The sequence below is a fragment of the Caulobacter sp. DWP3-1-3b2 genome (assembly GCF_049896325.1).
Classification (GTDB): Bacteria; Pseudomonadota; Alphaproteobacteria; order Caulobacterales; family Caulobacteraceae; genus Caulobacter.
The window spans coordinates 99,869-155,393 of sequence record NZ_JAFCUB010000006.1; the positions used below are offsets into that span (position 1 = coordinate 99,869).

Annotated in this window: 57 protein-coding genes, 3 tRNA genes and 1 pseudogene (2 of these 61 cut by a window edge); 6 read left to right on the forward strand and 55 right to left on the reverse strand. The window is 65.6% G+C overall.

Going from position 1 to position 55,525, the window contains the following annotated elements:
- The 16 genes from lpxB to ACP7AG_RS06635 form a co-directional block, all read right to left on the reverse strand.
- Positions 1-660 carry the 5' portion of a lipid-A-disaccharide synthase gene (gene lpxB, locus ACP7AG_RS06560; RefSeq protein WP_426030249.1) on the reverse strand. 528 nt of this gene lie to the left of the window's left edge, so the window shows 660 of its 1,188 coding nt (coding positions 1-660); its start codon is at positions 658-660; its stop codon lies off the left edge, out of view.
- Positions 657-1,499 carry a UDP-2,3-diacylglucosamine diphosphatase gene (gene lpxI, locus ACP7AG_RS06565; protein WP_426030250.1) on the reverse strand — a complete coding sequence of 281 codons (843 nt, stop codon included), beginning with the start codon at positions 1,497-1,499 and terminating at the stop codon, positions 657-659. The genes lpxB and lpxI overlap by 4 nt, the downstream gene beginning before the upstream one ends.
- A 7-nt stretch (positions 1,500-1,506) precedes the next feature.
- Positions 1,507-2,301 carry an acyl-ACP--UDP-N-acetylglucosamine O-acyltransferase gene (gene lpxA / locus ACP7AG_RS06570; protein WP_426011869.1) on the reverse strand — a complete coding sequence of 265 codons (795 nt, stop codon included), beginning with the start codon at positions 2,299-2,301 and terminating at the stop codon, positions 1,507-1,509.
- The gene (gene fabZ, locus ACP7AG_RS06575; RefSeq protein WP_426011870.1) at positions 2,298-2,789 is read right to left on the reverse strand and encodes a 3-hydroxyacyl-ACP dehydratase FabZ; all 492 of its coding nucleotides are present in this window, start codon (positions 2,787-2,789) and stop codon (positions 2,298-2,300) included. The genes lpxA and fabZ overlap by 4 nt, the downstream gene beginning before the upstream one ends.
- Position 2,790: 1 nt before the next feature.
- Entirely contained in the window at positions 2,791-3,810 is a 1,020-nt protein-coding gene (lpxD, locus tag ACP7AG_RS06580; protein WP_426030251.1) for a UDP-3-O-(3-hydroxymyristoyl)glucosamine N-acyltransferase, read from the reverse strand.
- A 45-nt stretch (positions 3,811-3,855) separates the two neighbouring features.
- Positions 3,856-4,491, reverse strand: a complete 636-nt coding sequence (locus tag ACP7AG_RS06585) for an OmpH family outer membrane protein (RefSeq protein WP_426011872.1) — start codon at positions 4,489-4,491, stop codon at positions 3,856-3,858.
- Positions 4,492-4,496: 5 nt separating this feature from the next.
- Entirely contained in the window at positions 4,497-6,866 is a 2,370-nt protein-coding gene (gene bamA, locus ACP7AG_RS06590; RefSeq protein ID WP_426011873.1) for an outer membrane protein assembly factor BamA, read from the reverse strand.
- A gap of 17 nt (positions 6,867-6,883) precedes the next feature.
- On the reverse strand, positions 6,884-8,419 hold the full coding sequence (gene rseP, locus ACP7AG_RS06595; RefSeq protein WP_426030252.1) for an RIP metalloprotease RseP: 1,536 nt from the start codon (positions 8,417-8,419) through the stop codon (positions 6,884-6,886).
- The gene (locus ACP7AG_RS06600; protein WP_426011875.1) at positions 8,391-9,605 is read right to left on the reverse strand and encodes a 1-deoxy-D-xylulose-5-phosphate reductoisomerase; all 1,215 of its coding nucleotides are present in this window, start codon (positions 9,603-9,605) and stop codon (positions 8,391-8,393) included. Before ACP7AG_RS06600 ends, rseP begins: the two co-directional genes overlap by 29 nt.
- Positions 9,593-10,453, reverse strand: a complete 861-nt coding sequence (locus tag ACP7AG_RS06605) for a phosphatidate cytidylyltransferase (protein WP_426011876.1) — start codon at positions 10,451-10,453, stop codon at positions 9,593-9,595. Before ACP7AG_RS06605 ends, ACP7AG_RS06600 begins: the two co-directional genes overlap by 13 nt.
- Entirely contained in the window at positions 10,431-11,210 is a 780-nt protein-coding gene (gene uppS / locus ACP7AG_RS06610) for a polyprenyl diphosphate synthase (protein WP_426011877.1), read from the reverse strand. The genes ACP7AG_RS06605 and uppS overlap by 23 nt, the downstream gene beginning before the upstream one ends.
- Before the next feature lie 45 nt (positions 11,211-11,255).
- Complete coding sequence (gene frr, locus ACP7AG_RS06615) at positions 11,256-11,822, reverse strand: ribosome recycling factor (RefSeq protein ID WP_426011878.1); 567 nt, start codon at positions 11,820-11,822, stop codon at positions 11,256-11,258.
- Positions 11,823-11,847: 25 nt separating this feature from the next.
- Positions 11,848-12,585, reverse strand: a complete 738-nt coding sequence (pyrH, locus tag ACP7AG_RS06620; protein ID WP_426011879.1) for a UMP kinase — start codon at positions 12,583-12,585, stop codon at positions 11,848-11,850.
- Between the two features lie 203 nt (positions 12,586-12,788).
- Positions 12,789-13,730 carry a translation elongation factor Ts gene (gene tsf, locus ACP7AG_RS06625; RefSeq protein ID WP_426030253.1) on the reverse strand — a complete coding sequence of 314 codons (942 nt, stop codon included), beginning with the start codon at positions 13,728-13,730 and terminating at the stop codon, positions 12,789-12,791.
- Positions 13,731-13,886: 156 nt separating this feature from the next.
- Complete coding sequence (gene rpsB / locus ACP7AG_RS06630) at positions 13,887-14,831, reverse strand: 30S ribosomal protein S2 (protein ID WP_426011881.1); 945 nt, start codon at positions 14,829-14,831, stop codon at positions 13,887-13,889.
- 204 nt (positions 14,832-15,035) lie between these two features.
- Positions 15,036-15,557 carry a GNAT family N-acetyltransferase gene (locus ACP7AG_RS06635; protein WP_426030254.1) on the reverse strand — a complete coding sequence of 174 codons (522 nt, stop codon included), beginning with the start codon at positions 15,555-15,557 and terminating at the stop codon, positions 15,036-15,038.
- 182 nt (positions 15,558-15,739) lie between these two features.
- Here ACP7AG_RS06635 and ACP7AG_RS06640 point away from each other — a divergent pair, with 182 nt between their 5' ends.
- The gene (locus ACP7AG_RS06640; protein ID WP_426030255.1) at positions 15,740-16,384 is read left to right on the forward strand and encodes a haloacid dehalogenase-like hydrolase; all 645 of its coding nucleotides are present in this window, start codon (positions 15,740-15,742) and stop codon (positions 16,382-16,384) included.
- A gap of 18 nt (positions 16,385-16,402) precedes the next feature.
- On the opposite strand, the gene ACP7AG_RS06645 is transcribed toward ACP7AG_RS06640, so the two are convergent.
- The 4 genes from ACP7AG_RS06645 to sidA form a co-directional block, all read right to left on the reverse strand.
- Positions 16,403-16,753 (reverse strand): GFA family protein, encoded by a 351-nt coding sequence (locus tag ACP7AG_RS06645; RefSeq protein WP_426030256.1) that lies wholly within the window; start codon positions 16,751-16,753, stop codon positions 16,403-16,405.
- A 244-nt stretch (positions 16,754-16,997) separates the two neighbouring features.
- Positions 16,998-17,228 (reverse strand): DUF5076 domain-containing protein, encoded by a 231-nt coding sequence (locus ACP7AG_RS06650; protein ID WP_426030257.1) that lies wholly within the window; start codon positions 17,226-17,228, stop codon positions 16,998-17,000.
- 184 nt (positions 17,229-17,412) lie between these two features.
- Entirely contained in the window at positions 17,413-20,847 is a 3,435-nt protein-coding gene (dnaE, locus tag ACP7AG_RS06655) for a DNA polymerase III subunit alpha (RefSeq protein WP_426011885.1), read from the reverse strand.
- A gap of 26 nt (positions 20,848-20,873) precedes the next feature.
- Entirely contained in the window at positions 20,874-20,963 is a 90-nt protein-coding gene (gene sidA, locus ACP7AG_RS06660) for a cell division inhibitor SidA (protein ID WP_426011886.1), read from the reverse strand.
- Positions 20,964-21,127: 164 nt separating this feature from the next.
- On the opposite strand from sidA, the gene ACP7AG_RS06665 reads away from it, so the two are divergent.
- Positions 21,128-22,087 (forward strand): nucleoside hydrolase, encoded by a 960-nt coding sequence (locus ACP7AG_RS06665; protein WP_426011887.1) that lies wholly within the window; start codon positions 21,128-21,130, stop codon positions 22,085-22,087.
- Between the two features lie 10 nt (positions 22,088-22,097).
- On the opposite strand, the gene ACP7AG_RS06670 is transcribed toward ACP7AG_RS06665, so the two are convergent.
- The 28 genes and pseudogenes from ACP7AG_RS06670 to ACP7AG_RS06805 form a co-directional block, all read right to left on the reverse strand.
- Complete coding sequence (locus ACP7AG_RS06670; protein WP_426011888.1) at positions 22,098-22,796, reverse strand: ABC transporter ATP-binding protein; 699 nt, start codon at positions 22,794-22,796, stop codon at positions 22,098-22,100.
- Complete coding sequence (locus tag ACP7AG_RS06675; protein ID WP_426011889.1) at positions 22,789-24,063, reverse strand: lipoprotein-releasing ABC transporter permease subunit; 1,275 nt, start codon at positions 24,061-24,063, stop codon at positions 22,789-22,791. Before ACP7AG_RS06675 ends, ACP7AG_RS06670 begins: the two co-directional genes overlap by 8 nt.
- The gene (gene proS / locus ACP7AG_RS06680; RefSeq protein ID WP_426011890.1) at positions 24,063-25,388 is read right to left on the reverse strand and encodes a proline--tRNA ligase; all 1,326 of its coding nucleotides are present in this window, start codon (positions 25,386-25,388) and stop codon (positions 24,063-24,065) included. Before proS ends, ACP7AG_RS06675 begins: the two co-directional genes overlap by 1 nt.
- Positions 25,389-25,430: 42 nt before the next feature.
- Positions 25,431-25,565 (reverse strand): annotated as a pseudogene (locus ACP7AG_RS06685) (hypothetical protein); the annotation flags it as partial.
- 164 nt (positions 25,566-25,729) lie between these two features.
- Complete coding sequence (locus ACP7AG_RS06690) at positions 25,730-25,990, reverse strand: DUF1467 family protein (RefSeq protein WP_426011891.1); 261 nt, start codon at positions 25,988-25,990, stop codon at positions 25,730-25,732.
- Entirely contained in the window at positions 25,990-26,406 is a 417-nt protein-coding gene (gene mce / locus ACP7AG_RS06695) for a methylmalonyl-CoA epimerase (RefSeq protein ID WP_426011892.1), read from the reverse strand. Before mce ends, ACP7AG_RS06690 begins: the two co-directional genes overlap by 1 nt.
- Positions 26,407-26,478: 72 nt before the next feature.
- Positions 26,479-27,207 carry a rhomboid family intramembrane serine protease gene (locus ACP7AG_RS06700; protein WP_426011893.1) on the reverse strand — a complete coding sequence of 243 codons (729 nt, stop codon included), beginning with the start codon at positions 27,205-27,207 and terminating at the stop codon, positions 26,479-26,481.
- A gap of 10 nt (positions 27,208-27,217) precedes the next feature.
- Positions 27,218-28,912, reverse strand: coding sequence for a ribonuclease J (locus tag ACP7AG_RS06705; protein WP_426011894.1), 1,695 nt, complete (start codon positions 28,910-28,912; stop codon positions 27,218-27,220).
- Positions 28,909-29,697, reverse strand: a complete 789-nt coding sequence (locus ACP7AG_RS06710; RefSeq protein ID WP_426012545.1) for a type III pantothenate kinase — start codon at positions 29,695-29,697, stop codon at positions 28,909-28,911. Before ACP7AG_RS06710 ends, ACP7AG_RS06705 begins: the two co-directional genes overlap by 4 nt.
- Positions 29,694-30,446 (reverse strand): biotin--[acetyl-CoA-carboxylase] ligase, encoded by a 753-nt coding sequence (locus tag ACP7AG_RS06715; protein WP_426011895.1) that lies wholly within the window; start codon positions 30,444-30,446, stop codon positions 29,694-29,696. Before ACP7AG_RS06715 ends, ACP7AG_RS06710 begins: the two co-directional genes overlap by 4 nt.
- Before the next feature lies 1 nt (position 30,447).
- Positions 30,448-31,887, reverse strand: a complete 1,440-nt coding sequence (nuoN, locus tag ACP7AG_RS06720; RefSeq protein ID WP_426030258.1) for an NADH-quinone oxidoreductase subunit NuoN — start codon at positions 31,885-31,887, stop codon at positions 30,448-30,450.
- An 8-nt stretch (positions 31,888-31,895) separates the two neighbouring features.
- Complete coding sequence (locus ACP7AG_RS06725) at positions 31,896-33,380, reverse strand: NADH-quinone oxidoreductase subunit M (RefSeq protein WP_426030259.1); 1,485 nt, start codon at positions 33,378-33,380, stop codon at positions 31,896-31,898.
- A gap of 13 nt (positions 33,381-33,393) precedes the next feature.
- On the reverse strand, positions 33,394-35,490 hold the full coding sequence (gene nuoL / locus ACP7AG_RS06730) for an NADH-quinone oxidoreductase subunit L (protein WP_426030260.1): 2,097 nt from the start codon (positions 35,488-35,490) through the stop codon (positions 33,394-33,396).
- Positions 35,491-35,495: 5 nt separating this feature from the next.
- Positions 35,496-35,801 (reverse strand): NADH-quinone oxidoreductase subunit NuoK, encoded by a 306-nt coding sequence (nuoK, locus tag ACP7AG_RS06735; protein ID WP_028037628.1) that lies wholly within the window; start codon positions 35,799-35,801, stop codon positions 35,496-35,498.
- Positions 35,798-36,433 (reverse strand): NADH-quinone oxidoreductase subunit J, encoded by a 636-nt coding sequence (locus tag ACP7AG_RS06740; protein ID WP_426030261.1) that lies wholly within the window; start codon positions 36,431-36,433, stop codon positions 35,798-35,800. The genes nuoK and ACP7AG_RS06740 overlap by 4 nt, the downstream gene beginning before the upstream one ends.
- A gap of 55 nt (positions 36,434-36,488) precedes the next feature.
- Positions 36,489-36,980: an NADH-quinone oxidoreductase subunit NuoI gene (gene nuoI / locus ACP7AG_RS06745; protein ID WP_426012547.1), complete on the reverse strand. Its 492-nt coding sequence runs from the start codon at positions 36,978-36,980 to the stop codon at positions 36,489-36,491.
- Positions 36,980-37,234 carry a hypothetical protein gene (locus tag ACP7AG_RS06750; RefSeq protein ID WP_426011900.1) on the reverse strand — a complete coding sequence of 85 codons (255 nt, stop codon included), beginning with the start codon at positions 37,232-37,234 and terminating at the stop codon, positions 36,980-36,982. The genes nuoI and ACP7AG_RS06750 overlap by 1 nt, the downstream gene beginning before the upstream one ends.
- Complete coding sequence (gene nuoH / locus ACP7AG_RS06755; protein WP_426011901.1) at positions 37,231-38,304, reverse strand: NADH-quinone oxidoreductase subunit NuoH; 1,074 nt, start codon at positions 38,302-38,304, stop codon at positions 37,231-37,233. Before nuoH ends, ACP7AG_RS06750 begins: the two co-directional genes overlap by 4 nt.
- A gap of 4 nt (positions 38,305-38,308) precedes the next feature.
- The gene (gene nuoG / locus ACP7AG_RS06760) at positions 38,309-40,369 is read right to left on the reverse strand and encodes an NADH-quinone oxidoreductase subunit NuoG (RefSeq protein WP_426011902.1); all 2,061 of its coding nucleotides are present in this window, start codon (positions 40,367-40,369) and stop codon (positions 38,309-38,311) included.
- 6 nt (positions 40,370-40,375) lie between these two features.
- Positions 40,376-41,695, reverse strand: coding sequence for an NADH-quinone oxidoreductase subunit NuoF (gene nuoF / locus ACP7AG_RS06765; RefSeq protein WP_426030262.1), 1,320 nt, complete (start codon positions 41,693-41,695; stop codon positions 40,376-40,378).
- A 3-nt stretch (positions 41,696-41,698) separates the two neighbouring features.
- On the reverse strand, positions 41,699-41,968 hold the full coding sequence (locus ACP7AG_RS06770) for a hypothetical protein (protein WP_426030263.1): 270 nt from the start codon (positions 41,966-41,968) through the stop codon (positions 41,699-41,701).
- The gene (gene nuoE / locus ACP7AG_RS06775) at positions 41,968-42,651 is read right to left on the reverse strand and encodes an NADH-quinone oxidoreductase subunit NuoE (RefSeq protein WP_426030264.1); all 684 of its coding nucleotides are present in this window, start codon (positions 42,649-42,651) and stop codon (positions 41,968-41,970) included. Before nuoE ends, ACP7AG_RS06770 begins: the two co-directional genes overlap by 1 nt.
- Before the next feature lie 10 nt (positions 42,652-42,661).
- Positions 42,662-42,994, reverse strand: a complete 333-nt coding sequence (locus ACP7AG_RS06780; RefSeq protein ID WP_426030265.1) for a nuclear transport factor 2 family protein — start codon at positions 42,992-42,994, stop codon at positions 42,662-42,664.
- Positions 42,991-44,244, reverse strand: coding sequence for an NADH-quinone oxidoreductase subunit D (locus ACP7AG_RS06785; protein WP_426030266.1), 1,254 nt, complete (start codon positions 44,242-44,244; stop codon positions 42,991-42,993). The genes ACP7AG_RS06780 and ACP7AG_RS06785 overlap by 4 nt, the downstream gene beginning before the upstream one ends.
- A complete protein-coding gene (locus ACP7AG_RS06790) occupies positions 44,241-44,642 on the reverse strand; it encodes a hypothetical protein (RefSeq protein ID WP_426012549.1) in 402 nt (133 codons plus the stop codon). The genes ACP7AG_RS06785 and ACP7AG_RS06790 overlap by 4 nt, the downstream gene beginning before the upstream one ends.
- Positions 44,643-44,644: 2 nt before the next feature.
- Entirely contained in the window at positions 44,645-45,301 is a 657-nt protein-coding gene (locus ACP7AG_RS06795) for an NADH-quinone oxidoreductase subunit C (RefSeq protein ID WP_426011908.1), read from the reverse strand.
- A complete protein-coding gene (locus ACP7AG_RS06800; protein WP_426030268.1) occupies positions 45,298-45,903 on the reverse strand; it encodes a NuoB/complex I 20 kDa subunit family protein in 606 nt (201 codons plus the stop codon). Before ACP7AG_RS06800 ends, ACP7AG_RS06795 begins: the two co-directional genes overlap by 4 nt.
- On the reverse strand, positions 45,873-46,250 hold the full coding sequence (locus tag ACP7AG_RS06805) for an NADH-quinone oxidoreductase subunit A (RefSeq protein ID WP_426011910.1): 378 nt from the start codon (positions 46,248-46,250) through the stop codon (positions 45,873-45,875). Before ACP7AG_RS06805 ends, ACP7AG_RS06800 begins: the two co-directional genes overlap by 31 nt.
- A 198-nt stretch (positions 46,251-46,448) precedes the next feature.
- On the opposite strand from ACP7AG_RS06805, the gene ACP7AG_RS06810 reads away from it, so the two are divergent.
- Both ACP7AG_RS06810 and ACP7AG_RS06815 read left to right on the forward strand, forming a co-directional pair.
- Positions 46,449-46,525, forward strand: a tRNA-Asp gene (locus ACP7AG_RS06810).
- Between the two features lie 80 nt (positions 46,526-46,605).
- Positions 46,606-46,682: transfer RNA gene (locus tag ACP7AG_RS06815), tRNA-Asp, on the forward strand.
- Between the two features lie 63 nt (positions 46,683-46,745).
- Here the strand turns inward: ACP7AG_RS06815 and ACP7AG_RS06820 are convergent.
- Positions 46,746-47,051: a UBP-type zinc finger domain-containing protein gene (locus tag ACP7AG_RS06820; RefSeq protein ID WP_426011911.1), complete on the reverse strand. Its 306-nt coding sequence runs from the start codon at positions 47,049-47,051 to the stop codon at positions 46,746-46,748.
- Between the two features lie 116 nt (positions 47,052-47,167).
- Between ACP7AG_RS06820 and ACP7AG_RS06825 the strand changes: the two genes are divergently transcribed.
- Positions 47,168-48,184 carry an LLM class flavin-dependent oxidoreductase gene (locus tag ACP7AG_RS06825; protein WP_426030269.1) on the forward strand — a complete coding sequence of 339 codons (1,017 nt, stop codon included), beginning with the start codon at positions 47,168-47,170 and terminating at the stop codon, positions 48,182-48,184.
- A gap of 5 nt (positions 48,185-48,189) precedes the next feature.
- Here the strand turns inward: ACP7AG_RS06825 and ACP7AG_RS06830 are convergent, their stop codons facing one another.
- Positions 48,190-49,413 carry a glycosyltransferase family 4 protein gene (locus ACP7AG_RS06830; protein ID WP_426011913.1) on the reverse strand — a complete coding sequence of 408 codons (1,224 nt, stop codon included), beginning with the start codon at positions 49,411-49,413 and terminating at the stop codon, positions 48,190-48,192.
- Positions 49,414-49,640: 227 nt separating this feature from the next.
- Between ACP7AG_RS06830 and ACP7AG_RS06835 the strand changes: the two genes are divergently transcribed.
- Complete coding sequence (locus ACP7AG_RS06835) at positions 49,641-50,918, forward strand: glycosyltransferase (RefSeq protein WP_426030270.1); 1,278 nt, start codon at positions 49,641-49,643, stop codon at positions 50,916-50,918.
- Here the strand turns inward: ACP7AG_RS06835 and ACP7AG_RS06840 are convergent.
- The 5 genes from ACP7AG_RS06840 to clpX all read right to left on the reverse strand — a co-directional run.
- Positions 50,890-52,056, reverse strand: coding sequence for an esterase-like activity of phytase family protein (locus ACP7AG_RS06840; RefSeq protein WP_426030271.1), 1,167 nt, complete (start codon positions 52,054-52,056; stop codon positions 50,890-50,892). The genes ACP7AG_RS06835 and ACP7AG_RS06840 overlap by 29 nt on opposite strands.
- 72 nt (positions 52,057-52,128) lie before the next feature.
- Positions 52,129-52,203: transfer RNA gene (locus ACP7AG_RS06845), tRNA-Val, on the reverse strand.
- Between the two features lie 90 nt (positions 52,204-52,293).
- Positions 52,294-52,572, reverse strand: coding sequence for an HU family DNA-binding protein (locus ACP7AG_RS06850; protein ID WP_007676465.1), 279 nt, complete (start codon positions 52,570-52,572; stop codon positions 52,294-52,296).
- Between the two features lie 148 nt (positions 52,573-52,720).
- Positions 52,721-55,120, reverse strand: a complete 2,400-nt coding sequence (gene lon / locus ACP7AG_RS06855) for an endopeptidase La (RefSeq protein WP_426011916.1) — start codon at positions 55,118-55,120, stop codon at positions 52,721-52,723.
- Positions 55,121-55,518: 398 nt separating this feature from the next.
- Positions 55,519-55,525: the end of an ATP-dependent protease ATP-binding subunit ClpX gene (gene clpX / locus ACP7AG_RS06860; protein WP_426011917.1), read on the reverse strand. The gene runs 1,256 nt beyond the window's last position; the window shows 7 of its 1,263 coding nt (coding positions 1,257-1,263); its start codon lies off the right edge, out of view; it ends in the stop codon at positions 55,519-55,521.

Sequence of the window (55,525 nt, forward strand, 5' to 3'; positions counted from 1 at the left end):
GGCGTCTTCGAAGGGCGGCATGACCCGTTCGATCTCGGACGGCCGGCTGCCGGGCAGCACCAGCAGGACCTGGTCACCCTCAGCCGCGCCGATGGCTGCGCGCAGCCGGGCGGGGTCGGCGTGGCTGAAATCGTGGACCAGGGCCGAATTGCCGACGAAGATGTTCTCCAGGCCGACGGCGTCGAAGAACGGCTTGTCCATCGGCTGGATGGACAGCAGCAGGTCCACGGCCTTGGCCAGGCCCTTGGCGCGACCGGCGCGATAGGCCCAGACCTGGGGGGCGACGTACTTTACCAACGGCAGCGCGGGGTCCCGCTTGCGCAGCGCCTGGGCTAGCCGAATGTTGAAGCCCCAGCTGTCGATCAGCACCGCCACATCGGGTGTTTCCCGGGCCGCCAGGGCCAGGGTCTCCTTCAGGCGGGCCATGGCGCGGGGATAGGCCTTCAGGCTCTCCACGATTCCCAGGATCGACAGCTGGGCGATGTCGAAAGGGCTCTCGACCCCCTCCTGCGCCATCTTGGCCCCGCCGACCCCGACGAAGCGGACCTTGTCGGCGCCTAGCCGCGACCGCACCGCTCTCACCAGACCGGCGCCCAGGGCGTCGCCGGAGGCCTCGGCCGCCACCAGCATCACCGTGAAGGGTCGGCTTTCGGCGTTCATGCGTCGACCTTGGGCTCGACTCCGTACACGAAGAGGCCCAGGTCGTTGGCGCAGGCGATGACCTGATCGCGGTCGATGATCAGCAGCCGCCCCGCCTCACCCACCACCCCGGCCAGGCCCGCGCGGGCGGCCCGCTGCAGGGTGGCGACGCCGATGGCGGGCAAATCGACCTTGGTTTCCTGGATCGGCTTGGGCGTCTTGGCCAGCACGCCGCGCGGACGCTCGGCCCTGCCTCGGATGGCCTCCGGTAGATCCGCCACCCGTCGCAGCATGGCGTCCGTGCCCTCCTGGGCCTCGACGGCCAAGACCAGACCATCGCAGACCACGGCCCCCTGCCCGACATCGAGCGCGCCGATCGCGCGGGCGACGGTCAGGGCGCGATCCATGTCGGCCCGATGCAGGTCGGTGGGCGCATGGCGGCCCAGCGCCCCGAGCGGCAGGGTCATCTCGCCGCGCACCTCATGGGCGCCCTCGACGGCAAAGCCTTCCTTCTCGAACTCGGCCAGCAGCCGGCGCAGCAGGGCGTCGTCGCCCTTGCGCGCGGCGTTGATCAAACCCGGAATCACGGCCAGGCCTCGCAGGTCAGGCTTGATGGCCGCGAAGTCAGGGCGATCGACGACGCCGGCGAAACAGACGGCCTCGCAGCCCTCGGCCCGCAGCGCCTTGAACACCTTGCCAAACTCGCCCAGCCCGACCTCGATGCCCGGATAGCGGGCCAGGCGAGCGTCGGCGAACGACCGCAGGCGCATCACCGCGAACGGACGGTTGGCGGCCTGGCAATGGGCGGCCAGTTCCAGCGGTAGCGACCCTCCGCCGGCAATTAAACCCAGTTTGCGCATGGCGGACCTAGACCTCGCGCTCTGGAAGGCACAGCGGACGGTTGGCGTCGGCCCGGATGAACGAGACGATCTCCATCACCTCGGGCGTGCCGGCATGGGTCTCGGCCACGTCGTCCAGGCGCTCCTGGAAGGTGCCTTCGTCGGCGAACAGCAGGCGATAGGCCGCGCGCAAGGCGTTGATCGCCTCGCGCGTGAAGCCGCGCCGCTTCAGGCCCACCAGGTTCAGGCCCTCGAGATGGGCGTGGTTGCCCCACACCGAGCCGTAGGGAATGACGTCCTTGGTCACCACCCCGCCGCCGCCGACGAACGAATATCGGCCGATGCGGGTGAATTGATGCACGGCGCACAGGCCGCCCATGAACACGAAATCGCCGATCACTACGTGACCGCCCAAGGTGGCGCCGTTGGCCAAGGTCACTCGGTCGCCGACCATGCAGTCATGGGCGACGTGGGCGCCGACCATGTAAAGGCTGTCGGAGCCGACCGTCGTCACCCCGCCCCCGCCGACCGTGCCGGCGTGCATGGTGGCGTGCTCGCGGATGATGTTGCGCTCGCCGATCACCAGGCGGGTGTCCTCGCCCTTGTGCGCCAGATGCTGAGGTGCGCCGCCCAGAACGGCGAAGGGGTAGATCTCTGTGCCGGCGCCGACCTTTGTCGCGCCATCGATCACCACATGCGAAACCAGGCGCACGCCGTCGCCCAGTTGGACCTTGGGCCCGACGGTGCAGAAGGGGCCGATCTCGACGCCCTGCCCCAACTGGGCGCCGGGATCGACGATTGCGGTCGGATGGATCTGGGTCATGCCTTGGGCGTCTCCACCACCATGGCCGCGAACTCGGCCTCGGCGGCCACCTTGTCGCCGACCTTGGCGACGCCCTTGAACTTGAAGATCGTCGAGCGGGAGCGCACGACCTCGACCTCCATGCGGATCACGTCGCCAGGGCGGACGGGATGGCGGAAGCGCGCATTGTCGACCGACATAAAGAAGATAGTCTTGCCGTCGGTGTCGACCTCGAGCGACTTGCTCATCAGCACCGCCCCGGTCTGGGCCAGGGCTTCGATGATCAACACGCCCGGCATCACCGGATTACCGGGGAAGTGCCCTTGGAAGAACGGCTCGTTGATCGTCACGCACTTGATGCCGACGATCGACTTGTGCGCGCGGTAGGTCTCGGCCCGGTCGACCAGCAAAAACGGATAGCGGTGCGGAATCCTGTTCAGGATCTCGGCGATGTCGATATTGGCCAGAACCTCTTCGGCAGGCGGCGCTTCGACGTTGGATTGGCTCATTCTAGCCCCTTGGTTCCCGGCTGCCCGCCTTGCGCGACAGCCATGCGGTTTCTCGGAGCCACCGCTTGAGCGGCCGCGCCGGGAACCCAGTCCATGTTTCCCCGGCCGGGACGTCCTTGAACACCGACGCCGAGGCGCCGATCTGGGCGCCCGAACCGATCGTCAGATGGTCGGCCACGCCGGCCTTGCCGCCAAAGGCGACGCCGTCGCCCACCACCGTGCTGCCGGAAATACCCGTATAGGCGGCGGCGACGCAGTTACGACCGAGCCGGACGTTGTGGGCGACATGGACGAGATTGTCGATCTTGCTGTTCTCGCCGATCGTCGTATCGCCAAAGGCGCCTCGATCCACGCAGCTGTTAGCGCCGATGGTCACGCCGTCCTGCAGGATCACCCTCCCAAGCTGCGGCAGATCGACGACGCCGATCGGGCCACTCGCCGCGCCGAACCCCGCCTCGCCGATCACGGCGCCGGCGTGGACGGCCACCCGGTCGCCGATCATGGCGAAGCCGATGACCGCATTGGCGCCGATCCGGCAGTTCCGGCCAATGCTGACGCCAGGGCCGATCACCACCCCGGGACCTAGGTAGGTCCCTCGACCGATCCGGGCTCCCTGCCCGATCATCACGCCCGGAGCCAACACGACGCCGTCCTCCAGCGCGCTGTCGGGATGGATGGCCGTGGCGTTTTCGAGATGGCGCCGCGGCGCGTGCAGACGGCCAGCCGCAACGGCCCAAGCTGCCTGCGGATGCGAGGTAATCAGCAAGGCCCAACCAGCGGGCGCCAGCGCGGCGTGCTCCAGCTTGAGAAAACAGGCGCACGACGAAGGCCCGCCTAGGTCGGGCAGTCGTTTGGGATCGGAAAGGAAGGTCACGGCCCCCGCGTCGGCGCTCTCGAGAGGCGCCACGTGGGTGATCCGTTGATCGCCGAGGGCGGGGTCGGCCAGCTGAGCACCGCTAAGCCTGGCCAGTTCCGTGAGGGTCGCCGGGCCCAGGTCTTCGAAAAAGCGCGGGTCCGGCATGGGTCCTCTCGGGAGCGGTCCGGGCCGGGGCCCGGACCGACTCGCTTACTTCTTGGTGGGCTGCAGAGCTTGAGCCCCAGGAGCCGCTTGGTCCAGCCGTTCGCGATCGAAGGTCAGGGTCTTGATGCGGGCGTCGGTCGCGGTGACCACTGCGCCCGTGATGTCCATGGCCGGATTCACCACAAGCACCGACTCCCGCTCGATCAAGATCGAGCAGGTCTTGGCCTGATAGGCTTGGCGAATGGCCGGCTCCAGTTCCTGATAGACGCGGGCGATCTGCTTCTGCTCGGTCGCTTCGACCTCGCGTTGGCGCTGCTGGCCCTTACGTTGCCAGGCGTTGGCGCGCACCTGCAGGGCGGCGGCCTGTTGCTCAAGCGCGCTTTGCTCAAGCGTGCCCTTCTTGCCGTCCAGGGCCTTGGCGTCGGTGTCCAGGCTGGTGCGCTCGGCGGTCAGCTCGGCGTTGACCTGCGAGATAATGACCTTCAGGCGGGCGTCGACCGACTTGCCGACCAGCGAAGCGCCGACGGCGCCCTGGCTGGAGAACACGCAGACGCCGGCGATCGGCGCGCCGTGGGTGACGGTTGGAGCTGCCGTCGGAGGGGCGGTTTGGGCGAAAGCGCCCGACGCCATGGTGAGCGCGGCGAGGCCCGAAGCGGTCGCGGCGAAAAACTTGGAGGTCATGGTCTTTAGAACCTTGTGGAGGTGGAGAACCGGAAGGTTTCGATTCTGTCGTAGTCTTCTTTAGCGAGAATATGGCTGAAATCGAACCGGATGGGTCCCATGGGCGATTTCCAGTCGATGCTCAGACCCGCCGAGGCCCGAAGGCCCAGGCCGTCCTTGATGAGCGGGTTGAACTTACCGGGCGAGATCTGGCGATCCACGTCGTCAAGCTGGCCCGCCGTACCGAAGTCGGTGAACACCGCGGCCTTGATGCCGTATTGCTCGGGCAACAGGGTTGGGACGGTCAACTCAAACGTGCCAATCGCGTAGAGCTTGGCGCCCAACGAGTTGCTGTTCTGAGACCCGTTCGTGGTGTCGCGCGGGCCGATACCGGCGATCTCGAAGCCGCGGAAGGTGGAACCGCCCTTGTAGTAGCGGTCGTTGATGCGGACGTTGTCGCCGCCCAAGCCTTCGATATAGCCAGCCGAACCGGTTGCGCTGAAGATGAAATCCTTGTTGAAGCCCCAATACCAGCCGGCGTCGGCGTCGGTCTTCAGATACTTCACGTCACCGCCGAACCCAGCCAGATCCTGGTTCAGGTCGGCGAACCATCCGCGAGTGGGCTGGATCGGGTCGTTGCGCTTGTCGATCCGCAGACCGTAGCCGATCAACGAGGTGACGTAAGCGCCGCGCTGCAGACAAAGGATCTGCGAAACGGAACCGCCGGAGCACAAGCCGTCGGCGACGCTGACCTTGTCCTGACGAAGTTGGTAACGCAGGCTCATCGAGGCGTTCTGGGTCAATGGAAAGCCGAACCGCAGCGTGCCGCCCGTCGATTGGGTGTCGTACGACGCATAGTTGCTGAGGTCGTAGCGGTACGAATAGAGGTCCAGGCCGGCGCGCAGGTCGCGGCCCAGGAAGCGCGGCTCGGTGAAGCCAAAATCGATTTGCTGGCGCAGTGAGCCCACCGAGATCCGGGCCCGCAGGTTCTGGCCCCGGCCGCGGAAGTTGCGCTGGGTCACGCCGACGTCGAGCACCAGCTTGTCGACCGAGCTGTAGCCGGCGCTGAACGACAGTTCGCCCGTCGGCTGCTCCTCGACCTTGACCCGCAGGGCGGTGCGGTCAGGCGCCGAGCCGGGCAGCTCCTCGATATTGACGTCCTTGAAGAAGCCCAGGCCGCGCATGTTGTTCTTGGAGCGGTCGACCAACACGCGGTTGTAGGCGTCGCCTTCGGCCACTTCCATCTCGCGGCGGACCACATAGTCCAGCGTCTGGGTGTTGCCGACGATGTCGATGCGATCGACATAGACGCGCGGGCCTTCGCGGACCGAGAACACCACGTCGACGGTGTTGGTCTCGCGGTTTGGCACATAGCGGGGACGCACGTCCACGAAGGCGAACCCGGCCGCGCCGGCGGCGAAGGTCAGGGCGTCGGTGGCCTGCTCGATGCGCTCGTCTTCATACAGCTGGCCGGTGCGGATCGGCAGGATCTGGGCCAACAGGTTGCCGTCAAGCTTCTTCAGCTCGGTTTCGACGGTGACCTTGCCGAACTTGTACTTGGGCCCTTCGTCGATCGTGTAGGTGACCGCGAAACCGTTCTTGTCGGTGGCCAACTCGGCGACCGAAGCCACGACGCGGAAGTCGAAAAAGCCGCGGTTGCGGTAGTGCTTGCGCAGCTGCTCGCGATCGTACTCGATGCGGTCGGGGTCATAGTTGTCGTTGCTGGTCAGGAACTTGTACCAGTGCGACTCCTTGGTCACGATCACGTCGCGCAGATCGTTGTCCGAGAATTCGCTATTGCCCAGGAAGTTGACGCCCAGGACGCCGCTCTTGGGGCCTTCGTTGATCTCGAACACCAGGTCGACGCGTTTTTGCGGCAGTTCCACCACCTTGGGCGTCACGGTCGCCGAGATGCGGCCCGAACGACGATAGAGCTCGATGATCCGCTGGACGTCGGCCTGAACCTTGGAGCGAGTGAAGATGCCGCGCGGACGGATCTGGACCTCGTCCTTCAGCTTGTCTTCCTTGAGCGCCGAATTGCCCTCAAAGACCACTTGGTTGATGATCGGGTTCTCGACGACCTTGACGATCAGGTCGCCGCCCTGCAGCTCGATCTTCACGTCGGCGAACAGGTCGGTGCGGGCCAGGGTCTTCAGCGCCAGGTCGAGGCGTTGCGGATCCACGGTCTCGCCCGGCTGGATCGGCAGGTAGGACAGCACGGTCCCCTGCTCGATTCGCTCGTTGCCTTGCACGACGATGCGCTGCACCACGCCCGTCGTCTGGGCTTGGGCGAAGGCGGCCTGCGGCGCGGTCAGCGCCGTTGAACCGAGAAGAAGCGCAACGCCGGTGGCGAACGCGGCGCTATGGGCGCGAATTTTGCTCATGGGACCAATCATGGACGGAAGGCGGCTGCTCAAGAGAACAAACCACCGAAGAATTTAAACACGCTCAAACGCTGCAGATCATTCCAGGTCGCGAACAACATGAAACCCAGCAACAGTGCAAGACCAACCCGATATCCGGCCGCTTGCAGCCTCGCCCCTAGCGGCCGGCTGGCGACCGCTTCGTAGGCGTAGAACAGCAGATGGCCGCCGTCCAGAACGGGGATCGGCAGAAGATTCATGAAGCCGACGCTGACTGAGATCAGGGCCGAGAGGCTGAGCAGGGCGACCGAGGCGCCCAGCAGCATCGTCGGCAGGTCGGTGCCGTTGGCCGCGCCCGCCTGGGCGACCTGGCCGGAGGTCTTGGCGATTCCCAGCGGGCCGCCGATCTGATCGGCGGACACCTGACCGCTGATCATCCGCCCCAGATAAAAGACCGTGGTGTCGAGCACATCCCAGGTGCGGGTCACGCCTACGCCGAGAGCCTGGACCGGCGTGTAGCGGATCCGTTCGATATATTGCCTCGGCAGCAGCCGGCTCAGTCCCAGCATGAGGCGGCGTTCCGGCTTGCCGCTGGCTGTGGGCGCTTCATCCATCGCCGGCGTGGCGATCAACTGGATCGTTTGACCCCCTCGATAGACGTCGAACCTGATTGGCTGAGCGCCACGCTTCTTCACATAGGCCGTCAGGTCCTCGAAGCTGTTGATCGGCACGCCGTCGGCGCGCTGCACCACGTCACCGCGCTTGAAACCGGCGAGGTGGCCCGCGCCATGAGGTTTCACTTCATCGACGACAGCAGGAACGCCAAAGCCGAGAACGCCGCCCTTTTGGCTACCGCCGAGGCCGTCGGAAATGTCCAGCAGAGCCGGCGTGGCCGTCAGGTCAATTTCTTGCGTTCCACGTCGCACTTCGAACTGAATCGGCACATCGCTACGCAGCATGGCGTAGCGGTCCAGGTCCTCGAAACTCTTCATCTTGCGGCCGTTGGCCGAGAGGATGACGTCGCCCTGGACAAAACCCGCCTGGGCCGCCGGGCTACCGGCGTTCACACCCGTGACGATCGGTCTACGCACCACTTCGCCAAACACGCCCGCCAGAAAGGCGAACAGCACGATAGCGAGGATGAAATTGGCGACCGGTCCTGCCGCGACCACGATCGCGCGCTGCCAGAGCGGCTTGAAATGGAAATAGCGCGCGACGGCTTCCTTGCCCTCGCGCTGCTCGATCTCGGCGCGCATGGCCTTCAAGTCGTTCTGGTCGGGCACACTGGCTACGTTCTCGTCGCCAGAAAAGCGGACATAGCCACCAAGCGGCAACCAGCCCAGTTGCCATTGCACGCCAGCCTTGTCGCGCCAGGCGGCGACGGGCTTACCGAAGCCGATCGCGAATCGGTCGATCGCCACGCCGCAGGCCTTGGCCGCCCAGAAGTGGCCAAGCTCGTGCACGGTCACGACCAACAGGATCACCAGTGGAAAGGCAATCAAGTAGGACGCAGCGGACTGGATGAAGCCGAGCATGATCGGGATTTTCTTCTCGTCTTCAGTTTGAGCGGCGAACTTGGCCGACAACCTCGGCCGCAATGCGGCGGGCCGACGCGTCAGTCATCATTGCGCTGTCGAGGGCGTCGTCGTCGCTCACGGCCAGGTCGCCCCGGCCGTTCATGCGTTCCAGTGTCCCCGCCACCGCGCTGGCAATATCCAGAAAGCCGATCTGGCGGTCAAGGAAGGCCGCGACAGCGACCTCATTGGCCGCGTTCATCGCCGCCGGCGCGCCGCCGCCCAGGCGCAGGGCCTCGCGGGCGATGGCGATCGACGGGAAGCGCTCCAGGTCAGGTTCTTCGAAGGTCAGTTGGCCGTAGGCGGCCAGGTCCAGAGGCTTTGCGGGCCAGGACAGGCGCTGGGGCCAGGAAAAGGCGCAGGAGATCGGGCTGCGCATGTCCGGCGGCCCCATCTGGGCCAGGGTCGATCCGTCGGTATATTCGACCAGACTGTGGATCACCGACTGCGGGTGGATCACCACGTCGATGCGCTCCTGCGGCGTGTCGAACAGGTAGGACGCCTCGATCATCTCTAGGCCCTTGTTCATCATCGTCGCGGAATCGACCGAAATCTTCGCGCCCATCGACCAGTTGGGGTGGGCGATCGCCTGTTCGGGCGTGGCCTTGGCCATGGCCGCCTTATCCCAAGTGCGGAACGGGCCGCCGGAGGCGGTCAGGATCAGACGCGCCACCCGGTCCAGGCAATCGCGCTGCAGCACCTGGAAGATCGCCGAATGCTCCGAATCGACCGGGATCACCGACCCGCCGGCCGCGTGGGCGATGCGCAACAGGGACGGACCGGCGCAGACCAGGCTTTCCTTGTTGGCCAAAGCGATGACCGCCCCAGTGCGGGCTGCGGCCAGGGTCGGCGCCAGGCCCGCCGCGCCGACAATGGCCGACATCACCCAATCCGCGCCCATGGCGGCGGCTTCCGAAACGGCGGCGGCGCCGGCTGCGGCCTCGACGCCCGAGCCGGCCAGGCGCTCACGCAGTTCCAGCAGCAGGCGCTCGTCGTCGATGACCGCAATCCTGGGCTTCCAGCGCAGCGCCTGCTCGGCCAGCTTGGCGACATTGCGTCCTGCCGTCAGGGCCAGGATCTCGACCTCGACACCCGCCTGATCGAACAGGTCCAGGGTCGAAACGCCGATGGAGCCCGTCGAACCCAGCACCACGACCTTGCGGGCCGCGATCGCGTTCACAAGGGTCAAGGCAACCATCCCCACTGGTCGAGCAGTCGCGCGCCGGCGACCACGATCGCCGCGAACATCAAGCCATCCACCCGGTCGAGCATGCCGCCATGGCCGGGGATCAGGTCGCCGGAGTCCTTCACGCCGAACCGGCGCTTGAGCATCGATTCCCATAGGTCGCCGGCCATGGTGGCCAAGCCACCCAAGAACCCCACCGCCGCCGCAACGGGCCACGACAGGTCGAGGTCCGGCAGGGCCGGCAGCGCGTGCGTCAGAGCCACGATGCCGATCGCGCCGAGCGCCGCCGCGACAAGTCCACCGAAGAACCCCGACCAGGTCTTGTTCGGCGAATAGCGCGGCCACAGCTTGGGGCCCTTGAAGATGCTGCCGGTCACGAAGGCGAAGATGTCGGCGAACCAGGTTGCCGTGAACAGCAGTAGGGTCCAGCTAAGCCCGACGGCTTGGTCGACAGGGTTTTGTCGCAACCAGATCAGGGCGATGACCGAAGGGGCGATATAGATAACGCCATAGGCCGCATCGGCCCGACGCTCGAGCGCGCCCCGGGCCATCAGGGCCGCGGCGATGGCCCCAATGATCACGACGGGCCAGGTGATGTAGTAGTGGCCTTGGAAGGCGACGATTACCGAGATCGCCGACGCCGCGCCAATCGCCACCGCGACACCGAGCGCGGCGCGCTTGGCGCTCATCTCGGCCCACTCACGCGCCAGCAGGGCGACGCCGACCAGGACCAGGGCCAGGAACCAGACGTCCCCAAACCAGACGGCGGCCACGACCGTCGGCACCAGCACCGTGGCCGAAGCGACACGGATTCGCAGGTTACCCCAGTTGAAACGCTTAGCCGGCGACGGCGACGTCATCGACGGCAATACCTCCATAGCGCCGATCGCGACCGCGATATTCCGTCAACGCGGCGGCGAGGTGTTCGGGCCCATAGTCCGGCCAAAGAACATCCTGATACACCAGTTCGGCGTAAGCGCATTCCCACAGCAGGAAATTCGAGATTCGTTGTTCGCCGCTGGTCCGCACGATCAGGTCCGGCGCGGGGGCGTTAGCGGTGGAAAGCCGTTGCTCGAACATGGCCTCGTCCAGGTCGGCGGCCCGGGCCTCGCCGCGCTCGACGGCCAGGGCGAAGGCGCGCGCGGCGTCGGTGATGTCGGCGCGGCCGCCGTAGTTGAAGGCGACCTGCAGCAGAAAACTGTTGTTCTGGGCCGTGCGGCGCTCGGCGCGGTCGATCACGTCCAGCACGTCGGCCGCCAGTCCCGTGCGACGGCCAATGATGCGCACCCGCACGCCTTCGCGCGCCAGCCGGTCAAGGTCGGATTCCAGATAGGCCTTCAACAGGCCCATCAGCTCGGACACCTCCTGCGGCGGCCGGCTCCAATTTTCGGTGGAGAAGCCGAACACCGTCAGCACGCCCACGCCCAAGGCGCCGGCGCCCTCGACGGTGCGCTTTAGAGCGTTGACGCCAGCCCTGTGGCCCAGGACGCGTGGCAGATTACGCCGCTTCGCCCACCGGCCATTGCCGTCCATGATAATGGCCACATGCAGCGACGGCGTCGACTTGGCGCCCCCGGCGCGTATCGACACGTTCTGCAGGCCGGTCGTCGGCGCCATGCGCTTCAGCCTTCCCTCATCGCCCCTCACAACTTAGGTCGATGCCTAAACCTGCATGATCTCTTGTTCTTTGTTTTTCAAGGCCTCGTCGATCCGCTTGATGGCCTCGTCGGTCATCTTTTGGACCTCGGTTTCCATCTTTTTCAGCTCGTCCTCGCTGATGACGCTGGCCTTCTCGGCCTTCTTCAGGTCGTCGTTGGCGTCGCGGCGAATATTGCGCACGGCCACCTTCTGGGCCTCGGCGTATTTGCCGGCGATCTTAGACAGATCCTTGCGGCGCTCTTCGGTCAGCGGCGGGATCGGGATGCGGAGGTTGTTGCCCTCCATGACCGGGTTCAGGCCCAGATCGGAGTTGCGGATGGCCTTTTCGACGGCGCCGACGACACCCTTGTCCCAGACGTTGACATTGATCTGGCGCGGCTCGGGCACGCTGATCGAAGCCACGGTGTTGAGCTGAACCATCGAGCCGTAGGCGCTGACCATGATCTGGTCGAGCAGGCTTGACGAGGCGCGGCCGGTGCGCAGACCGGCGAAGTCTTCCTTCAACGACACGACCGACTTGTCCATGCGGTCCTTGTAGCGGGGCAGATCGGGTTTTTCGGCGGTGGCCATGGCTTGGGCTCTTTTCGCTGGGAAATTAGGCGGCTTGGCCGGCGGAAACGACGGTGCGCGTCCCCTGGCCCTTGAGGACATCCAGCAGGTTGCCGCGTCCCTTGATCGAGAAGACGATGATTGGAATGTTGTTGTCGCGCATCAGCGCCACGGCCGAGGCGTCCATCACCCGCAGGTCCTGGGCCAGCACGTCCATGTAGCTGAGCGTGTCGTAACGCTTGGCGGCCGGGTCCTTCTTGGGATCGGCGCTGTAGATGCCATCGACGCTGGTGCCCTTGAACAAGGCGTCGCACTGCATCTCGGCGGCACGCAGGGCGGCGGCGGTGTCGGTGGTGAAGAACGGGTTGCCGGTGCCGGCGGCGAAGATCACCACCCTGCCCTTCTCCAGGTGCCGCTGGGCGCGGCGACGGATGTAGGGCTCGCAGACCGTGGCCATCGGGATGGCCGACTGCACGCGCGTGGAGACGCCGATCCGCTCAAGCGCGTCCTGCATCGCCAAGGCGTTCATCACCGTGGCCAACATCCCCATGTAGTCGGCGCTGGACCGTTCCATGCCCTTGGCCGCCCCCGCCATGCCGCGGAAGATGTTGCCGCCGCCGATCACCAGGCACAGCTCGACGCCGGACTGGACGATCTGGCGGATGTCCTCGGCCACCGCCTCGACGGTCTTGGTGTCGATGCCGTAGGGCGTATCGCCCATCAGCACTTCGCCCGAAACCTTCAGGAGCACGCGGCGGTACGGTTTGTGCGGGGCTTCGGACATGCGGCTGGCTCTTCTTGAGTCGTCGAGACGCAACATAGTGCGCGTTCCGAAAAAGTGGGATCGGTTTTCCGGCTGAAAACCGCCGAGATCGCGTGCAGGACGCAAGCCGCGCGCAAAAAGGGCGCGGCGCGCGTTGAAACGCGCCGCGCCCTTCGGCGATCTGCTCCGCCGTCCAGCCCTGAGGCCAAGCCGGCGGAGAAGGCTTAGGCTTGACCGCCAGCCATGGCTGCGACTTCGGCGGCGAAATCGCCCTCCGGAGCCTTCTCGACGCCTTCGCCCAGGGCCAGGCGAACAAAGCCCTTCACGGTGAGCGGCGAGCCCAGTTCCTTGCCGGTCTCGGCGACGAGTTGCTCGACGGTCTGGTCCGGGTTCATGACGAAGGCCTGCTTCAGCAGCACGACTTCCTCCAGGAACTTGCGGATTCGGCCTTCGACCATCTTCTCGACCACGGCCGGGGGCTTGCCCGACTCCAGGGCCTGCTCGGTAAAGATCTGGCGTTCCTTCTCGATCGCGGCCTGGTCCAGATCATCCGGCGACAGCGACAGCGGGGCGGTCGCGGCCACGTGCATGGCGATCTTGCGGCCCAGCTCAAGGATCTTGGCCTGGTCGCCGTCGCCTTCGATGGCCACCAGCACGCCGATCCGGCCCAGGTCCGGCGCGGTGGCGTTATGGATGTAGGACGACACCGCGCCCTTGGCGACGGTGAAGCGCGCCGAGCGACGCAGCAGCATGTTCTCGCCGATCGTGGCGATCAGGTTGGTCAGCAGGTCCGACACGACGTCGCCTTCGGCGGTCTTGGCCGCAGTGATGGCGTCCACGCCTTCGACATCCAGGCCGACGGCCGCGATCTTGCGTACGGCGTTCTGGAACAGGTCGTTGCGGCCCAGAAAGTCGGTCTCGGCGTTCACCTCGACTGCGGCGGCGGTCATGCCAACGCCGTCATTGCGCACGGCGATGCCCACCAGACCTTCGGCCGCGACGCGGTCGGCCTTCTTGGCGGCCTTGGACAGGCCCTTGGCGCGCAGCCAGTCGATGGACGCATCGACGTCACCGGCGTTTTCGACGAGGGCCTTCTTGCAGTCCATCATGCCGACGCCGGACTTTTCGCGCAGTTCTTTCACCAGCGCAGCGGTCACTTCAGCCATGAATTCCTCCATTGAATATCGGGGCGCTTCCAACCAGCACCGAAACCGGCGCGCGGGGACGCGTGAAACAAACTACGACCGGGCTTGATAGCCCGGTCGCATGTCAGGGGCGCAACAGCCACGCTCCGGTCGAAACCCGAGCGTGGCGGCTGGAAATCAGCTCGCGGCCGGCTCTTCGGCAACGGCTTCGATGGCCTCGGCGGTCGCTTGTTGAGCGGCTTCCGGGGCGGGTTCGACGGCAGCGACTTCAGGCGCGGCGGCGGCTTCAAACGCCGCTTCCTGCTCGGCGACTTCGGCGGCCGGGACTTCCGGAGCGGCGGCGGCTTCAGCCACCGGTTCCGGGGTCAGCTGACGGGCCAGGGTCGGCTCCATCGGGGCTTCCGAGGCGCCCAGATCGACGCCCGACGAGGCTTGGCCGGCGGCCAGGCCGTCGAGGACGGCGTCGGCGATCAGGTCGCAATAAAGCTGCAGAGCGCGGGCGGCGTCGTCATTACCCGGGATCGGATAGGTGATGCCGTCCGGATCGCAGTTGGTGTCGAGAATGGCGACGACCGGGATGTTCAGCTTGCGCGCTTCAAGGATCGCGATCGCTTCCTTGTTGGTGTCGATCACGAACATGATGTCGGGGATGCCGCCCATGTCCTTGATGCCGCCCAGCGACAGCTCTAGCTTGTCGCGTTCGCGGGTCAGCTGCAGCAGTTCTTTCTTGGTGCGACCCGAGCCTTCGCCAACCATGATGCCTTCGAGTTCGCGCAGACGCGCGATCGAGCCCGAGACGGTGCGCCAGTTGGTCAGGGTGCCGCCGAGCCAGCGGTGATTGACATAGTACTGGGCGCAGCGCTTGGCGGCTGTGGCGACCGGGTCGCTGGCTTGACGCTTGGTGCCGACGAACAGCACGCGGCCACCGGCGGCGGCCACTTCACGCACCTTCACCAGGGCCTGGTGCAGGAGCGGGATCGACTGCGACAGGTCGATGATGTGGATGTTCGACCGCGAACCAAAGATGAAACGGTCCATCTTCGGGTTCCAGCGATGCGTCTGATGGCCGAAGTGGGCGCCAGCTTCCAAGAGCTGACGCATGGAGAATTCGGGAAGCGCCATGATAGGTCTCCTTCTTCCGGTTGAACCTCCGTGGACACCCCCGCTCCGACAATTCGGACCGGGACCGGAACGGTAACGTCGGGATGTCTCCCCTTCGTCGCCGCACGTCCACGTGTGGAATGGCGCGGCAGATAGGCGTGAACGGACCAAAAAGCAAGCCCTTAGGCGGCGGGACGTGCCGCTTGGAGCCGCTGAGCGGCACGCTCATGCCGTCGCCGCGCCCGACTGCGACGCCCTGCGCCGGTAGAGGGCGCAGGGCTCGCCCGCGTGGACGACATCGCGCTCGAACGCGAACCCCGCCTTCTCCAGGACCCGGCGCGAGGCGAGGTGCTTGATCATGACGACGCCAATCAACGACGGCAGGCCTAGCCGCTCCAAACCGTGTTGGACCAGGGCGCGCGTCATCTCGCTTGCATAGCCTTGTCCCCAGGCCTCGCCCGTCAGAGCATAGGCGACTTCGATCTCCGCAACGCCCTCGACCGCCAGAGGACGGATGCCGGCCCGGCCCACGAAGGCGCCGTCGGGCGTGCACCAGGCCCATAGCCCAAAGCCGTGGCGGTCCCAATGGGCGAGATTGGCCGCGAGATAGGCCGTGGTCGCCTCGGCCGAACGCGTCCCGCCCAGATAGCGGGAGACCTCCGGATCGAGATGCAGCGCGACGAGGTCGACAAGATGGCGTGGATGCAGCCGCTCGGCGACCAGTCGAGGCGTCGTGAAACCATCCATCGGGCGCGTCCCTCGCATCGAAGAGGCCTGGGCGTCACTGACCCACAAGAGAACCTGATCTGTCCACAAGCAAACCTGGTCGTCATGCGTTTCTGACACAGAGCGGGTGTCCGATAGCCTGGATCTCGTGGCCGAAGATTTTTCGAACCTTTCCGGACGGCCGTAATGGGCAGAGGTGACTCGTGCTCGCGGTTTTTGATCTCGACGGCGCCGTGCTGGACGGGGGTTCTACCGCCGTGTGGCTGTGGCGGCGGGTCCGCCATTCCCCTCTGCGCTGGCTGGCCGCGATGCTGTTCGCTCCGGTCGCCATTCCAATGGTGGTCGCGCCCCGCACCCGTCGCGCCGGGGCCGCGATCCTGCTGTGGACCGCCACGGTCGGCCTGAGCGAGCGCGATCTGCGCCAATCCTGCGCCGATTTCGCAGCCTGCTTCCACGCCGGGACCCTGCCATTCCATTGGCGCGGCCCAGGCCTAGAAACGCTCGACGCCCACCTGGCGCGCGGCGAGGACGTGGTGATCGTCACCGCCGCCCCCATCGTCCTGGCGCGCGCCCTCGTCAATCCGCAGGGCAGGCAGATCATCGTGCTGGGCACCTCGCTCAAGCCCCTGGCCGGCGGCTGGGTCGCCGACGTCCATTGCCGCAATCAGCGCAAGTGCCAAGCGCTGGCTGACGCCGGCCATGGCAAGCGCTGGGCCTATACCGACACCCTCGACGACCTGCCCCTACTGCGCGGCGGCGATACTCCGATGATCGTCGGCCACGGCAAGGCCGCCCAGCGCCGCCTCAGCCGCGCGCGCCTGCCCAACGGCCGCGCCTCGGCTTGGTAGGCGCGGTTTCCCGGACTCTCAGCGCGACTTGCCGTCGAATTGGTGCAGCTTCAAGGCGAAGACGTCCAAGTCGTCCAGGCAGCGGACGTTGATCGCGGCGATCTCCGCGCCGTCCGGCCCGACGCCCCGACCAAAGGACTCGATGCCGCAGGTCTCGCAAAACAGATGCGAGACCTTGTGGGTGTTGAACCGGAACTCGCTCATGGCGTCTTCGCCCTGCGGGAGCTCGTACGCGCTGGCCGGCGCGACGGCCAGGATCGAACCCAGCTTGTCGCGCCGCGAGCAATTGCAGGTGATCAGGTTGTCCAGTTCGAGGTCCACTGCGTAGCGCACCCGCCCGCACTGGCATCCACCCTGGTGTTGGGACATGAACCCTTCTCCCTCCCGGCTACCCAAAGCGCGGCAGCGCCCAACCAACACCCAGGCATGGACCGCCCTGGATCGCGCGGCTAGGCTTCAATCGGCGGGAGTCCTCGGGCAAGATCGAGGCCTGCATCCTGCGCCCTACACACGCGATCCCGACGCAGCCGTCAGTTCGCCTCTGCGCCCCTCCCACCGGTTCGTGCGGACGAGGGCGCGGCCGTCTCGTCGTTGAAGCTTTCGACCAGCGCGTTCAGCAAGTCCGCCCGCGATCCCATGCCCTCGGCGCTCGCGCGTCCGCGACGTGTCCCGCAAGGTCGGCCAGGATAATGCCCCAAGCCGCGGTCTCCCTTGGCACGCCGTCGCCCGCATAGAGCCCCACCCGCAGGGAGCAATGCAGACCCTGCTCGGCGACCCAGACGCGGGCAAGCTCCAGCGCCTCGATGTCGCGAAGCCCCGCTGGCGGAATTCCAAGGCCTTCCATCACGCCCTCAAGCCCCAAAAGCCAAGATCGAGTCGAGGGCGTTTCCCGAATACGGACCACACCGCGATCCCAGAACGGTCCAAAATCGACAACACGCCGGACCCTTCTCGCTCGACGATGCCGGACGCGCTCGACCGCCCGTCCGAGACGACGCCACGACCGTCTTGGTCAGCGCAGGGTCGCATCAAACGTCCTCGAGCAGCGCCACGCCAGGCGCGGTCTTCAGCGCGCCGCGCAGGGCGGCGTCGAGGGTGTAGCGGCCCGGCAGCCTCATCTCGATCTCGCGACCGCCGCCCAGGGCGGCGACCAGGCTGACCTCGCCGCCGCCGCGCTGAGTGAGGGCCGGCTCCAGTCGGCGGCGCAGGGCGTCGATCTCGGTGGCCGAGGGCGACAGGTGCATGCGCAACCCCGCCACCACGTTCTCGATGGCCTTTTCGATCGGTTCGGCGTCGTCGCCGAAGAACCGCACCTCGCCGTCGCGCGCCTTGGCGCGGACCTTGATCGACACCGACCTGCCGGGTTCAAGCACCTCGCGACATTTGCGCAGCGCCTCGGGCGGGAACAGCACCTCATACTCGCCGGTCGGGTCCGACAGCGAGACGAAAGCGAAGCGCTCGCCGTTTTGCGAGGCGCGTTCCTGGCGACGACGCACCACGCCGCACATCCGGAAGGCCTCCATGCCGGCCTCGGCCTGGGGGATCACCTCGGTCAGCATGGCGGTGCGCTTGCGACGCAGCATGCCGACCAAGTCTTCCAGCGGGTGTCCCGTCAGATAAAAGCCGACGGCGGCCAATTCTTCGTCGAGCAGGTCGACCTGGCTCCAGGGCTCGACCTTCTTCAGGCGCGGCCGGCCAGCGGCGGGATCACCGCCGAACAGGGCGTGCTGTCCGCCCTGACGGTCGGCGGCGATGCTCTGGCCGTGGGCGATCAACACGTCGGACGAGGCCAGGATCTGGGCGCGGTTCTTGTGGAACGAGTCGAAGGCCCCCGCCCGCGCCAGGTTCTCGATGGCCCGCTTGTTGACGAGCTTGGGATCGACCCGCTCGACGAAGTCGAAAATGTCGCGGAACGCCCCGCCCTCCTCGCGGATGGCCACCAGATGCTTCATCGCTTCGAGACCGACATTGCGCACGGCGCCCAGAGCGTAGAGCACCTCGCCGGTCTCGACTTCGAAGTCCGCGCCTGACCGATTGACGTCCGGCGCCCGCACCGTGATGCCAAACCGCCGGGCGTCCTGGTGGAAGACCGCCAGCTTGTCGGTGTTCGATAAGTCGAGGCTCATCGAGGCGGCCAGGAACTCGACGGGCGTGTTGGCCTTCAGCCAGGCGGTCTGGTAGGCGATCAGGGCGTAGGCGGCGGCGTGCGACTTGTTGAAGCCGTAGCCGGCGAACTTGGCCACCAGTTCGAAGATCGAGCCCGACTGTTCTTCCGGGACGTTCTTGTCCTTGGCCCCGGCGACGAAACGGATTTTCTGGAGATCCATCTCCTCCTTCTTCTTCTTGCCCATGGCCCGGCGCAGAAGGTCGGCTTCGCCCAGGCTGTAGCCCGCCAGGATCTGGGCGATCTGCATCACCTGTTCCTGGTAGACGATGACGCCGTAGGTCTCCTTCAGCACCACCTCCAGCGAGGGATGCAGGTTGTCGACCGGCTTGCGGCCAAACTTGCAGTCCACGAAGGTGTCGATGTTGTCCATCGGACCGGGGCGGTACAGCGAGATCAGCGCCGTGATCTCCTCGATCGAACCGCAGCGCATCTTGCGCAGGGTGTCGCGCATGCCCTGGCTTTCCAGCTGGAACACGCCGACCGTCTGGCCGGAGGCAAGCAGCTCGTAGGTCTTGGCGTCGTCGAACGGCAGGCTGGTGAGATCGACGATCTCGCCGCGCTTCTTCAGATGCTTCACCGCGCGATCCAGCACGGTAAGGGTCTTGAGGCCCAGGAAGTCGAACTTCACCAGACCCGCGCTCTCGACCCACTTCATGTTGAACTGGGTAGCCGGCAGGTCCGAGCGGGGATCCTTGTAGAGCGGGGTCAGCTGGGTCAGGGGGCGGTCGCCGATCACCACGCCGGCGGCGTGGGTCGAGGCGTTGCGGAATAGGCCTTCCAGCTGCAGGGCGACGTCCAGGCAGGCCTTGACGGCGCCGTCCTCGTCGCGGGCCTGCTTGAGGCGCGGCTCGATCTCGATGGCCTGGGCCAAGGTCACTGGAGCCGCCGGGTTGTTGGGCACCATCTTGCAAAGCCGGTCGACCAGGCCCAGCGGCAGCTGCATCACCCGGCCGACGTCGCGCAGTACGGCGCGGGCCTGCAGGGAGCCAAAGGTGATGATCTGGGCCACGCGGTCGCGGCCGTATTTTTCCTGGACATAGACGATCACCTCTTCCCGCCGCTCCTGGCAGAAGTCGATGTCGAAGTCGGGCATGGAGACCCGTTCAGGATTGAGGAACCTCTCGAACAGCAGACCAAACCGCAGCGGATCCAGGTCAGTGATGGTCAGCACCCAGGCGACCAGCGAGCCGGCGCCCGAACCCCGCCCAGGCCCCACGGGAATACCCTGGTCCTTGGCCCACTTGATGAAGTCCGACACGATCAGGAAGTAGCCGGGAAAGCCCATCTTGATGATGACGTCGAGTTCGAAATCCAGCCGGTCCCAATAGACCTGTTCCTCGAACGCCAGGGTCAGACCCTCAAGGCGCTTCTTGAGGCCCTCGCGCGCCTGGTGTTTCAGTTCTTCCGGCTCGCTGCGGCCGTCGCCGGTGGGAAAGCTGGGCAGGATCGGATCACGCTTCTGCACCATGAAGGCGCAGCGGCGGGCGATATCCAGGGTGTTGTCGCAGGCTTCCGGCAGGTCGGCGAACAACTTGCGCATATCCTGGGCCGGCTTGAACCAGTGCTCAGGGGTTACCCGCCGACGCTCGTCCTGACCAACGAAGGCGCCGTCGGAAATGCAGAGCAATGCGTCGTGCGCGTCATACATCGCCGGCTTAGCGTAATAGACATCATTGGTGGCGACCAGCGGCGCATCGTGTTCATAGGCCCAATGAACCAGGCCCGGCTCGGCGGCGGCCTGGCGCGGCAGGCCATGGCGTTGCAGCTCGACATAGAACCTGTCGCCGAACACCCGCTGCATCTGCGCCAGCGCGGCCTCGCCCTCGCCGGTCTTGCCCGAGGCGAACAGGGCGTCAACAGGACCGTCCGTGCCGCCCGACAGCAGGATCAACCCCTCAGCGTGCTCAACCACCTTGGTCCAGGGCACGACGGGTTCCGACATCTCGCCGCTTTCCAAATAGGCGATCGACGACAATTCGGAGAGATTGAGATAGCCCCGCTCGTTCTGGACCAGCAAGGTTATGGTTGGTGTGCGCGCCCAGCGCTCGGTCGGACCCGGCCCGACGCCAGACACCGCTAGGGCGCAGCCGATGATCGGTTGGACCCCGTGGTCCTTGGAGTAGACCGAATATTCCAGCGCCCCGAACAGGTTGTTGCGGTCAACCAGCCCCGCCGCCGGCATTCCGGCCGCCGCGGCCAGGCCGGGGATCTTGTCGGCCTTGATGGCGCCCTCGAGCAGCGAATAGGCCGAGCGCACGCGAAGGTGGACGAACCCCTGACCCTCGTTGCCCGACATTTCGCCACCTCACAACGTTACACGACTCAGGACACCAACTGGGCGACCGCGCACATCATCCAGACGAAGCTGGCGACAGATACAAGCGCCAAAGACTCACGTGCGATGCGGACCATGGAACCCTCCTGAGATCGTTGCTTGTTTGTTCTATATTCTACTTTTGTTCTTGTCCGCAAGAGGCCACGTTCGATTGTGAGCTTTTTTGTCGCGGCCTCTGCGATGGTCGGTCGCGGGCTTCGTTTCGGCTGGATTTGACGCCGAGATCGGCTCAGATCGCCGCATGCGCCTGATCATCGACACCGACACCGCCGGAGACGACGTCTTCTCCCTGATGCTCGCCCTGCGCCGGCCAGGTGTCAGCGTCGAGGCCATCACCATCGCCCACGGCAATGCCGGCTTCGCGCAGCACGCCGAGAACGCCTTGGCGACGCTGGAAGTGTGCGAGCGCGGCGGCGAGGTTCCCGTCTATCTGGGCGCCCAGCGGCCATTCACGCGCGAGCCCCTGGACGCGGCCTATGTGTTCGGCGCTGACGGCATGAGCGACAGCGACTTTCCGAAAGCCGTGCAACGTCCCTCCCCTGGCCACGCCACCGACGAGATCGTGCGGCGGGTCATGGAAGCGCCGGGTCAAATCACCCTGATCGCCCAGGCCGCCTTGACCAACATCGCCCTGGCCTATCTCCGCGAGCCGCGCATCGCCCAGGCCGTCAAGCACCTGTGGATCATGGGCGGAACCGACAACGGTGTGGGCAATGTCACGCCGGCGGCCGAGTACAACCTCTATGTCGATCCCGAAGCGGCCAAGATCGTGATCAATGCCGGCTTTCCGATGAGCATTGTCACCTGGACGGAAACCCTGCGCGACGGCCTGCTGACCCTGGATCAATTGGCGGCGCTGGACGCGCTGGGTACGCCGCGCGCGGCGTTCTTCACCAAGGTCAACGAAACCTCCCTGGCCTTCGCGCGGGAGACCCAGCACCTGGACGGCAGCCTGCACCCCGACGCCCTGACCTGCGCCCTGGCCTTGGATGAGACCTTGATCCTGGACTCGGAAATGGCCGTGGTCGATGTCGAGACAATCGGCGAATTGACGCGTGGCTATCTCAGCGTCTCGAACGCCATCCTGCCCGACATCGAGCTCGCCGATCCGGCCTTACGCCGCCGTGCGCCCAACGCCCGGGTGATCAAGCGGATCGATCAAGCGGGCTTCTACGCGGCGATGCGGAGCGCCTTGCTTTGACCCGCAACGCCTAGAAGGTCTGCGGAACCAGGTGGCCGTCCTTCAGGGCGAAGACCCGGTCCATGTAGCGGGCCAGCTCCATGTTGTGAGTGGCGATCAGGGCCGCGACGCCTCGCTGACGGGCCTGCTCGTAGAGCGCCTGGAACACCGCCGCCGAATTGGCCGGGTCGAGATTGCCGGTCGGCTCGTCGGCCAGCAGGAGCTTGGGGCTGTTGGCCAGCGCGCGGGCGATCGCCACCCGCTGCTGCTCGCCGCCGGACAGTTGGCCCGGCTGGTGGTCGAGCCGCTGGGCCAAGCCCAACTGAGTGAGCATCTCCGTGGCGCTCGACCGGGCCTCGGCCTTGCTTCGGCCGGCGATCATCGCCGGCATGGCGACGTTGTCCATCGCGCTGAACTCGGGCAGCAGGTGGTGGAACTGATAAATGAACCCGACGGTCGTCAACCGAACCTGAGTGCGCTGGCGTTCCGACAGTTTGGAGCAATCGCGACCGTCCAAGGCGATCAGACCGGCGTCGGGCCGCTCCAGCAGACCGGCGGCGTGCAGCAATGACGATTTGCCCGAGCCCGACGGTCCGATCAGTCCGACCACTTCGCCGGGATAGACATCCAGATCAACGCCGCGCAGCACGCTGAGCGACCCCGCCTCGGTGACATAGGTGCGCTCGACGCCGCGCAGGGCCAGGATAGGGCTGGTCGCCGGGCTATTCATAACGCAGGGCCTCAACGGGATCGATACGCGAGGCGCTGATGGCCGGCAGCAGGGTGGCGAGGATGCTCAAGGCGGTGGATATGCCGACGATGACGCCGACTTCGCTCCAGTCGATCTTGGCCGGGATATGGGCCAGGAAATAGATGTCGGCGCTGAACACCGCCGCGCCCGTGACCCATTCGACAAAGTTCTGAATGGCGGTGATGTTGGCGCAGAAAAGCACGCCCAGCAGCAGACCCGCCAGGGTGCCGGCCAGGCCAATCGAGGCGCCGGCCATCATGAAGATCCGCAGGATCGCGCCTTGGCTGGCCCCGATGGTCCGCAGGATGGCGATGTCGCGGCCCTTGTTCTTCACCAGCATGACCAGGGCCGAGATGATGTTGAGCGTGGCGATGGCGACGACGATGAACAGGATCAGCCGCATCACCTTGCGTTCAATCTGCAAAGCGTTGAAATAGCTGGAGTTCTTGTCCATCCAATCCTGGACGAAGGCGCCGGGACCGCTGGCCTGCTCGATGATCGGCTTGATCTGCTTGGCCTTGTCCGGGTCGCTGACCTTGATCTCCACGTAGTCGATGGAGGTGTCGCGGCCAAAGAACAGCTGAGCCTGGGGCAGCGCCATATAGACGAAGCTCTCGTCGAACTGGCTCATGCCGACGCTGAAGATCCCGCCAACAGTATAGTCCTTCTCGCGGGTCGAGGTCCCAAAAGCGGTGGCGGGGCCGGACGGCGAAATCAGGGTGATGGCGTCGCCGACCGAGAGGCCAAGGTTGCGGGCCATGCGGTCGCCGATCAGCACGATGTCGCCGCCATAGTCGCCGTCGCCGAACCCGGCCAGCGAGCCGCGCTTGATGTTGGTGGCGATCATCTTCATGCCGCGAAGGTCTTCGGGCGTGACACCCCGGACGATCGCGCCCGACACTTGGCTGGGGCCGATGACCATGGCCTGGGCCTCGACCATCGGCGCGGCCTGGGTCACACCGGGCACGGCCTTGATGCGGTTGATAACGCCGGCGCGGTCGGGACCGTTCAGCAGCGGCCCTTGGGCGTAGACGTGGCCATTGAAGCCCAATAGCCGGCCCAGCAGCTCGGCTCGGAAGCCGTTCATTACGCTCATCACGGTAATCAGGGCGAAGACCGCCAGCATCACCGCCGCGAACGAGATGATGGCGATCAGCGCCACGCCGCCGTTCTTGCGCTTGTTGCGCAGGTAGCGCCAGGCGACCGTGCGCTCCCAGGTTCCGAACGGACCGGCGCCGATAGCCATCAGGCGGCCTTGCCCGAAAGTCGGGCGATGACCTCGGCCAGCGGCGCGGTCTGGCGCTCGCCGGTCTTGCGGTTCTTGATCTCGACCACGCCGTCGGCGATCCCCTTGGGGCCGACGATCATCTGCCAGGGCACGCCGATCAGGTCCATGGACGCGAACTTGCCGCCGCCGCGGGCGTCGGTGTCGTCGTAGAGCACGGCCTTGCCCGCCAGGGTCAAAGCCTTGTAGGCGCTCTCGCAGGCCTCGTCGCAGGCGGCGTCGCCGACCCGCAGGCTGATGATCCCGACGTCGAACGGGGCCACGGATTCCGGCCAGATGATCCCGGCATCGTCGTGGCTGGCCTCGATGATCGCGCCCAGCAGACGCGAGACGCCGACGCCGTAGCTGCCCATCTGCACGGGCGTGTCCTTGCCGTCTGGACCCGCCACGAAGGCCTTCATCGGCTCGGAGTACTTGGTCCCGAACGAGAAGATGTGGCCCACCTCGATGCCGCGCGCCGACAGGCGATCGCCCTCGGGAATCTGGGCAAAGGCCTCGGCGTCGTGCATTTCCTCGGTGGCCGCGTAGAGCGCGGTGCGCTGGTCGACCAGCGGCTGTAGGTCGCCATACCAATCGACGTCGATGCCCGGCGCGCCCATCTCGACCAGGTCCTTGTGGCAGAAGACCTCGCTCTCGCCGGTGTCGGCCAGGACGATAAACTCGTGGCTCAGGTCGCCGCCGATCGGACCGGTGTCGGCGCGCATCGGCACGGCCTTCAGGCCCATGCGGTCGAACAGGTTCAGATAGGCCACGAACATCCGGTTGTAGGACTTGCGCGCGCCCTCGGCGTCGAGGTCGAAGCTGTAGGCGTCCTTCATCAGAAACTCGCGGCCGCGCATCACGCCAAAGCGCGGGCGGGTCTCGTCGCGGAACTTCCATTGCACATGGTAGAGGTTTTTGGGCAGGTCCTTGTAACTGCGCACCGAACCGCGGAAGATTTCGGTGATCATCTCCTCGTTCGTCGGGCCGTACAGCAGTTCTCGATCATGGCGATCGACGATCCGCAGCATCTCGGGGCCATAGGCGTCGTAGCGGCCGCTCTCGCGCCACAGGTCGGCCAATTGCAGGGTGGGCATCAGCAGTTCGATGGCTCCGGCCCGGTCCATTTCCTCGCGAACGATCTGCTCGATGTTCCGGAGCACCCGCAGACCCAACGGCAGCCAGGCATAGATGCCGGCCGCCTCCTGTCGGATCATCCCCGCGCGCAGCATCAACTGGTGCGAGACGATCTTGGCGTCGGCAGGAGACTCTTTCAGAATGGGCAGGAAATAGCGCGAAAGGCGCATGGACGAGACGTCTCCGGGGAATTCGAGGCGTTGAGATAGCCGCTTGGGCGTCAGCTTGGCAACGCGCGCGGCGAAAAGATGACCTTCCCACGCCAGCGAAATGAAAAGAAGGCCGCGCGGTCGCCGCGCGGCCTATCAAGTCATCGTCGGGGAAGACGCCACAGAGCAAGGTCGACAAGCCGACCTCGTGACGCTGAGCTTAGGTGCGAACGGATGTTCGGGGCGCCAGATTGCCTGTTGACTTGGCTACTTGGCGAACTTCGCCCACGGATTGGGCGAACGCCGGTAAAATTATCGCACGCCGCTCAAGGCTTGGGCACCGCTTCTGTCGCGAGCGGCGATCAATAGGTGGCAGGCAACGCTGGCAGGGTGATCAGGTGGAAATGGATCACCAGCAGCAAGCCCGCCATCACGATAGCCGAAACCCAGGTGGTGGTGATGAACTTGCGCTTCAGGTTCGGATTGACCGGGGCGCCGGGATCGGCCCCCGGCGGCGGCTCGATGCCCATCTCCTTGAAGGTGCGATTGCCCAGCGGCAGCACGGCGAACAGGGTGGTCCACCAGATGGTCAGATAGACGGCGATGCAGGTGACGGGACCCATCAGTGGGCTTCCTTGGGGGTTTCCATGAGCTCGACCAGCAGGCCGCCCATGTCCTTGGGGTGAACGAAGATGATCAGCGTACCGTGCGCCCCGATGCGAGGCTCGCCCAGCACGGTGGCGCCCTTGGCGACCAGGCTGTCGCGGGCCTCGTAGATGTCCTCGACCTCGAAGCAGATGTGATGCTGGCCGCCCTTGGGGTTCTTGGCCAGGAAGCCATGGATCGGCGAGGCTTCGCCATAGGGCTCGATCAGCTCGATCTGGCTGTTGGGCAGGTTGACGAAACACACCCACACGCCCTGTTCGGGCATGGCCCACTTCTCGGTGTGCGAGGTCGCGCCCAGCAGGTCGCGATACATCTTTACCGAGTCGTCAATAGACGGCGTGGCGACGCCGACGTGGTTGAGCTTGCCGATCATGTCCGTTCCCGCGTGTTCTTCCGATTGGCGGCAGGCCTAACACCGATGCCGCGGCGCGAAAAGGGCGGCAGTTCAGCGCGCTGGCGCAGGCTGCATGAGCCAATGAAAGCGGACCGGCAATACCTGGATTAGCAACATCCCGGCCAAAAAACCGCCGAGATGGGCTTGCCAGGCGACGCCGATGATACCCACGCCCGAAGCCAGGCCGTAGGCCGCGCCCAGGCCGACGACGAGCAGGTTCGAAATAATCGCCGATCCGATCTGGCGCAGAACCGAACTGGAAAATATCGGCGCCAGTCGCACCTCTCCCGGACCGGCCAACCGAGCGACGGCGCCCCAGAGGCCAAAGATCGCGCCTGACGCCCCGATCGCCGCGCCATTGGGCGGCGCGATCAACACGAAGACGGCGCCGCCGACGAGGCCGCAGATCAAATAGAAGACCAGAAAGAGCAGGCCGCCGCGCCAATCGCGCCCCAGCCTCTGGGCGATCGCGGGACCCAGGGCGACGAGCGCCGCGCTGTTCATGACGATATGCAGCCAGCCCATATGCAGAAACATGTGAGTTAGGGGCGTCCACCAGAGGCCGTAGGCGAGCCCTTGTTTCGACAAGGCGCCGAGCACGAAGATCGCGTCGCCGTAGCCGAGGGCCTCGCCGATCTGCTGGCCCGCGAAGACCAGCCAGATCAGCGCGGTGATCACCAGTACCGGCCAAGCCTCGAACCACAGCATCGAGGGCCCCCTGCCCCACAGCGTCTCGCGCCGTGGGGTTTCGGTGGCGGGCGGCGTCTGCTCGTCGCTCATCGCGTGGTCACTAGATGCGGAGGACCGTGGTCTCGACCACGGGTTTGCGTTCCCAGATGCGGAAAGCGGCCTTCTTGACGGCCCGCGAGATGGCGCTCTCGATGGCCTCGTCAATTTCGCGCAGGTCGTCCTTCAGGCGCTTGAAGGCGGTTTCGGCCTCTTCCGCCAGATCATCGAGCGCGTCGTCCAGCGGATATTCGGCGTCACCGGCCAGGCCCAGGCCGCGAACCTGCGGACCCGAGACGATGCGGCTCTTGCCGTCCAGCACGACCGAGACGGCCAGCATGCCGTTGAACGCCGCGTGACGGCGCTCGCGCAGGGCGTCGCCGTTCTCCGGCGTCACCACGCCGCCATCGACGTAAAGTCGACCCGACGGCACCTCGTCGATGATCTTGGGATGACCGGGGGCCAGCAGCACCATGTCGCCGTTGCGCGGGCTGACGGCGTGCGGCACTTGCAGGTCCTTGGCGAAGGCGGCGTGCTCGATCAGGTGGCGGCGCTCGCCGTGGGTCGGCACGGCGATGGTCGGCCGGACCCATTCATACATCTGCTTTAGCTCGTCGCGACACGGGTGGCCGCTGACATGGATGCCGGGCGTGTCGCGTTCGGTGTGGAGGCGCACGCCGCGGTCGGCCAGCTTGTTCTGCAGGTTGCGGATCGGAATCTCGTTGCCGGGGATGACCCGCGAGCTGAACACCACGTGGTCGCCCTGCGAAAGCTTGACGTGCGGATGGGTGCCCTCGGCGATCCGCGCGAGCGCGGCGCGCGCCTCGCCCTGGCTGCCGGTGCACAGGAACAGCACTTCGTTGTCGGGCAGGTACTTGGCCTGGTCGTCGGTGATGAACGGCTCCAGGCCCTCCAGCAGGCCGACGTGACGGGCCGCCGCAGCCATGCGGTGCATCGAGCGGCCAGCCAGGCAGACCTTACGGCCGGCGGCCTGGGCGGCGCGGATCACGGTGTCCATACGCGCCACGTTCGAGGCGAAACAGGCGACGGCGACCTTGCCGGTCAGGCCCTTGATCAGCTTGTTCATCGCCACGCGGACGTCGGCTTCGGAACCGGCCACGCCGTCGACGAACACATTGGTGCTATCGCAGACCATGGCTAGCACGCCCTCGTCGCCGAGGCGGCGCAGGGACTCGACGTCGGTGGCTTCGCCCAACTGCGGGTTGGCGTCGATCTTCCAGTCGCCGGTGTGCAGGATCGTGCCCAGCGGGGTCTTGATCGCCACGCCGTTCGGCTCGGGGATCGAGTGGGTCAGGGTGATCATTTCCAGATGGAATGGACCCAGGTCGAAGCTGCCGCCCAACGGAATCTCGGTGATCGGCACCTGGCCCAGCAGGCCGGCGTCGCGCAGCTTCTCGCGCAGCAGGAAGGCGGTGAAGGGCGTGGCGTAGACCGGCGCCTTGAGGCGCGGCCACAGCCAGTGCACCGCGCCCAGGTGGTCTTCATGGGCGTGGGTCAGGACGATCGCGATGATGTCGTCCTTGTAGGCCTCGATGAATTCGGGATCGGGCAGGATGATTTCGACGCCGGGCGTCGTCTGATCGCCGAAGGTCACGCCCAGGTCGAGGACGATCCATTTGCGGTTATCGGCGGGGCCGTATCCGTACAGGTTAAAGTTCATGCCGATCTCGTTCGAGCCGCCGAGCGGCAGGAAGACGAGTTCGTCTTGGGGGGAAGGCTGGTCGGTATATTTGGTCATGGAGTCTCTAGATGGGTGTTGCGACGATGAATTTCGAGGAGACCACGGATGGTCAGATCTGAATCGAAGTGGTCGATGGTGTCGGTGGCGCCCTCGAACAGCGAGGCGACGCCGCCGGTGGCGACCACGGTCATGAGTTCGGCCCGTTCGGCCTTGATCCGGGCGACCAAGCCCTCGATCAACGAGATATAGCCCCAGAATACGCCCGATTGCATGGCGCTGACCGTGTCCGTGCCGACAATGCGGTTCTTGGCGGGGCGCTGGATGGCGATGCGCGGCAGCTTGGCGGCGGCCTCGTGAAGGGCTTGCATGGAAAGATTGATGCCGGGGGCGATGATGCCGCCCTCGAACGCGCCGTCGGCGGCGACGATGTCAAAGGTGGTGGCGGTGCCGCTGTCGATGACGATCAGCGGGCCCGGATAGACCATGTGCGCCCCTACGGCGTTGACCAAGCGGTCGGCGCCGGCCTCGGACGGTTTGTCGATCCGCACATCGACGCCCAGCACGGCGTTCTCGCCGATCACCAGGGGCTCGACGTTGAAATAGCGGCGGCAGAGGTTGCGCAGATTGAAGATCGACTGCGGCACCACGCTGGAGATGATGCAGGCGTCGATGGCTCGGAAGCCCAGGCCCTGCATCGACAGCAACTGAGACAACCATACAACATATTCGTCCGCCGTGCGCGTGCTCTCGGTGGCGGCGCGCCACTGGGCGATCCATTCGGCGCCATCATGGATGGCGAACATGGTGTTGGTGTTGCCCTGTTCGATGGCCAGCAGCATCAGGCAGCCCCTCCGAAAAAGACGTCGCCGGCGGTGATCCGCCGCAGATGGCCATCGGCCAGACGAAGCCGCAGGGCGCCGTCGCCGTCCAGGCCTTCGGCGACGCCCTCCAGGGTCTCGGCCCCCAGGCGGGCGACGCAGGGCTCGCCCAGGCCATGGGCCCGGGCGGTCCAGGCGTCGGCGATGGCTGGGAAGCCCAGGCGCTGCCAGACGTCATTCCAACGCGCGAAGGCCGCCGCGAGAACCTCGATCGCCTCGGTCGGCTTGGGCGGGGGCGCGAGCATGTGGGCCGGCAAGGCGGTGGCGGGACGCTCGCTCTCCACAGGGCCGCAGGCGAGATTCACACCGACGCCGACCGCAATCCACAGCCCGCCCGCAGGGCGCGCCCCGGACTCTACCAGGATGCCGCTGACCTTCAGACCCGCTAACAACGGATCATTGGGCCATTTGAGGCTGACCAGGCTGGCTGGAACGTAAGCGGCCAGCAGGTCGGCCACGGCCAAGGCGGCGACGAACGAGACCTGGGCGGCTTCAGCCGGCGGCTTGTCGGTCGAGAACAGCAAGGTAGCGGCGAGGTTCCCCTCGCCGGTCTCCCAGGCGCGCCCTCGCCGGCCACGACCGGCGCTCTGGCGCAGGCCGAGCAGCCATACAGGACCCGCCTCCCCCGCTTCCGCGCGGCGTCGGGCCTCGGCATTGGTCGAGTCGATCTCGTCCAGAACAACGACGGGCGCGGGCGAAAGAGCGCCCGTCACGTCACGCGTGGCCAAAGGCCGCCGCGGCGGCCCTGGCGGCGGGGTCCAGCCAGATCAGCGCCACCAGCACGACCGGGAACGAGAACAGCGCCGCGGCGAAGCCGATCGCGCGGGCGGTCGGTTGCGGCTTGTCAACCGCGCCCACGGGAGCGTCAAACCACATCGTCTTGATCAGGCGCAGATAGTAGAAGGCCGCGACCACGCTGCCGACCAGGCCCAACACCGCCGCCCATTGCAGCAGCACGTCGCCCGAGCCCATCGCGGCCTTGAACACGTAGAACTTGGCCCAGAAGCCCGAGAACGGCGGCAGACCCAGGGCGGACAGCGAGAAGGCGGTCATGGCCAGGGCGATGCCCGGACGTTCCTTCACCAGGCCGGCCATGTCCTCGATGGTCTCCATCGGCTTGCCGTCACGCGACAGGGCCTGGAGGCAGGCGAAGAAGCCGGTGACATCGACCATGTAGAGGGTCATGAACATCAGCATCGACTGCAAGCCGGTCTCGCCGCCGGTCGCCACGCCCAGCAGGGCGTAGCCGACATTGGCGATCGAGCTATAGGCCCACAGGCGCTTGAGGTTGTTCTGGGCCAGGCCGGCAAAGGCGCCGACGAAGACCGAGGCCAGGGCGGCGATCACCAGGATCTGGCGCCATTGGGCCACCGAGTCCGGGAAGGCGTCTCCCAGCACGCGGGCGAACATCATCATCGCCGCCAGCTTGGGCGCGGCGGCGAAGAAGCCGACCACCGGGGTGGGGGCGCCCTCATAGACGTCGGGCGTCCACATGTGGAACGGCGCGGCCGAGACCTTGAAGGCCAGGCCGCAGATCAGGAACACCAAGCCAAACAGCAGGCCCACGCCCTCGCCATGCTGCGATACGGCGGCGATGTCGGCGAAGCGGGTGGAACCCGCGAAACCGTAAATGAGCGAAGCGCCGTACAGCAGCAGACCCGACGACAGGGCGCCGAGCACGAAATATTTCAGGCCCGCCTCCGACGACTTGGCGTCGTCGCGGCGGAAGGCCGCCAGCACGTAGAGCGCCAGGGATTGCAGCTCGACGCCGATATAGAGGCTGATCAGGTCGCCGGCCGAGGCGGTGACTCCCATGCCCACGGCGGCCAGAATGATCAGCACGGCATATTCGAACTTCTGGTCGCCGCGCACGGCCAGCCAGCGGTCGCCCAGCACGATGGAGATGGCGCTGAACAAATAGATGGCGACCTTGGCGTAGGTGGCCGCGGCGTCGGCGGCATAGACGCCGTTGAAGGCGTGACCATGCGGCCCGACCACGGAGGCCACGGCGGCGGCCAGCAGGGCCAGGACGGCCGCGCTGGTGAACAGCGGCGTGGTCTTGCCCTGGAACGCGCCCCAGACCAGCAGCACCAGGGCCGAGACCCCGAGGATGACTTCGGGAAGAACCAGCGAGAAGTTGTCGGCGAACGTCATGAGGTCCCTCACCCGCCCACGGCGGCGCGCCAGGCGCCGACGAGCCCGTCGACGGACGACGCGGTCAGGTTGAAGATGAGATTGGGATAAATGCCGAGCACCAGGGTGCCGATGATCAGCGGGGCGAAGATCAGGATCTCGCGCTTGTCGAGGTCGGTGATGGTCTTCAGGTCCGGATTGACGATGTCGCCGAACATCACGCGCCGATAGAGGTTCAGCGCATAGACCGCCGACAGGATCACGCCCATGGTGGCCACCAGAGCCGTCCAGGTCGAGGCCTGGTACGTGCCGGTCATCGTGAGGATTTCGCCGACGAAGCCCGAGGTGCCCGGCAGGCCGACATTGCCCATGGTGAACAGCATGAAGGTCGCGGCGTACCAGGGCATGCGGTTGGTCAGTCCGCCATAAAAGGCGATCTCGCGGGTATGCATGCGGTCATAGACCACGCCGACGCAGAGGAAGAGCGCGCCCGAGATCAGGCCGTGGCTCAGCATCTGGAAGATCGCGCCCTGCTCGCCCTGCACATTGCCCGAGAAAATGCCCATGGTCACGAAGCCCATGTGGGCGACCGACGAATAGGCGATCAGCTTCTTGATGTCGGTCTGACGGAAGGCGACTAGCGAGGTGTAGACGATGGCGATCGCCGACAGGGCGAACACCAGCGGCTGGAACAGCTGCGAGGCGTGGGGGAACATCGGCAGGCTGAAGCGCAGGAAGCCGTAGCCGCCCATCTTCAGCAGGATGCCCGCCAGGATCACCGAACCCGCCGTCGGCGCCTCGACGTGGGCGTCGGGCAGCCAGGTGTGGACCGGCCACATCGGCATCTTGACCGCGAAACTGGCGAAGAAGGCCAGCCACAGCCAGGTCTGCAGCCACGGGGCGAACCTGTAGTGCATCAGCTCCGGGATCGACGATGTGTGGGCGATGGCGATCATCGACAGGATCGCCGCCAGCATCAGCACCGAGCCGAGCAGGGTGTAGAGGAAGAACTTGTAGGCCGCATAGACCCGGCGCTTGCCGCCCCAGATGCCGATGATCAGGAACATCGGAACCAGGCCGCCCTCGAAGAAGAGGTAGAACAGGATCAGGTCCAGGGCGCAGAACACGCCGATCACCAAGGTTTCCAGAACCAGGAAGCAGATCATGTATTCCACGAGCCGCTTGTCGATCGACTTCCAGCTGGCGATCACGCAGATCGGCAGCAGGAACGCGGTCAACAGCACGAAAAGGATCGAGATCCCGTCCACGCCCATCCGATAGTGCAGGCCGGCGAACCAGGCCGCGTCTTCCACGAACTGGAAGCCGGGGTTCTTGGCGTCGAACTGGGCGACCAGCACAACGGACAGGGCCAGGGTGACCAAGGTGGTCGCCAGGGCGATCCACTTGACCAGGTTGTCGGTCTTGGCGTTGTCGCCCTGCCGGGCTCGGACCGCCAGCAAGACGGCGACGCCGACGAGCGGGGCGAAGGTGGTGAGGCTAAGAAGGCCGGTCATGGATCAGTCCTCCCTAGCGGAACTTGACGAGAGCGAAGAGGAGCAATCCGGCGACACCGATCAGCATGACGAAGGCGTAGTGATAGAGGTAGCCGCTCTGCAGCCTGCCGGTGCGCCGGCCGATCGCATAAGAGGCGGCGCTGACGCCGTCTGGTCCGAAACCGTCGATCAGCTTTTGGTCGCCGCCCTTCCAGAACAAGTCGCCGAGGAATTTGGTCAGGCGCACGAAGGTGGCCTGATACAGCTCGTCGAAGAACCACTTGTTGTAGAAGAACACGTAGAGCGGGCCGTTGCGGGCCGCGAGCGCAGCGCCCAGCCGCTCATTACCCTTGATCAGATAGACCCAGACGGCGATGGCCAGGCCGAGGATCGAGGCGATCAGCGGGCTGTACTTCACCAGTTCAGGCACTTCGTGGGCTTCGTGCAGAACGTGGTTGGTCGGGGCGTTGTAAATCGCGCCGCGCCAGAACTCGACTTGGTCGTGACCGACGAAGTAGTCGACGAACACGAAGCCGGCGAACACCGCGCCGATCGACAGGACGATCAGCGGGACCAGCATCACCCAGGGGCTCTCGTGCGGCTTGTGATCATGGCCGTGGCCGTGGTCGTGATGCCCATGGACGCCATGAGCATCGTCGGCCAGGGGCTCGTCATGGGTCTCGTCGTGCACGCCGTCGCCGTACGCATGGTCCGCCTGGGCGTCGCGCACGTGATGGTCGTCATGACCCCAACGGGCTTTGCCGTTGAAGGTGAAGAAGGCCAGACGCCAGGAGTAGAATGAGGTCAACCCCGCCACCAGCACGCCGATCACCCAGGCAAACAGCGCCGTCGGATTGGCGCGGCCGGCCGCGAAGGCCGCCTCGATGATGGTGTCCTTGGAGTAGAAGCCGGCAAAGCCCAGTTCCAGCGGCGGGAAGCCCAGGCCGGTGATGGCGATCGTGCCGATGGTCATGGCGATGAAGGTCACGGGCAGCAGCTTGGCCAGGGCGCCGTACTTTCGCATATCCTGCTCGTGGTGCATGCCGTGGATCACCGAACCGGCGCCCAGGAATAGCAGCGCCTTGAAGAAGGCGTGGGTGAACAGGTGGAACATCGCCGCCTGATAGGCGCCGACGCCGGCCGCGAAGAACATGTAGCCCAGTTGAGAACAGGTCGAATAGGCGATAACCCGCTTGATGTCGTTCTGGGTCAGGCCGACCGTGGCCGCGAACAGGGCGGTGATCGCACCGATCACCGTGATGATGTTCTTGGTGATCGGGGCATATTCGAACATCGGCGACAGCAGGCACAGCATGTAGACGCCGGCGGTGACCATGGTCGCCGCGTGGATCAGGGCCGAGACCGGTGTCGGGCCTTCCATGGCGTCCGGCAGCCAGGTGTGCAGGAAGAACTGCGCCGACTTGCCCATCGCGCCGATGAACAGCAGGAAGCAGGCGATATCGACGAGCGGGAAGCTGTGGCCCGCGAACTCCCAGCTACGCGAGGCGCTGGCGGCGATCATCGGGAACAGTTCGTGGAACTGGATCGTGCCATAGGCCCAGAAGGTGGTCATGATGCCTAGCGCAAAACCGAAGTCCCCCACCCGGTTGACGACGAAGGCCTTGATGGCGGCGGCGCTGGCGGTCGGCTTCTTGTACCAGAAGCCGATCAGCAGGTACGAGGCCAGGCCCACCCCTTCCCAGCCGAAGAACAGCTGCATGAAGTCGGCGGCGGTGACGAGCGCCAGCATCGCGAAGGTGAACAGCGACAGATAGGCGAAGAACCGCGGCTTGTCCGGGTCCTCGGCCATGTAGCCCCAGCTGTAGATGTGCACCAGGGCCGAGACCGTGGTGACCACGATCAGCATCACGCACGACAGGGCGTCGATGCGGATCGACCAGTTGGAGACGAAGTCGCCCACGTGGATGAAGGGAAGCAGGTCGACCGTGAAGGCCTCCATGTGTCCCCAGGTCCACTGGCTGAACACGTACCAGCTCAGGGCGCAGGCCAGCAGCAAGCCGCCCGTGGTGATAGCTTGCGAGACGATGTCGCCGATGCGGCGACCGAACAGGCCGGCGATGATCGCGGCGAGCAGCGGCGCGAAGACGATGAGGGTGACGAGAGTCTGCACTGCGATCAGCCCTTCATCACGCTGGCGTCGTCGACCGCGATGTCGCCGCGGTTACGGAAGAAGGTGACCAGGATGGCCAGGCCGACGGCGGCCTCGGCCGCCGCGACGGTCAGCACGAACATGGCGAAGATCTGCCCCGTCACGTCGTGCAGATAGACCGAGAAGGCCACCAGGTTGATGTTCACCGCCAGCAGGATCAGCTCGATCGACATCAGGATGACGATGATGTTCTTGCGGTTCACGAAGATCCCGAAGACGCCGATCGTGAACAGAATCGCGGCGACGACGAGATAATGAGACAGGCCGATCATTCGCTGATCCCCTCGCCGGGCTTGATCTGCACGATTTCCATCCCGGTCTTGGGCGTACGAGCGATTTGCTTGCCGATGTCCTGGCGCTTGACGCCCGGCTTGTGGCGCAGGGTCAGGACGATGGCGCCGATCATGGCGACCAGCAGCACCAGGCCCGCCAGTTGGAAGAAGAAGATGTAGTCGGTGTAGAGCACCCGGCCGATCGCCTCGGTGTTGGGCACGCCGACCGGCGAGGCCATCGGGCCGGCCAGCTTGGCGGCCGCGCCGTCCGTAGCGACCTTCACCGCGATCACGATCATCTCGACGGTCAGGACCCCGGCCACGATGGCGCCGATCGGCAAGTACTGGGCGAAGCCCTGTCGCAAGGCGGTAAAGTCGACGTCGAGCATCATCACGACGAACAGGAACAGCACCGCGACCGCGCCCACATAGACGACGATCAGCAGCATCGCCAAAAACTCCGCGCCCAGCAGGACGAAGAGGCCGGCGGCCGAGAAAAAGGCGGTGATCAGGAAGAGCACCGAGTGCACGGGATTCTTGGCCGAGACGACGAGAAGACCCGCCGCTATCGTCGCGAACGCCAGCAGATAGAAAGCTATCGCCTGCAAGGCAGGTGCTCCCGTTAAAACCATAAACCAACGCCGTGCCGGATGGCCCGCCGCCTACCTTCGGAATCGCGCCCGTCCTTTAACGGTAGGGCGCGTCCAACTCCAGATTCTTTGCGATCAACCGTTCCCAACGATCGCCGTTGTCGAGCAGCTTTTCCTTGTCGTAGTAGAGCTCTTCGCGCGTCTCGACGGCGAACTCCAGGTTCGGCCCTTCGACGATGGCGTCCACCGGGCAGGCCTCCTGGCACAGGCCGCAATAGATGCACTTGACCATGTCGATGTCGTAGCGGGTCGTGCGGCGGCTGCCGTCGTCGCGCGGTTCGGCCTCGATGGTGATGGCCTGGGCGGGACAGACGGCTTCGCAAAGCTTGCAGGCGATGCATCGCTCTTCGCCCGACGGATAGCGACGCAGGGCGTGCTCGCCGCGGAACCGGGGCGACTGCGGGCCGCGTTCGTTCGGATAGATCACCGTTTTCTTCGGGGCGATCATGTACTTCATGGCCAGGCCGAAGGCGCCCGCGAAGTCGAGCAGCGCCACGCCTTTCACGGCCTGGGAAATGCGTTGCATCATCATGGACGCTGCTTACCCTTTGAAATCACACAGGTGTAGTTCGAAAGCTGGGTGGGGTCGCCCCCGTCCTGCTTGGATTCAATTTTTCCGCCATCGGCGACGCATTGCGCGCTGTCGCGGCGCAGCTGGTCATAGCTGACCACGCCGCGGCCCAGCGAGTACGACGTCTTGGCCGAGGCCACGTCATCGGTCGCGCAGCTCGCCACGGTGAAGCCAAGACCGATGAGGACCAGAAGGGCGGATTTGGCGATCACGTCTGCAGCCCGAACACGCGCCAGGCGCTGACCAGCATCACCAGCACCAGCGACATCGGCAGGAACACTTTCCAGCCCAGGCGCATCAGTTGGTCATAGCGGTAGCGAGGCACGATAGCCTTGGCCATGGCGATGAAGAAGAAAGCCACGACGATCTTGAAATAGAACACCAGAGCCAGCAGGAAATTGACCAGGAACGGCGGCCAGCCGGCTGTAAAGCCAATGGGGAAGCCCGGGTTCCAGCCGCCGAAGAACAGCACGCTGATCATCGCGCACATCAGCACGATGTTGGAATATTCGGCGACCATGAAAAGCAGGTACGGGGTCGAGCTGTATTCCACCTGGTAGCCGGCCACGAGCTCGGATTCGGCTTCCGGAAGGTCAAACGGAGGGCGGTTGGTCTCGGCCAGGGCCGAGATGAAGAACATGCCCATGGCGATGATCATCACCGGGGCCAGGATGATGTTCTTCAGGCCGTGGCCACCAAACACGTTCCAGTTCCAGATCCAGCCAGCCTGTTGGTCGACGATGGAGCTGAGGTTCATGGTGCCGGCCAGCAGGATCACCGTGATGATGATCAGGCCGATCGACACTTCGTACGACACCATCTGCGCCGCCGAGCGCAGGGCGCCCAGGAACGGGTACTTCGAGTTCGAAGCCCAGCCGCCCATGATGATGCCGTAGACGCCCAGCGAGCTCATCGCCAGCAGGTACAGGATGCCGACATTGAGGTTGGAAACCACCCAACCCGGCGCGAACGGGATGACGGCCCAGCCCACAAAGGCCAGGACCAGGCTCAGCAGCGGGGCCAGCAGGAAGATGACCTTGTCGGCGCCGGCCGGGATGATGATTTCCTTCAGCACGAACTTGCCGAAGTCGGCGAAGGACTGCAGCAGGCCGAAGGGGCCGACCACGTTGGGACCCTTGCGCATCTGCACGCCGGCCCAGATCTTGCGGTCGGCCAGCAGCAGGAAGGCCAGGCTCAGCAGGACCCAGACCACCACCAGCAGGATCCCGCCGGTGGTCAGCAGGGTCCAGGTCACGGCCGGATTGGAGAAGAAAGCACTCACCGGCTTACTCCGCCGCGATCTTGGCGGCGCCGGAGGCCACGGCCGCACATTCGGCCATGGTCACGCTGGCGCGCGCGATGGGATTGGTCAGGTGGAAGGCCTTGATCGAGCCTTCATACGGCGCGTCGGAAAGCGCGCCGTCGCCGCCCAGGCCGGACAGGTCAAACACCGTCGGGATCGAGCCCGGGGCGAAGTCGATCTGGCCGAAGGTCGGGTGGTCGGCGAACAGCTTGGTCCGCAGTTGGTCCAGGCTGTCATAGGGCAACTTTGTCCCGACATGCTCCGACAGGGCCCGCAGGATCGACCAGTCTTCCTTGGCCTCGCCCTTGGGGAACACCGCCCGCTCGCCCATCTGGACGCGGCCTTCGGTGTTCACATAGAGGCCGTTCTTCTCTGTATAGGCGGCCCCTGGCAGGATGACGTCGGCCTTGTGGGCGCCGGCGTCGCCATGGGTGCCCAGATAGATCTTGAAGGCGTCCGAGGCGGCGGTCTCGCACTCGTCGGCGCCCAGCAGGAACAGAACGTCCAGCGCGCCCGGCTTGAGCATCTGGCCGGCGGTCAGACCACCCTCGCCCGGCACGAAACCCAGGTCCAGGCCGGCCACACGCGCGGCGGCGGTGTGCAGCACGTTCCAGCCATTCCAGCCTTCACGCACCACGTTGAAGCTCGTGGCGACAGCGGCGGCGGCCTTCAGCACGGCGGCGCCGTCGGTGCGGGTCAGGGCGCCTTGGCCGATGATGATCGCCGGGCGTTGGGCGTTCTTCAGGGCCGCGACGAAGTCGGACTGGCTGTCGGCCAGGCCCGACAGGGTCTGAGAGCCGGCGCCGAGGTAGTCGTAGTCATAGGTCTGGTCGCCGCGCTCGCCGATCACGCCGACGCGCAGCTTGCCGGCGATCCACTGCTTGCGCAGGCGGGTGTTGAGCACCGGCGCCTCGACCTTGGGATTGGCGCCGACCAGCAGGATGACGTCGGCGTTCTCGATACCGGCGATGGTCGAATTGAACAGCCAGCTCTCGCGCGGGCCATTGCCAAGGGTCAGGCCGTCCTGGCGGGCGTCGAGGTTCTTGACGCCCAGGGCGGTGAACAGGTCCTTGGTCGCCTTCAGGCTCTCGGCGTCCTGCAGGTCGCCGGCGATCACGCCGATGCGTTCGGGCGACGTCGCCTTGATCTTCGCGGCCACAGCGGCGAACGCCTCGCCCCAGCTGGCGGGCTGCAGCTTGCCGGCGACGCGGACATAGGGACGGTCCAGACGCTGGCGCTGCAGGCCGTCGACGGCGTAGCGGGTCTTGTCGGAGATCCACTCCTCGTTGACGTCCTCGTTGACGCGCGGCAGCACGCGGAGCACGGCATTGCCACGGGCGTCGACGCGGATAGCCGAGCCCAGGGCGTCCATGACGTCGACGCTCTCGGTCTTCTTCAGCTCCCAGGGCCGCGCCTCGAAGGCGTAGGGCTTGGAGGTCAGGGCGCCGACCGGGCACAGGTCGATGACATTGGCGCTAAGCTCGGACGTCACCGCCGCGCCCAGATAGGTGGTGATCTCAACGTCTTCGCCGCGCGAGATCAGGCCGATCTCCGGCGAGCCGGCCACCTCGGTGATGAAGCGGACGCAGCGCGTGCACTGGATACAGCGGGTCATCGCCGTCTTGATCAGCGGGCCCATGGCCTTCTCTTCGACCGCCCGCTTGTTCTCGTGATAGCGGGTGTCGTCGCGGCCATAGCCCATGGCCTGGTCCTGCAGGTCGCACTCGCCGCCCTGGTCGCAGATCGGGCAATCCAGTGGGTGGTTGATGAGCAGGAACTCCATCACCCCCTCGCGGGCCTTCTTGACCATCGGGGTCTTGGTGAAGATCTCCTGGCCCTCGGCGGCCGGCAGCGCGCACGACGCCTGCGGCTTGGGCGGACCGGGCTTCACCTCGACCAGGCACATCCGGCAGTTGCCGGCGATGCTCAGGCGCTCGTGGTAGCAGAAGCGCGGGATCTCTTCCCCAGCCAGTTCCGCCACCTGCAGAACCGTCATGCCGGGTTCGAACTCGACCTCGACGCCGTTGACCTTGGCGATAGCCATAATCGTTTACTCCGCCGCGATCAGGCTGGCGCCCTGCACGTGCAGGCGACCGGTGCGATAGGTTGCGATCCGGTCTTCGACCTCGTGGCGGAAGTGACGGAACAGGCCCTGGATCGGCCAGGCGGCCGCGTCCCCGAGAGCGCAGATCGTGTGACCCTCGACCTGGGTCGTGACGTCCAGCAGGGTGTCGATCTCTTTGGGATCAGCCTCGCCGGTGGCCATGCGCTCCATGACCCGCCACATCCAGCCCGTGCCTTCGCGGCACGGCGTGCACTGGCCGCAGCTCTCGTGCTTGTAGAAGTAGCTGAGGCGGGCGATGGCGCGGACCAGGTCGGTGTCCTTGTCCATGACGATCACGGCGGCGGTGCCCAGGCCCGACTTCAGATTGCGCAGGGCGTCGAAGTCCATCGGCAGATCTTCGCACTGCTCGGCCGGGATCATCGGCACGGACGAACCGCCCGGGATCACGGCCTTCAGGTTGCCCCAGCCGCCGCGGATGCCGCCGCAGTGGTCTTCCATCAGCTGGCGGAAGGGGATGCTCATCGCCTCTTCCACGTTGCAGGGCTTGTTCACGTGGCCGCTGACGCAGAACAGCTTGGTGCCCGCATTGTTGGGACGGCCAAAGCCGGCGAACCAGCCGGCGCCACGGCGCAGGATCGTGCCCGCGACGGCGATGCTCTCGACGTTGTTGACCGTGGTCGGCATGCCGTAGAGGCCCGCGCCCGCCGGGAACGGCGGCTTCAGGCGCGGCTGGCCCTTCTTGCCTTCCAGGCTTTCCAGCAAGGCCGTCTCTTCGCCGCAGATATAGGCGCCGGCCCCGTGATGGACATAGAGGTCGAAGTCCCAGCCGTGGACATTGTTCTTGCCCACCAGCCGCGCGTCATAGGCCTGCTTGATGGCGGCCTCGAGCACTTCGCGTTCGCGGACATATTCGCCGCGGATATAGATGTAGCAGGCGTGGGCCAGCATGGCCCGCGAGGCGATCAGGCAGCCTTCGATCAGCAGGTGGGGATCATGGCGCATGATCTCCCGGTCCTTGCAGGTGCCCGGCTCGGATTCGTCGGCGTTGACGACCAGATAGTGCGGACGACCGTCCTTCACTTCCTTGGGCATGAACGACCACTTCAGGCCGGTGCCGAAGCCCGCCCCGCCCCGGCCGCGCAGGCCGGAGTTCTTCATGTTGTCGATGATCCAGTCGCGACCCGCGTCCAGGATATCCTTGGTGCCATTCCAGCAGCCACGCGCCTTCGCACCCTCGAGGCCCCAATCCTGGAGCCCGTAGAGGTTGGTGAAGATGCGATCCTTGTCTTCGAGGATACCGACCATGACTCAGCTTTGCGGATCGAATGGATGGGCGCGCACATAGCGCGTCCGACGATAGATGACATAGGCGAAAAGCACCCAGGCGGCGCCAATCGTCACAAGACCCGTGGGTATGGCCCAGGCTGGGGCCCCGGCGACCTGCCGACCCCAGATCAGCAGCAGCACGCCGATCAGGCTGGCCACCATGCCGACGGCCCGTTCGCCCCGATAAAGACCCCGGAGGGTCTTCACATAGGCCACGCGCTTCTGGACGAGGACGGGGTCGGCGGCGATCATCAGGCGGCGGGCTCCGGCGCCGGGGCCGGGGCCGCCGAGGGCAGGTTCGGGATCGTGATCTTCTGGGCCAGCGAGCCGTCGTACAGCGAAGGATCGATCAGGGTCTGGATCGCGCCCTTGGGCTCCGAGGCCTTGCGGCCGTCATAGCTGCCCGGCTGCGGCGACTTGCCGGCGGCGAAGTCGTCGAGGATCTGGGCCAAGCTCTCCGGCGTCAGGTCTTCGTAATAATAGTCGTTGATGGCGGCCATCGGCGCGTTGCAGCAGGCGCCCAAGCACTCGACCTCTTCCCAGCTGAACTTGCCATCGGCCGAGACGTCATTGGCTTGCCCGATCTTGGCCTTCAACATCGCCTTGAGATCCAGCGCGCCGCGCAGCTGGCACGGCGTGGTGCCGCACAGCTGAACGAAAGCGAGCTTGCCGACCGGCTGCAGTTGGAACATCACATAGAAGGTGGCGACCTCCAGCACGCGGATGACCGGCATGGTCAGCTGGCGGGAAATCTCCTGGATGGCGGGCTCGGAAACCCAGCCCTCCTGCTTCTGGGCCAGCCACAGCATCGGGATCACCGCCGACTGCTTGCGCTCGGCGGGATATTTGGCGATCCACCAGTCGGCCTTGACCTGGCTCTCGATCGAGAACGCGAAGCTGGCGGGTTGTTCCTTGGCGAGGCGACGGACACTCATTGGGGGGCGATCATCGGGCGAAATCCACGCGGGCGATCTTGCCGCCCTTGAAGGTGTAGATGGCGGCGACCTGGAAGGGCGGCTCGCCGTTGCCGCGGTCGACGTGTTCGTGATCGATCACGTTCGCGCCCACCACGATGCGGTTGAGAAGCTTGGCCTGGTTGCCGGGGAAGTCGGCGAAGGTCTTGGCGTAGAAAGCGCGATAGGCCTCGATGCCCGAGCGCGCCACCTCTCCGTTCAGCGTGGCGACCACCACGTCATCGGCGAAGTGGGCGCAGTGCGCGTCCAGATCCTGGGCGTTATAGGCGTCGAGCTGCGCCTGGGCGATTGCTTCCAGGCTCAACGGTCGACCTCGCCGAACACGATGTCGAGCGACCCCAGGATCGCCGAGACGTCAGCCAGCTGGTGGCCGCGGTTCATCCAGTCCATGGCCGCCAGGTGCGAGAAACCGGGCGCCTTGATCTTGCAGCGATAGGGCTTGTTGGTGCCGTTGCTGACCAGGAACACGCCGAACTCGCCCTTGGGCGCTTCGACGCAGGCATAGACCTCGCCTTCCGGTGTGCGGAAGCCTTCGGTGTAGAGCTTGAAATGATGGATCAGGGCTTCCATCGACCGCTTCATCTCGGCGCGACGTGGCGGCGCCACCTTGTTGTCCTCGGTCATCACCGGGCCGGGCGTGGCCCGCAGCTTTTCGATGGCCTGCAGGATGATCTTGGTGGACTCGCGCATCTCCTGCATCCGGCAGAGATAGCGATCGTAGCAGTCGCCGTTCTTGCCCAGCGGGATGTCGAACTCGAAGTCGCTATAGCCCTCATAGGGCTGGTTGCGACGAAGATCCCAGGCGATGCCCGAGCCGCGCACCATCACGCCCGAGAAGCCCCAGGCCAGCGCGTCTTCCTTGGTGACCACGCCGATGTCGACATTGCGCTGCTTGAAGATGCGGTTGTCGGTGATCAGGCCTTCGATGTCGTCGCAAATCTTGGGGAAGGCCTTGGCCCAGGTCTCGATGTCGTTGATCAGCGAGGGGGTCAGGTCCTGGTGGACGCCGCCGGGGCGGAAATAGTTGGCGTGCAGGCGCGAGCCCGAGGCGCGCTCATAGAACACCATCAGCTTTTCGCGTTCTTCGAAGCCCCAGAGCGGCGGCGTCAGGGCGCCGACGTCCATGGCCTGGGTCGTCACGTTCAGCAGATGGTTCAGCACCCGGCCGATTTCGCAGTACAGCACGCGGATCAGGCTGCCGCGCTTGGGTACGTCCACGCCCAGCATCTTCTCGATGGCCAGGCAGAAGGCATGCTCCTGGTTCATCGGCGAAACATAGTCGAGGCGGTCGAAGTAGGGGATGTTCTGGAGGTAGGTGCGGGCCTCCATCAGCTTCTCGGTGCCCCGATGAAGCAGGCCAATATGCGGATCGACGCGCTCGACGATCTCGCCGTCCAGCTCCAGCACCAGGCGCAGCACGCCGTGCGCGGCCGGGTGTTGCGGGCCAAAATTGATGTTGAACTTCCGAACGGGCGTTTCCGGGATGGTCGCCTGAAGCGTCGCTTCATCACGGAAGAAGTCGGTCGCCGCAGCGGGCGATGTTTGGCCGGTCATGGCGTCTCGCCTTCCTTACGCGGTTCGATACTGAGCGAGACGAGCAGCCCGGCCATCAGCAGGACCACGCCAAGCAGCGTGATGATCGTGGTGGCCACGCTCCACGACTGGCTGATAGCCGCCTGCGAAAGGGGCAAGGCCAGCAGCACGGAGGACGCCCCGAGCAGCGCGCTGCGCAGCTCGGCCACTTCCATGCGCCGGATGCTGGCGCCGATCGCCAGGGTGATGACCGAGATCATGATCGCCACTCCCAGCATCTTGTTCTGCTCGGCTGAGATCACCGGTGCCTTGGTGAACCAGCCGGTTAGCCTCATGCCGATCGTCATCAGGAAGGCGGTCGAGAACGCGACCAGAAAGAACGCGGTGGCGGAACGAAACGTCGGTCGACGTAAACCCATGATCAAGCATCCCCTGCTCTCTTTTCAGCTTTCTCATCGCCGGGCAGGGCATACTTGGCGCCCTCCCAAGGCGAGAGGAAATCGAACGCACGGAACTCGGTAATCTTCACAGGTTCATAGACGACGCGCTTGAGCTCGTCGTCGTAACGAACTTCCACATAACCGGTCATGGGGAAGTCTTTCCGCAGCGGGTGGCCGTGGAAACCGTAGTCGGTCAGGATCCGGCGAAGGTCGGGGTGACCCTCGAAGAAGATCCCGTACATGTCGAACGCCTCGCGCTCGAACCAGTCAGCCACCGGGAACACTGGCGTGGCGGACGGAACGGGGGTGTCCTCGTCGGTCTGGACCTTGAAGCGGACGCGGTGGTTCTTGATCAGCGACAGCAGGTGATAGACGACGTCGAACCGACGCTCGCGCTCCGGGTAGTCGACGCCGCACAGGTCCGCCAGCTGGTGAAAGCGCAGGTCCGCGTGATCGCGCAGATAGGTCAGCGCCTGCACCACCCGGTTGGATGGGCCCAAAAGGTTGAGCTCGCCGAACGCCACGTGGAAGGTGGTGATCGCGCCGCCCGAATTGGTGACGATCATTTGGCCTAGGGCTTCGAGCGGCGACAAAGCGGCTTCGGCAGCGACGGTCTCGGCAGGAACAACGTCGGTCATCGCTCGATCGTCCCCGTACGACGGATCTTCTTCTGCAGCTGCAGCACGCCATAGACCAGGGCCTCGGCGGTGGGCGGGCAGCCCGGCACATAGATGTCGATCGGCACGATCCGGTCGCAGCCGCGCACGACGCTGTAGCTGTAATAGTAGTAGCCGCCGCCATTGGCGCAGCTGCCCATCGAGATGACGTAGCGCGGCTCGGGCATCTGGTCATAGACCTTGCGCAGCGCCGGAGCCATCTTGTTGGTCAGGGTGCCGGCGACGATCATCACGTCCGACTGGCGCGGGCTGGCCCGGGGCGCGAAACCGAAGCGCTCCAGGTCATAGCGCGGCATGGCCGAGTGCATCATCTCGACGGCGCAGCAGGCCAGACCGAAGGTCATCCACATCAGGCTGCCGGTACGGGCCCAGGTGATCAGGTCGTCAGCAGCGGCCGTGACGAAGCCCTTGTCGGCCAGCTGGCCCGACAGACCGTCGAAATAGGGGTCGTGCAGCTTGGGGTCATAGCCCTCGACCGTCGACCGGCCGGCGGAGCCAGCAGGGGCGAGAGGCGAGCTGTTGGCGGGAATGATCACTCCCATTCGAGGGCGCCCTTCTTCCATTCGTAGATGAAGCCGACGGTCAGCACGCCCAGGAAGCTCATCATCGACCAGAACGCGAAGGCCGCCACGTCGTGCGGCAGCTTCATCAGCGAAACCGCCCACGGGAACAGGAAGGCCACTTCCAGGTCGAAGATGATGAACAGGATCGAGACCAGGTAGAAACGCACATCGAATTTCATGCGCGCATCGTCGAAGGCGTTGAAGCCGCATTCGTAGGCGGACAGCTTTTCAGGGTCCGGCGCCCGAGGCGCAAGCACCGCGGCGGCGAGGATAAAGGCGATGCCGATAACCGCCGCAATCCCGAGGAAGATCACGATCGGCAGATATTGGAGAAGGAAGGCGTTCATGACAGCCCTTGGCTTTAATCGAGCGGGTTGTAGCCCACTGCCGCCGACGCTTCAAACGCCTGCGACACATTGAGAAACGATCGCAACAATTATTCACTCACAGCTTCCACGACATGGCCGTTGACACACCCATCAGCGCGACATATCAGACGCCCCTCGCCGCACGGCGGGTCGCACTTCGCTTCGGCGAGGCCCAATGCGGATGTAGCTCAGTTGGTTAGAGCGCCGGCCTGTCACGCCGGAGGTCGCGGGTTCAAGTCCCGTCATTCGCGCCACCTTCCCTGAAGTTGGACGCTGCCCACCCTGGAGGCTTGTCCATGGACGACCGCGCCGGACAGTTCTGTTCGCGCCCGACGCGGATGTAGCTCAGTTGGTTAGAGCGCCGGCCTGTCACGCCGGAGGTCGCGGGTTCAAGTCCCGTCATTCGCGCCACCTTCTCCCTCCCGCGCCCTGAAGTCCAAAGCCGATCTAGGCGGTTCGTTGCTTACCAAGCCCTCAGTAGTAGCGCGGGATCGGGCCCGGATGCGGGGTCGGCGCCTGGAATTCGAAGAACACCTCATCCACAAAGCACCAACCCCAGCCTTCCGGCGGATCGTAACCCTCGGTCATCGGATGGCGCGTGGCCTTGAAATACTGGGTGGCGTGCTTGTTCTTCGACTGGCCGCAGCAGCCGACGTGACCGCAGGTCCGGCAAAGGCGCAGGTGCAGCCATGCGTCGCCGGACTTCAGGCATTCTTCGCAGCCGTGGGTCTGGGGCGTGACGACGGCGTTACCGTCCAGATGCTTGCAGTTCAGCGCCATGATCGACCCCGCTCGCCGCGTGCGCGGCCCTGGAGAGTAGTGCGCGGATCAGGCGCGTTCGCCTAGCGCGATCCGCGCGCCTTGAGGTTGGGCCTTCGCATCACGATCTAGCCTGCATGTCGCACGCTCATCCCCTGCCCTTTTCCGTCCTCGATCTGGCCCCGGTCCCGCAAGGAATCAGTGTCGGCCAGGCCCTTCACAACAGCCTGGACCTGGCCCGCCACGCCGAAGGCCTCGGCTATCACCGCTACTGGCTGGCCGAGCATCACAACATGCCGGGCATCGCCAGCGCCGCCACGGCCGTGGTGATCGGTCACGTGGCTGGCGGCACCAAGACGATTCGGGTCGGATCGGGCGGCGTCATGCTGCCCAACCACGCCCCCCTTATGGTGGCCGAGGCCTTCGGCACCCTGGCCGCGCTCTATCCCGGCCGAATCGATCTGGGCCTCGGTCGCGCGCCGGGCACCGACCAGCCGACCATGCGCGCCCTGCGCCGTTACATGGGCGCCGTCGATTCGTTCGCCCAGGATGTGGTCGAGTTGCAGGCCTGGTTCAAACCCGCTGTTCCGGGTCAATTGGTTCGCGCCGTGCCTGGCGAAGGCCAGGACGTGCCGCTTTGGCTGCTGGGCTCCAGTACCTACAGCGCCCAACTGGCGGCGGCGCTCGGCCTGCCCTTTGCCTTCGCGGCCCATTTCGCGCCGGATCAGCTGATGGAGGCCATCGCCATCTATCGGCGCACCTTCAAGCCGTCCGAGGCCCTGGCCCAACCCTATGTCATGATTTGTATCGGGGTCTGCGCGGCCGACACCGACGCCCAGGCGCGCCGGCTGTCCACCTCGTCCCAGCAGCAGTTCCTGGCGCTGCGGCGCGGCCAACCCGGGCTGTTGCCGGCCCCGGTCGACGACATCCGGGCCATCGCGTCGGAAGCCGAACTGGCGGGCCTGGATCATACCTTCCGCTATTCGGCGATCGGCTCGCCGGAAACCGTCCGCGCCAAGGTGCAACAGGTTCTGGACGCCACGGGCGCCGACGAACTGATGGCCGCCTCACAGATCCACGATCACGAGGCGCGCCGACACTCCTATGAGATCCTGGCGCGGGTCCGCGGCGACCTGGTCCAGGCCGCCGCCTAACGTTTCTATTGCGGGGGAAAGGTGTGCTCGACGGGATCGGCAAAGGCCGAGCAGCCGGTGAGGCCGCCATAGATCGCCGACAGCTTGCGGAACACCGGGTCCCAACCGTGTCGCTCCTCGGCCCGCAAGCGCGCGGCCTGGCCCAGGGCCGGCAGGTCGCGCGCGAACACCGACTCGATGGCTTCGGCGAAGACGCGGGCTTCCGACGCGGTGGCCAGGGCGCCGACGGTCTCGTCCACCGACTCGGCCACGCCGCCGGCGTCCACGCCGATCACTGGCAGGCCGCAGGCCATGGCCTCCAGCACGATGAGGCCGAAGGGCTCATTGTCATTGGCGTGCACGAAGGCATCGCAGCTGGCCAACACCGCCGCCAGGCCCTGCGGGTCGCGCTCATAGTCCAAACAGATCACCCGGTCGCTGGACGGCGCCCCCGCCCCCGCGCCGACGAACAGCAGCACATAGGGGTCGCCCAGGCGCTCCACGGCCTCGACCAGCACGTCCAGCTTCTTTTCCTTGGCCGGCCGCCCGGCGAACACCAGGATGCGGTGACGGCTGGTCAGGCCCAGCCTGCGCCGCAGAGCCTCGCGGTCGCCCCGTGCGGGATTGAAGATCTCTGTATCGACGCCGAGCGGCAGGCCAATGGCGTTCTTGACGCCAGCCTCGATCAGCCGTCCAGCGATGAACTGGCTGGGCGCCACGGCCTGGTCGAACTGGCTGTAGATGGCCGCCCAGCGCTTCTGCACCGGCTTTTCGGCCCATTCGCCGATGTGGAGCGCGGCGAGCGCTCCAAGGTCGGTGTGGCAGAAGCCCACGACCGGAACACCCAGGGCGTCCCCCGCCTTCAGCGCCGCCAGACCCGGCGTATACGGATCGCCGGCCTCGATGATGTCTGGCCGCTGACGAATCAGCCGCTCCATCCACGCGCCCTTGACCACCGGCCAGCGGTAGCCATCGCCAAACGGCAGGGGCGCGGCGTAGATCGACACCCGGCCATGGCCGTCGTGCGCGTCGCGCGGCCCAGGGACCACCAGGGTGTGACGAACCTGGGGGCGATTCGCCGCGATCCAGGCGCGCTTGCAGTTCAGATAGCGCCGCACCCCGCCGCTGCGGGGGGCATACAGCATGGTCGTATCGACCAGTCGAACTGGCTTTCCACCGGGCCGGGCGGCCCGAAACAGGGATTGTTCAGCCTCGTTGAACGCCGAGAGCGGATCAAACCTCAAATCCATAACGCCGGAACCTCGCTTGTCGCCCTCGATCGCCGCGACGGCCGTAGAGCCTTTAAGGCACTCACGGGGACGGAGGTTCCTCCGAAGCTGGACCGCTGTCCAGCGGTCGCAGCGCGACGCGGCGAGACAGCCGCCGCCGGGGTGCTTTTCGGACGGGCCGTTGACGCTTATGGCAGGGCTCGACAGTACCGGGTAGGCAGTCATGTTCGTTTAGGGTCGAGGGCGTGATGGCGCGGTTTCTGTTCACCACCTGGGAAGGCGGCGGCCACGTTCAGCCGATGCTGCTGGTCGCCCGCGATCTCATGACGCTCGGTCATGACGTTCTGGTGCTCAGCGACCCGTGCAACTGTCTGGACGCCGCGGCCTTGGACGTACCATTCGGCGCCTGGACGACCGCGCCGTTCCAGACCGGCAAGAGCCGCGATGATGACCGTCTGAGGGACTACGAGGCCGACAATCCGCTGGCGGTGATCCAGCGACTTCTGGACCGGGTCATGACGGGCCCGGCCCTTGCCTACGCCACTGACACCTTGGCGGCGATCGACGCCTTCGCGCCGGACGTGATCGTGTCCCAGGAACTGCTGACGGGGCCCATGGCGGCGGCCGAGGCGCGCGGACTGCCGCTGGCTCTGCTGGCCGCCAACATCTGGTCGCTGCCGACAATGGCCGGCGCCCCGCCATTCGGGGCTGGCATGCTACCCGCGACCAGCGACGAGGAACGCGCCATGCACGCGATGGTCGGCCAGATGAGCCGCACCTTCTTCCAGGCGGGACTGCCCGACCTCAACGCCGCCCGCGCCGCGCTCGACCTGCCGCCGCTGAACGATGTGTTCGACCAATTGAATGTCGCAAGGTCCATCCTCCTGGCCACCAGCCAGGCCTTCGACTTCGCGCCCAGCCCCCTGCCCGCGCCGTTCGTCCATGTCGGTCCCTATCTGGCCGACCCAACCTGGGTCGAGCCATGCGCGCCGCCGGCCGCCGGCGGGCCGCTGGTGGTGGTCTCGTTTTCAAGCCTCTACCAGGCCCAGGAGGCAGTCTTGCGCGAGATTATCGCCGCCCTGGGGACGCTGGCGGTACGCGCATTGGTGACCACGGGACCGGCGATCGATCCTGCCGAGTTCGAGGCTGCCGACAACGTGGCGGTCGTCCGCAGCGCGCCGCACGGGCGATTGCTGGCCCAGACTGCCCTGTTTATAACCCACGCCGGCCATGGCTCCACTCTGCGACCGCTGATGGCCGGCGTGCCGCTACTGTGCCTGCCCATGGGTCGCGACCAGCACGACAACGCCGCCCGTGTCACTCATCGCGGCGCGGGCCTGACCCTGGCCGCAGACGCCAAGGCGCCGGTCATCGCGGCGGCCGTGAACCGTCTGCTCAACGAGCCGCGCTTCAAGGTCCGGGCTCAGGCCTTGGGCGAGCGCATTCAGGCTGACGAAGCGGCGCGCTCGGCGGCGACGAGCCTGGAGATTCTGGCGCTCAAGCCGCGAACGATTCGGCGAAGGTGACGCGGTAGAAAGCGGTTTGCCGCCCATCGACGCCGAAGTCGTTGTCCGTGCACAAAACCAGTTCGCGGTCGGAGAGCACCGCCATGCCCTCCAGATCGGCGTCGATATCGGGCCAGTCGTCGGTTGACAGCACCAGTGTCTTTCGCAGAAGCCTCTCGGACAGTTTCACGCGATAGATCTTCGACGTGCGCGAGATTCGCTCAAGGATCAGAAGCTGACCGTCGCCGACCGCGACCGCCTCGGAAACCTTCAAGTCCTTGCTCCTGACGCGCCCCGCATCGCGGTCACGTCGGAAACTGTCCGCAGGATCGAGGGGGTAAAGGTGCTCGGCCAGCGCCATTCCCGTCGTGGCGTCGAGCGTCCAAAGCCGGACATAGCCCACGGCATCGGCTTCGGGATCGTCCTCGGCCGCCAACGGGCTCTGCAAGAGGACATAAAGGCGGCGCTCATCCGGCGACAGAGCGATGGCCTCGAACCCTCGGTTCAATCGTCGCCGGGCCGCCAAGGCCGGCAGAACCCCGATCACGGGGTAGGCCGCGCCCATCAGCCCCGCCTCCACGCCGGTCGGGACCCAGCGCGCCAAAACCTCGCCGTCGGCCGCCACTACCAGGATCGAGGGTCCATATTCATCGGCGACCCGGAAGGTCCCATCTTCCAAGGCGACGACCCCTTCGGTGTCGGCCCCAGCCAAATTCGCGCCCAGCGGCGCTCCGGCCAAGTCGAAGGCGGGTTCCATCGCCGCCGTGTCCCCGACAGGAAGAGGCAGCCCGCTGAACGCCGCGCCATGGCTGTCGCGTAACGGCAGTGTCCGCAACAAGGTGACACCGTCGCCCTCGAGGCGGATCTGGACCAGCGTCGGACCGATGTCCGTCCGCGGCATCAGCTTGGCGCCGTCGACGCCGCGCAGCGGCTTCAGACGCTTCAATCCATGATCGTCGATCGCGGCGTTGATCTTGATATTGGGTCCACGATCCCCGATCGCCCACAACACGCCCGGCGGGTCGCTCGCTCGGCGCGCCAAACCCGAGCCCAGGCCCAGAGTGATCCGCAGACGCCCGCGCGGCGTCTCGACGTCATCGAGGCGCAGATCGACCCAGTCGAGACGCGTGACGGCGATGGGCGGGTCAGGACGCGACATGATCGATCAGTGCGGGGCGATCATAGGGATGTCCACAGCGGTGGCGGGAAGATCCAGCGCGCGACTTGGTAATGGTGGGCGGTGAGGGGATCGAACCCCCGACCCTCTCGGTGTAAACGAGACGCTCTACCGCTGAGCTAACCGCCCCTCAGAACGATGATGTGGGAGATACACCGTCCTGCATGGAAAAAGGCGGGACGCCTCGCGGCGTCCCGCCCTCGAAATCTGTGTACTGGCCTAGCCGTTCAGCGTGGTCTTCAGACCCTCGCCGACCTGAAACCGGGCGGTCTTGGACGCCGGGCGATTGACGGTCTCGCCGGTGCGCGGGTTGCGCGCGGTGCCAGCGGCGCGCGCAACAGCCTTGAAGGTGCCGAAGCCCACGAGGCGAACATCCTCGCCGGATTTCAGCGACGTGGTGACCGCGTCGATAAAGGCTTCCAGAGCGTCCTTCGCCTGATTCTTGTTGATGCCCGCCTTTTCGGCGATCGCCGTGACGAGTTCGGCTTTTGTGGTCATGTTGTTCTCCCAGCCATGAAAGCGGCGGCGCTGGCTACAGCTTACGCCGCTTCGCTCGGTCGGGAGTATGCGGGGTTCAGACGGCTCGTCAAACGAAGGCGGCGCGGAAATACTCCGCGCCGCCTAAGTTATCAACAATAAGTTACTGTCAGTGGGTCAGAACAGCGTCGCTATCGCCCTCTTCAACCTTCGCAGTTGCAGCAATTGGCTCATCCTCTTCCCGCCACTCGATTGGGGTGAGCGGACCGGTAAGCGCGTGTTTCAGCACTTCGTCGATGGCGGAGACTGGGATGATTTCCAAACCATCCTTCACGCTTTGCGGGACTTCGGCCAGATCCTTCTCGTTCTCCTGAGGGATCAGGACCGTCTTCACGCCCGAGCGCAACGCCGCCAGCAGCTTTTCCTTCAGGCCGCCGATGGCCGTCACCCGGCCACGCAAGGTGATCTCGCCAGTCATGGCGATGTCCTTGCGGATCGGAATGCCGGTCAGCACCGAGACCATGGCCACGGCCATGGCGGCGCCGGCCGACGGACCATCCTTGGGGGTCGCGCCGTCAGGAACGTGGATGTGGACGTCGGTCTTTTCAAAGATCGGCGGCTTGACGCCGAAATGGGTGGCCCGCGAGCGCACGTAGGACTGAGCCGCCGAGATCGACTCCTTCATCACGTCCTTGAGGTTGCCGGTCACTGTCATGCGACCCTTGCCCGGCATCTTCACGGCTTCGATGGTCAGGATCTCGCCGCCATATTCCGTCCAAGCCAGGCCGGTGACGATGCCGACCTGATCGACCTCGTCTGTCTCGCCATAGCGGAACTTCTGGACGCCAGCATATTTCGCCAGACGCTCATCGTCGATGGTGATCGAGGTGACCTTTTCGCGACCCAGGTCACGGACCGTCTTGCGCGCCAGGCCGCTCAGTTCGCGCTCGAGCGACCGCACGCCAGCTTCTCGCGTGTAGTAGCGGATCAGGTCCCGAATGGCCTTTTCCGGCACCACGAATTCGGTCGTCTTCAGGCCGTGGTCCTTCATCAACTTGGGCAGCACGTGGCGCTTGGCGATCTCCAGTTTCTCGTCCTCGGTGTAGCCGGGGATGCGGATGATTTCCATGCGGTCCAGCAGCGGCTGGGGCATGTTGAGGCTGTTGGCCGTGGTGACGAACATCACCTGGCTGAGGTCGTAGTCGACTTCCAGATAGTGGTCGCCGAAGGTCGAATTCTGAGCCGGGTCGAGCACTTCGAGCAGGGCCGAGGACGGGTCGCCGCGATAGTCGCTGCCCATCTTGTCGATCTCGTCCAGCAGGAAGAAGGCGTTGGTGGTCTTGGCCTTCTTCATGGTCTGGATGATCTTGCCGGGCATCGAACCGATATAGGTGCGCCGGTGACCACGGATCTCCGCCTCGTCTCGCACGCCGCCCAGCGAGATGCGGGCGAACTCGCGCCCGGTCGCCTTGGCCAGCGAACGGCCCAGCGAGGTCTTGCCGACGCCCGGAGGACCGACGAGGCACAGGATGGGCCCTTTCAGCGAGCCGGTGCGAGCCTGGACGGCCAGATATTCAAGGATACGTTCCTTGACCTTCTCCAGGCCGTAGTGGTCCTCCTCGAGCACCGCCTCGGCCTCGTTCAGATCGATTTTCTTGGTCTTAGCCTTGCCCCACGGGATCGACAGCATCCAGTCCAGATAGTTGCGGACCACGGTGCTTTCGGCCGACATCGGGCTCATGTTGCGCAGCTTCTTCAGCTCGCCCTCGGCCTTGGTCCGGGCTTCCTTGGACAGCTTGGTCTTCTTGATGCGCTTTTCGAGCTCGATCAGTTCGTCGCGCTGATCGTCAGGATCGCCCAGCTCGCGCTGGATCGCCTTCATCTGCTCGTTCAGGTAATATTCGCGCTGGGTCTTCTCCATCTGGCGCTTGACGCGCGAGCGGATTTTCTTCTCGACCTGCAGCACGGAGATCTCGCCCTCCATCAGGGCGAAGACCTTCTCCAGGCGCTTCACGATGTCGAAGATTTCCAGCAGGTTCTGCTTGTCGCCGATCTTCACCGACAAATGCGCGGCGATGCTGTCGGCCAGCTTGCCCGGCTCGGCGATCTGCGGGATCGAGGCCAGGGCCTCGGGCGGCACCTTCTTGTTCAGTTTGACGTAGTTCTCGAACTGCTCGACGACCGCGCGCGACAGGGCCTCGGCTTCGGGGCCAACGCCTTGGTCCTCGTTCACCTCGCCGACCTGGGCCTCGTAATAGGCCTCCTGGTCGGTGAAGCGCACCACGGCGGCGCGGCCCTTGCCTTCGACCAGCACCTTGACGGTGCCGTCGGGCAGTTTCAGCAGTTGCAGAACGGTGGCCAGAACGCCGACGTCATAGATGTCGGACGGCGAGGGGTCGTCGTCGGCCGAGTTCTTCTGGGTGACCAGAAGGATTTCCTTGCCGCCGCGCATCACCTCTTCAAGGGCGCGCACCGACTTGTCGCGGCCGACGAACAGCGGAACCACCATGTGCGGGAACACGACGATGTCCCGCAGGGGCAACACAGGAAGGGTACGAATCTCGGACATGATGCCTTTATACTCCTGGCCGTCGCGTTTTCTCGCGTTCAGCCACGCGGGCCGCCGTCACCCAGACGATGCGCCTGAGTCGTACGACCCGTCCGCCCGGGACTGAGCGGATGTTCGTTATTTATGTGGACCTTTTGCAACACGGTTCAAGCGCACTCGCCTCGTAGCGGCGACGGGTCGCGGTTTGGCGGCCAAGGTGCAACGCCCATGCCCCCTGGCGACCTTGGCTGTGCACGAACCTTGCCAATTTTATTGCCGAGACGCCTAAGTCGTTTCGTCGATAGTTCGCGGCGCCTGTCGCGGTATCGATGGCGGCGTGTCGGAAAGAGCCTGGTGTGACGAAAAGAGCGCGCCCGGCAAGCCAAGCGCGCCCGATTTCGCAGCGAACGTCAGTGAGGTTAGGCC

Coding starts and splice junctions, on each gene's coding strand:
- ACP7AG_RS06840 (WP_426030271.1), bottom strand. CDS start 52,056: ATGTCGCGTCCTGACCCGCCCATCGCCGTCACGCGTCTCGACTGGGTC.
- ACP7AG_RS06675 (WP_426011889.1), bottom strand. CDS start 24,063: ATGGCTATCGGCGCCGGTCCGTTCGGAACCTGGGAGCGCACGGTCGCC.
- mce (WP_426011892.1), bottom strand. CDS start 26,406: ATGATCGGCAAGCTCAACCACGTCGGCGTCGCCACGCCGTCTATTGAC.
- lpxD (WP_426030251.1), bottom strand. CDS start 3,810: ATGCCGGACCCGCGCTTTTTCGAAGACCTGGGCCCGGCGACCCTCACG.
- nuoN (WP_426030258.1), bottom strand. CDS start 31,887: ATGACGTTCGCCGACAACTTCTCGCTGGTTCTTCCCGAAGTCATCCTC.
- lpxA (WP_426011869.1), bottom strand. CDS start 2,301: ATGACCCAGATCCATCCGACCGCAATCGTCGATCCCGGCGCCCAGTTG.
- ACP7AG_RS06790 (WP_426012549.1), bottom strand. CDS start 44,642: ATGGGTTTACGTCGACCGACGTTTCGTTCCGCCACCGCGTTCTTTCTG.
- sidA (WP_426011886.1), bottom strand. CDS start 20,963: ATGGTCCGCATCGCACGTGAGTCTTTGGCGCTTGTATCTGTCGCCAGC.
- ACP7AG_RS06725 (WP_426030259.1), bottom strand. CDS start 33,380: ATGACCGGCCTTCTTAGCCTCACCACCTTCGCCCCGCTCGTCGGCGTC.
- nuoI (WP_426012547.1), bottom strand. CDS start 36,980: ATGATGCAACGCATTTCCCAGGCCGTGAAAGGCGTGGCGCTGCTCGAC.
- rpsB (WP_426011881.1), bottom strand. CDS start 14,831: ATGGCGCTTCCCGAATTCTCCATGCGTCAGCTCTTGGAAGCTGGCGCC.
- ACP7AG_RS06770 (WP_426030263.1), bottom strand. CDS start 41,968: ATGATCGCCGCCGACCCCGTCCTCGTCCAGAAGCGCGTGGCCTATGTG.
- ACP7AG_RS06800 (WP_426030268.1), bottom strand. CDS start 45,903: ATGGAAGAAGGGCGCCCTCGAATGGGAGTGATCATTCCCGCCAACAGC.
- tsf (WP_426030253.1), bottom strand. CDS start 13,730: ATGGCTGAAGTGACCGCTGCGCTGGTGAAAGAACTGCGCGAAAAGTCC.
- ACP7AG_RS06650 (WP_426030257.1), bottom strand. CDS start 17,228: ATGGAAGGCCTTGGAATTCCGCCAGCGGGGCTTCGCGACATCGAGGCG.
- ACP7AG_RS06705 (WP_426011894.1), bottom strand. CDS start 28,912: ATGACCAAATATACCGACCAGCCTTCCCCCCAAGACGAACTCGTCTTC.
- ACP7AG_RS06605 (WP_426011876.1), bottom strand. CDS start 10,453: ATGACGTCGCCGTCGCCGGCTAAGCGTTTCAACTGGGGTAACCTGCGA.
- lon (WP_426011916.1), bottom strand. CDS start 55,120: ATGTCCGAGATTCGTACCCTTCCTGTGTTGCCCCTGCGGGACATCGTC.
- ACP7AG_RS06665 (WP_426011887.1), top strand. CDS start 21,128: ATGCGCCTGATCATCGACACCGACACCGCCGGAGACGACGTCTTCTCC.
- nuoG (WP_426011902.1), bottom strand. CDS start 40,369: ATGGCTATCGCCAAGGTCAACGGCGTCGAGGTCGAGTTCGAACCCGGC.
- nuoF (WP_426030262.1), bottom strand. CDS start 41,695: ATGGTCGGTATCCTCGAAGACAAGGATCGCATCTTCACCAACCTCTAC.
- ACP7AG_RS06805 (WP_426011910.1), bottom strand. CDS start 46,250: ATGAACGCCTTCCTTCTCCAATATCTGCCGATCGTGATCTTCCTCGGG.
- dnaE (WP_426011885.1), bottom strand. CDS start 20,847: ATGTCGGGCAACGAGGGTCAGGGGTTCGTCCACCTTCGCGTGCGCTCG.
- proS (WP_426011890.1), bottom strand. CDS start 25,388: ATGCGCCTTTCGCGCTATTTCCTGCCCATTCTGAAAGAGTCTCCTGCC.
- ACP7AG_RS06830 (WP_426011913.1), bottom strand. CDS start 49,413: ATGGATTTGAGGTTTGATCCGCTCTCGGCGTTCAACGAGGCTGAACAA.
- frr (WP_426011878.1), bottom strand. CDS start 11,822: ATGGCCACCGCCGAAAAACCCGATCTGCCCCGCTACAAGGACCGCATG.
- ACP7AG_RS06795 (WP_426011908.1), bottom strand. CDS start 45,301: ATGACCGACGTTGTTCCTGCCGAGACCGTCGCTGCCGAAGCCGCTTTG.
- ACP7AG_RS06835 (WP_426030270.1), top strand. CDS start 49,641: ATGGCGCGGTTTCTGTTCACCACCTGGGAAGGCGGCGGCCACGTTCAG.
- ACP7AG_RS06645 (WP_426030256.1), bottom strand. CDS start 16,753: ATGTCCCAACACCAGGGTGGATGCCAGTGCGGGCGGGTGCGCTACGCA.
- ACP7AG_RS06670 (WP_426011888.1), bottom strand. CDS start 22,796: ATGAATAGCCCGGCGACCAGCCCTATCCTGGCCCTGCGCGGCGTCGAG.
- ACP7AG_RS06785 (WP_426030266.1), bottom strand. CDS start 44,244: ATGACCGGCCAAACATCGCCCGCTGCGGCGACCGACTTCTTCCGTGAT.
- ACP7AG_RS06600 (WP_426011875.1), bottom strand. CDS start 9,605: ATGGTTGCCTTGACCCTTGTGAACGCGATCGCGGCCCGCAAGGTCGTG.
- uppS (WP_426011877.1), bottom strand. CDS start 11,210: ATGGCGCCGACGACCGGCCTGCAGAACGTGTCGATACGCGCCGGGGGC.
- ACP7AG_RS06585 (WP_426011872.1), bottom strand. CDS start 4,491: ATGACCTCCAAGTTTTTCGCCGCGACCGCTTCGGGCCTCGCCGCGCTC.
- ACP7AG_RS06700 (WP_426011893.1), bottom strand. CDS start 27,207: ATGAGCGACGAGCAGACGCCGCCCGCCACCGAAACCCCACGGCGCGAG.
- nuoE (WP_426030264.1), bottom strand. CDS start 42,651: ATGAGTGTCCGTCGCCTCGCCAAGGAACAACCCGCCAGCTTCGCGTTC.
- nuoK (WP_028037628.1), bottom strand. CDS start 35,801: ATGATCGGCCTGTCTCATTATCTCGTCGTCGCCGCGATTCTGTTCACG.
- ACP7AG_RS06825 (WP_426030269.1), top strand. CDS start 47,168: ATGTCGCACGCTCATCCCCTGCCCTTTTCCGTCCTCGATCTGGCCCCG.
- ACP7AG_RS06820 (WP_426011911.1), bottom strand. CDS start 47,051: ATGGCGCTGAACTGCAAGCATCTGGACGGTAACGCCGTCGTCACGCCC.
- pyrH (WP_426011879.1), bottom strand. CDS start 12,585: ATGTCCGAAGCCCCGCACAAACCGTACCGCCGCGTGCTCCTGAAGGTT.
- ACP7AG_RS06635 (WP_426030254.1), bottom strand. CDS start 15,557: ATGGATGGTTTCACGACGCCTCGACTGGTCGCCGAGCGGCTGCATCCA.
- ACP7AG_RS06690 (WP_426011891.1), bottom strand. CDS start 25,990: ATGGGTCCCGTCACCTGCATCGCCGTCTATCTGACCATCTGGTGGACC.
- lpxI (WP_426030250.1), bottom strand. CDS start 1,499: ATGCGCAAACTGGGTTTAATTGCCGGCGGAGGGTCGCTACCGCTGGAA.
- fabZ (WP_426011870.1), bottom strand. CDS start 2,789: ATGAGCCAATCCAACGTCGAAGCGCCGCCTGCCGAAGAGGTTCTGGCC.
- ACP7AG_RS06850 (WP_007676465.1), bottom strand. CDS start 52,572: ATGACCACAAAAGCCGAACTCGTCACGGCGATCGCCGAAAAGGCGGGC.
- bamA (WP_426011873.1), bottom strand. CDS start 6,866: ATGATTGGTCCCATGAGCAAAATTCGCGCCCATAGCGCCGCGTTCGCC.
- ACP7AG_RS06740 (WP_426030261.1), bottom strand. CDS start 36,433: ATGGTTTTAACGGGAGCACCTGCCTTGCAGGCGATAGCTTTCTATCTG.